This is a genomic window from Klebsiella sp. Shm-1, assembly GCF_040804525.1.
Classification (GTDB): domain Bacteria; phylum Pseudomonadota; class Gammaproteobacteria; order Enterobacterales; family Enterobacteriaceae; genus Klebsiella; species Klebsiella pneumoniae.
This window is the reverse complement of sequence record NZ_CP161823.1, coordinates 4775396-4832497: the sequence shown is the minus strand read 5'-3', so window position 1 is coordinate 4832497 and position 57102 is coordinate 4775396. Positions and strand designations below refer to the sequence as shown.

Annotated in this window: 56 protein-coding genes and 1 tRNA gene (2 of these 57 only partly in view); 18 read left to right on the top strand and 39 right to left on the bottom strand. The window is 56.0% G+C overall.

Translation table 11 applies throughout. The features are described from left to right. Positions 1–120: the 5' portion of a sugar ABC transporter ATP-binding protein gene (locus tag AB1E37_RS23610; protein ID WP_002885173.1), read on the bottom strand. It extends 1401 nt beyond the left edge of the window; the window shows 120 of its 1521 coding nt (coding positions 1–120); its start codon is at positions 118–120; its stop codon lies beyond the left edge, outside the window. 179 nt (positions 121–299) lie between these two features. Here AB1E37_RS23610 and AB1E37_RS23605 point away from each other — a divergent pair, with 179 nt between their 5' ends. Both AB1E37_RS23605 and yjdP read left to right on the top strand, forming a co-directional pair. Further along, positions 300–2585: an ATP-binding protein gene (locus AB1E37_RS23605; RefSeq protein WP_032448207.1), complete on the top strand. Its 2286-nt coding sequence runs from the start codon at positions 300–302 to the stop codon at positions 2583–2585. A gap of 70 nt (positions 2586–2655) precedes the next feature. Beyond that, the gene (gene yjdP, locus AB1E37_RS23600; protein ID WP_004151729.1) at positions 2656–3009 is read left to right on the top strand and encodes a DDRRRQL repeat protein YjdP; all 354 of its coding nucleotides are present in this window, start codon (positions 2656–2658) and stop codon (positions 3007–3009) included. A gap of 21 nt (positions 3010–3030) precedes the next feature. On the opposite strand, the gene phnP is transcribed toward yjdP, so the two are convergent. The 13 genes from phnP to AB1E37_RS23535 all read right to left on the bottom strand — a co-directional run bounded on the left by phnP (position 3031) and on the right by AB1E37_RS23535 (position 12220). Then, a complete protein-coding gene (phnP, locus tag AB1E37_RS23595; RefSeq protein WP_004221954.1) occupies positions 3031–3789 on the bottom strand; it encodes a phosphonate metabolism protein PhnP in 759 nt (252 codons plus the stop codon). A 15-nt stretch (positions 3790–3804) separates the two neighbouring features. Further along, positions 3805–4368, bottom strand: a complete 564-nt coding sequence (gene phnN / locus AB1E37_RS23590; RefSeq protein ID WP_004151727.1) for a ribose 1,5-bisphosphokinase — start codon at positions 4366–4368, stop codon at positions 3805–3807. Then, the gene (gene phnM / locus AB1E37_RS23585) at positions 4368–5504 is read right to left on the bottom strand and encodes an alpha-D-ribose 1-methylphosphonate 5-triphosphate diphosphatase (RefSeq protein WP_004221958.1); all 1137 of its coding nucleotides are present in this window, start codon (positions 5502–5504) and stop codon (positions 4368–4370) included. The genes phnN and phnM overlap by 1 nt, the downstream gene beginning before the upstream one ends. Beyond that, the gene (phnL, locus tag AB1E37_RS23580; RefSeq protein WP_004221959.1) at positions 5501–6181 is read right to left on the bottom strand and encodes a phosphonate C-P lyase system protein PhnL; all 681 of its coding nucleotides are present in this window, start codon (positions 6179–6181) and stop codon (positions 5501–5503) included. Before phnL ends, phnM begins: the two co-directional genes overlap by 4 nt. A gap of 107 nt (positions 6182–6288) precedes the next feature. Next, entirely contained in the window at positions 6289–7047 is a 759-nt protein-coding gene (gene phnK, locus AB1E37_RS23575) for a phosphonate C-P lyase system protein PhnK (protein ID WP_004221961.1), read from the bottom strand. Then, complete coding sequence (locus AB1E37_RS23570; RefSeq protein ID WP_004221964.1) at positions 7044–7892, bottom strand: alpha-D-ribose 1-methylphosphonate 5-phosphate C-P-lyase PhnJ; 849 nt, start codon at positions 7890–7892, stop codon at positions 7044–7046. Before AB1E37_RS23570 ends, phnK begins: the two co-directional genes overlap by 4 nt. Further along, positions 7885–8949 (bottom strand): carbon-phosphorus lyase complex subunit PhnI, encoded by a 1065-nt coding sequence (locus AB1E37_RS23565; protein ID WP_004221968.1) that lies wholly within the window; start codon positions 8947–8949, stop codon positions 7885–7887. Before AB1E37_RS23565 ends, AB1E37_RS23570 begins: the two co-directional genes overlap by 8 nt. Further along, positions 8950–9534, bottom strand: coding sequence for a phosphonate C-P lyase system protein PhnH (gene phnH / locus AB1E37_RS23560; protein WP_004221970.1), 585 nt, complete (start codon positions 9532–9534; stop codon positions 8950–8952). It lies immediately after the preceding gene. Further along, complete coding sequence (gene phnG, locus AB1E37_RS23555) at positions 9531–9983, bottom strand: phosphonate C-P lyase system protein PhnG (protein ID WP_004210036.1); 453 nt, start codon at positions 9981–9983, stop codon at positions 9531–9533. Before phnG ends, phnH begins: the two co-directional genes overlap by 4 nt. After that, positions 9984–10709 (bottom strand): phosphonate metabolism transcriptional regulator PhnF, encoded by a 726-nt coding sequence (gene phnF, locus AB1E37_RS23550; protein WP_004177785.1) that lies wholly within the window; start codon positions 10707–10709, stop codon positions 9984–9986. A gap of 155 nt (positions 10710–10864) precedes the next feature. Next, on the bottom strand, positions 10865–11299 hold the full coding sequence (gene yjdN, locus AB1E37_RS23545) for a VOC family metalloprotein YjdN (protein ID WP_002885221.1): 435 nt from the start codon (positions 11297–11299) through the stop codon (positions 10865–10867). A 228-nt stretch (positions 11300–11527) separates the two neighbouring features. Further along, a complete protein-coding gene (locus tag AB1E37_RS23540) occupies positions 11528–11863 on the bottom strand; it encodes a zinc ribbon domain-containing protein YjdM (protein WP_004177783.1) in 336 nt (111 codons plus the stop codon). Between the two features lie 87 nt (positions 11864–11950). Continuing rightward, positions 11951–12220, bottom strand: coding sequence for a hypothetical protein (locus AB1E37_RS23535; protein ID WP_032448209.1), 270 nt, complete (start codon positions 12218–12220; stop codon positions 11951–11953). A gap of 187 nt (positions 12221–12407) precedes the next feature. Between AB1E37_RS23535 and proP the strand changes: the two genes are divergently transcribed. Beyond that, the gene (gene proP / locus AB1E37_RS23530; RefSeq protein ID WP_004177782.1) at positions 12408–13910 is read left to right on the top strand and encodes a glycine betaine/L-proline transporter ProP; all 1503 of its coding nucleotides are present in this window, start codon (positions 12408–12410) and stop codon (positions 13908–13910) included. A 49-nt stretch (positions 13911–13959) separates the two neighbouring features. Here proP and melR read toward each other — a convergent pair whose 3' ends face one another. Beyond that, positions 13960–14898, bottom strand: a complete 939-nt coding sequence (melR, locus tag AB1E37_RS23525) for a transcriptional regulator MelR (RefSeq protein WP_004177781.1) — start codon at positions 14896–14898, stop codon at positions 13960–13962. 239 nt (positions 14899–15137) lie between these two features. On the opposite strand from melR, the gene AB1E37_RS23520 reads away from it, so the two are divergent. From AB1E37_RS23520 to AB1E37_RS23500, 5 genes are all read left to right on the top strand, one after another. Continuing rightward, on the top strand, positions 15138–16490 hold the full coding sequence (locus AB1E37_RS23520) for an alpha-glucosidase/alpha-galactosidase (RefSeq protein ID WP_023316344.1): 1353 nt from the start codon (positions 15138–15140) through the stop codon (positions 16488–16490). A 92-nt stretch (positions 16491–16582) separates the two neighbouring features. Then, a complete protein-coding gene (melB, locus tag AB1E37_RS23515) occupies positions 16583–17998 on the top strand; it encodes a melibiose:sodium transporter MelB (protein WP_004218080.1) in 1416 nt (471 codons plus the stop codon). Between the two features lie 5 nt (positions 17999–18003). Next, positions 18004–18126: a hypothetical protein gene (locus AB1E37_RS23510; RefSeq protein WP_004146677.1), complete on the top strand. Its 123-nt coding sequence runs from the start codon at positions 18004–18006 to the stop codon at positions 18124–18126. Between the two features lie 147 nt (positions 18127–18273). Then, a complete protein-coding gene (gene parM / locus AB1E37_RS23505; protein ID WP_004146678.1) occupies positions 18274–19230 on the top strand; it encodes a plasmid segregation protein ParM domain-containing protein in 957 nt (318 codons plus the stop codon). Between the two features lie 9 nt (positions 19231–19239). Beyond that, entirely contained in the window at positions 19240–19635 is a 396-nt protein-coding gene (locus AB1E37_RS23500; protein WP_004221983.1) for a plasmid partitioning/stability family protein, read from the top strand. A gap of 237 nt (positions 19636–19872) precedes the next feature. Here the strand turns inward: AB1E37_RS23500 and cbpM are convergent, their stop codons facing one another. Both cbpM and cbpA read right to left on the bottom strand, forming a co-directional pair. Next, positions 19873–20178 carry a chaperone modulator CbpM gene (cbpM, locus tag AB1E37_RS23495; RefSeq protein ID WP_002885324.1) on the bottom strand — a complete coding sequence of 102 codons (306 nt, stop codon included), beginning with the start codon at positions 20176–20178 and terminating at the stop codon, positions 19873–19875. Next, positions 20178–21095: a curved DNA-binding protein gene (gene cbpA, locus AB1E37_RS23490; RefSeq protein ID WP_002885338.1), complete on the bottom strand. Its 918-nt coding sequence runs from the start codon at positions 21093–21095 to the stop codon at positions 20178–20180. The genes cbpM and cbpA overlap by 1 nt, the downstream gene beginning before the upstream one ends. A 75-nt stretch (positions 21096–21170) precedes the next feature. Here cbpA and AB1E37_RS23485 point away from each other — a divergent pair, with 75 nt between their 5' ends. Then, positions 21171–21284, top strand: a complete 114-nt coding sequence (locus AB1E37_RS23485) for a hypothetical protein (RefSeq protein ID WP_020316611.1) — start codon at positions 21171–21173, stop codon at positions 21282–21284. Here AB1E37_RS23485 and AB1E37_RS23480 read toward each other — a convergent pair. After that, a complete protein-coding gene (locus tag AB1E37_RS23480; RefSeq protein ID WP_032448210.1) occupies positions 21241–21924 on the bottom strand; it encodes a TerC family protein in 684 nt (227 codons plus the stop codon). The two genes, AB1E37_RS23485 and AB1E37_RS23480, sit on opposite strands and share 44 nt — an antisense overlap. A gap of 225 nt (positions 21925–22149) precedes the next feature. Between AB1E37_RS23480 and AB1E37_RS23475 the strand changes: the two genes are divergently transcribed. Then, entirely contained in the window at positions 22150–22935 is a 786-nt protein-coding gene (locus AB1E37_RS23475) for a DsbA family protein (RefSeq protein WP_002885391.1), read from the top strand. A gap of 45 nt (positions 22936–22980) precedes the next feature. Here the strand turns inward: AB1E37_RS23475 and pgaD are convergent, their stop codons facing one another. From pgaD to pgaA, 4 genes are read right to left on the bottom strand one after another with little or no spacing between them, the layout of a single operon-like run. Further along, entirely contained in the window at positions 22981–23430 is a 450-nt protein-coding gene (pgaD, locus tag AB1E37_RS23470; protein WP_004177775.1) for a poly-beta-1,6-N-acetyl-D-glucosamine biosynthesis protein PgaD, read from the bottom strand. Next, positions 23430–24758, bottom strand: coding sequence for a poly-beta-1,6-N-acetyl-D-glucosamine synthase (pgaC, locus tag AB1E37_RS23465; RefSeq protein ID WP_002885393.1), 1329 nt, complete (start codon positions 24756–24758; stop codon positions 23430–23432). The genes pgaD and pgaC overlap by 1 nt, the downstream gene beginning before the upstream one ends. After that, positions 24751–26766, bottom strand: a complete 2016-nt coding sequence (pgaB, locus tag AB1E37_RS23460; protein ID WP_004221994.1) for a poly-beta-1,6-N-acetyl-D-glucosamine N-deacetylase PgaB — start codon at positions 26764–26766, stop codon at positions 24751–24753. Before pgaB ends, pgaC begins: the two co-directional genes overlap by 8 nt. 8 nt (positions 26767–26774) lie before the next feature. After that, on the bottom strand, positions 26775–29222 hold the full coding sequence (pgaA, locus tag AB1E37_RS23455; RefSeq protein WP_074193683.1) for a poly-beta-1,6 N-acetyl-D-glucosamine export porin PgaA: 2448 nt from the start codon (positions 29220–29222) through the stop codon (positions 26775–26777). A gap of 633 nt (positions 29223–29855) precedes the next feature. Here pgaA and AB1E37_RS23450 point away from each other — a divergent pair. Continuing rightward, on the top strand, positions 29856–30422 hold the full coding sequence (locus tag AB1E37_RS23450; protein WP_002885396.1) for a LuxR C-terminal-related transcriptional regulator: 567 nt from the start codon (positions 29856–29858) through the stop codon (positions 30420–30422). Here AB1E37_RS23450 and AB1E37_RS23445 read toward each other — a convergent pair. Beyond that, positions 30417–30539 (bottom strand): hypothetical protein, encoded by a 123-nt coding sequence (locus AB1E37_RS23445; protein ID WP_004146686.1) that lies wholly within the window; start codon positions 30537–30539, stop codon positions 30417–30419. The genes AB1E37_RS23450 and AB1E37_RS23445 overlap by 6 nt on opposite strands. 128 nt (positions 30540–30667) lie before the next feature. On the opposite strand from AB1E37_RS23445, the gene AB1E37_RS23440 reads away from it, so the two are divergent. Both AB1E37_RS23440 and AB1E37_RS23435 read left to right on the top strand, forming a co-directional pair. Continuing rightward, positions 30668–31024 (top strand): PerC family transcriptional regulator, encoded by a 357-nt coding sequence (locus tag AB1E37_RS23440; RefSeq protein ID WP_305953346.1) that lies wholly within the window; start codon positions 30668–30670, stop codon positions 31022–31024. Positions 31025–31165: 141 nt separating this feature from the next. After that, positions 31166–32550, top strand: a protein-coding gene (locus AB1E37_RS23435) for an IS3-like element ISKpn1 family transposase (RefSeq protein WP_367776871.1) whose coding sequence is annotated in 2 segments (ribosomal slippage) — positions 31166–31634 and positions 31634–32550 — 1386 coding nt in all. Because the reading frame shifts where the segments join, the coding sequence is not laid out codon by codon here. 455 nt (positions 32551–33005) lie between these two features. Here the strand turns inward: AB1E37_RS23435 and AB1E37_RS23430 are convergent. From AB1E37_RS23430 to aspA, 7 genes are all read right to left on the bottom strand, one after another. Then, a tRNA-Phe gene (locus tag AB1E37_RS23430) sits at positions 33006–33081 on the bottom strand. 115 nt (positions 33082–33196) lie between these two features. Then, the gene (locus AB1E37_RS23425) at positions 33197–35284 is read right to left on the bottom strand and encodes a DUF1176 domain-containing protein (protein WP_032448211.1); all 2088 of its coding nucleotides are present in this window, start codon (positions 35282–35284) and stop codon (positions 33197–33199) included. Between the two features lie 67 nt (positions 35285–35351). Next, complete coding sequence (locus tag AB1E37_RS23420) at positions 35352–35942, bottom strand: transcriptional regulator (RefSeq protein WP_002885410.1); 591 nt, start codon at positions 35940–35942, stop codon at positions 35352–35354. A 20-nt stretch (positions 35943–35962) separates the two neighbouring features. Then, positions 35963–37759 carry a protein-disulfide reductase DsbD gene (locus AB1E37_RS23415; protein ID WP_004192532.1) on the bottom strand — a complete coding sequence of 599 codons (1797 nt, stop codon included), beginning with the start codon at positions 37757–37759 and terminating at the stop codon, positions 35963–35965. Continuing rightward, entirely contained in the window at positions 37735–38058 is a 324-nt protein-coding gene (gene cutA, locus AB1E37_RS23410; RefSeq protein ID WP_002885422.1) for a divalent cation tolerance protein CutA, read from the bottom strand. The genes AB1E37_RS23415 and cutA overlap by 25 nt, the downstream gene beginning before the upstream one ends. Before the next feature lie 124 nt (positions 38059–38182). Beyond that, positions 38183–39484, bottom strand: coding sequence for an anaerobic C4-dicarboxylate transporter (locus AB1E37_RS23405; RefSeq protein WP_002885423.1), 1302 nt, complete (start codon positions 39482–39484; stop codon positions 38183–38185). Between the two features lie 115 nt (positions 39485–39599). Further along, the gene (aspA, locus tag AB1E37_RS23400; protein WP_002885424.1) at positions 39600–41036 is read right to left on the bottom strand and encodes an aspartate ammonia-lyase; all 1437 of its coding nucleotides are present in this window, start codon (positions 41034–41036) and stop codon (positions 39600–39602) included. 337 nt (positions 41037–41373) lie between these two features. On the opposite strand from aspA, the gene AB1E37_RS23395 reads away from it, so the two are divergent. Beyond that, positions 41374–41850 (top strand): FxsA family protein, encoded by a 477-nt coding sequence (locus tag AB1E37_RS23395; protein ID WP_002885425.1) that lies wholly within the window; start codon positions 41374–41376, stop codon positions 41848–41850. A 51-nt stretch (positions 41851–41901) separates the two neighbouring features. Here the strand turns inward: AB1E37_RS23395 and yjeH are convergent, their stop codons facing one another. Next, positions 41902–43152: an L-methionine/branched-chain amino acid transporter gene (yjeH, locus tag AB1E37_RS23390; RefSeq protein WP_009485424.1), complete on the bottom strand. Its 1251-nt coding sequence runs from the start codon at positions 43150–43152 to the stop codon at positions 41902–41904. 232 nt (positions 43153–43384) lie between these two features. On the opposite strand from yjeH, the gene AB1E37_RS23385 reads away from it, so the two are divergent. From AB1E37_RS23385 to AB1E37_RS23375, 3 genes are all read left to right on the top strand, one after another. Next, complete coding sequence (locus AB1E37_RS23385; protein WP_004152420.1) at positions 43385–43678, top strand: co-chaperone GroES; 294 nt, start codon at positions 43385–43387, stop codon at positions 43676–43678. A gap of 37 nt (positions 43679–43715) precedes the next feature. Then, the gene (groL, locus tag AB1E37_RS23380) at positions 43716–45362 is read left to right on the top strand and encodes a chaperonin GroEL (RefSeq protein WP_002885441.1); all 1647 of its coding nucleotides are present in this window, start codon (positions 43716–43718) and stop codon (positions 45360–45362) included. A 260-nt stretch (positions 45363–45622) separates the two neighbouring features. Continuing rightward, a complete protein-coding gene (locus AB1E37_RS23375; RefSeq protein WP_004152419.1) occupies positions 45623–45976 on the top strand; it encodes a DUF4156 domain-containing protein in 354 nt (117 codons plus the stop codon). 54 nt (positions 45977–46030) lie between these two features. Here AB1E37_RS23375 and yjeJ read toward each other — a convergent pair whose 3' ends face one another. The 8 genes from yjeJ to AB1E37_RS23335 form a co-directional block, all read right to left on the bottom strand. After that, positions 46031–46894 (bottom strand): YjeJ family protein, encoded by an 864-nt coding sequence (yjeJ, locus tag AB1E37_RS23370; RefSeq protein WP_023283143.1) that lies wholly within the window; start codon positions 46892–46894, stop codon positions 46031–46033. Between the two features lie 14 nt (positions 46895–46908). Next, positions 46909–49032 carry a peptidase domain-containing ABC transporter gene (locus AB1E37_RS23365; RefSeq protein WP_016831378.1) on the bottom strand — a complete coding sequence of 708 codons (2124 nt, stop codon included), beginning with the start codon at positions 49030–49032 and terminating at the stop codon, positions 46909–46911. Then, entirely contained in the window at positions 49025–50311 is a 1287-nt protein-coding gene (locus AB1E37_RS23360; RefSeq protein WP_085855951.1) for an HlyD family secretion protein, read from the bottom strand. The genes AB1E37_RS23365 and AB1E37_RS23360 overlap by 8 nt, the downstream gene beginning before the upstream one ends. A gap of 103 nt (positions 50312–50414) precedes the next feature. Next, on the bottom strand, positions 50415–50765 hold the full coding sequence (locus AB1E37_RS23355) for a hypothetical protein (protein WP_004177746.1): 351 nt from the start codon (positions 50763–50765) through the stop codon (positions 50415–50417). 334 nt (positions 50766–51099) lie between these two features. Next, positions 51100–52116 (bottom strand): fimbrial protein, encoded by a 1017-nt coding sequence (locus AB1E37_RS23350; RefSeq protein ID WP_004177744.1) that lies wholly within the window; start codon positions 52114–52116, stop codon positions 51100–51102. A 23-nt stretch (positions 52117–52139) separates the two neighbouring features. Further along, positions 52140–54683: a fimbria/pilus outer membrane usher protein gene (locus tag AB1E37_RS23345; RefSeq protein ID WP_023283144.1), complete on the bottom strand. Its 2544-nt coding sequence runs from the start codon at positions 54681–54683 to the stop codon at positions 52140–52142. Positions 54684–54718: 35 nt separating this feature from the next. After that, entirely contained in the window at positions 54719–55405 is a 687-nt protein-coding gene (locus tag AB1E37_RS23340; protein ID WP_004177740.1) for a molecular chaperone, read from the bottom strand. A 58-nt stretch (positions 55406–55463) separates the two neighbouring features. Next, on the bottom strand, positions 55464–56027 hold the full coding sequence (locus AB1E37_RS23335) for a fimbrial protein (RefSeq protein WP_004192507.1): 564 nt from the start codon (positions 56025–56027) through the stop codon (positions 55464–55466). Between the two features lie 481 nt (positions 56028–56508). On the opposite strand from AB1E37_RS23335, the gene AB1E37_RS23330 reads away from it, so the two are divergent. Beyond that, positions 56509–57102 carry the 5' portion of a winged helix-turn-helix domain-containing protein gene (locus AB1E37_RS23330; RefSeq protein ID WP_016831379.1) on the top strand. 51 nt of this gene lie beyond the right edge of the window, so the window shows 594 of its 645 coding nt (coding positions 1–594); its start codon is at positions 56509–56511; its stop codon lies off the right edge, out of view.

Sequence of the window (57102 nt, the reverse complement as noted above, 5' to 3'; positions counted from 1 at the left end):
CTCCCCCATCAGGGCATGGATCTCGCCGGGCCAGACCGTCAGGTCGACGCCCTTCAGCGCGTAGAATTTGCCAAAAGCTTTGGCGATATGGCGCATTTCCAGTACCGGGGTGGCGGTCATCGCGGCGCTCCTGTCTGTAAGAACAATAGCTGCAGTCCACCACCGGAAAATAAATGCAGAATGTCAGAATCCATTCATATTTGTCATAGTGATAAATAGTTAACCGCGATCACAGTTACGCGGCGTCATTTTCTGCACCGTCACGCTTATCTGCCGACCGATCCTTCACCGGAGTTGTTATGACCGCTCGCCGACACCCGTTTTTCACCAGCGCCCGTGGCCGCCTGCTCTCCTTTAATCTGCTGATGGGCGTGGTCACCCTGTTGGTCAGCGGCGTGGCGGTGTTCGGCTTTCACCACGCCAGCCAGCTGCAGGAGCAGGTGCAGCGCCAGACTCTCAACGACATGCGCGGCAGTATGGATCTGGCGCGGGACACGGCGAATGTCGCCACGGCGGCGGTGCGCCTGTCGCAGGTGGTGGGGGCGCTGGAGTACAAAAGCGAAGCGGAACGGCTGCTGGCGACGCAGCAGGCGCTGAAGCACTCGCTGGCCCAGCTGGCGGCGGCCCCGCTGGCGCAGCAGGAGCAGGCGCGGGTGGCCAATATTATTCGCCGCAGCAACGCGCTGCAGCAGAGCGTGGCGGAGATGCTGGAGCGCGGCCAGCGCCGCCATCTGCAGCGCAATGCGCTGCTGAGTTCGCTTTACCAGAATCAGAGTAACCTGCGCCATCTCGCCGATCTTAACGATCGCGGCGGGGATAAGGCGATCGATCCGCGCCGGCTGGCCGAGATGGACCGGCTGATCGTGGCTGCGATCCATACCGTCACGCCGCGGTCGATCGTCCTGCAACTCGACCAGCTGCGCGGCGCCCTGCCGACACGCAGCGCCGATCCCGCGCTGGCGTTTGTCCTCCCTGATGTGACCCGCGAGCTGGCGACGCTGGCCCCGCTGTCGGCCCAGCTGGAGGAGAGCGACCTGACGATCAGCTGGTACATGTATCACATCAAAGCGCTGGTCGCGTTGCTTAACGAAGATATCAATCAGTACGTGACCCGGGTGGCGGAAGCCTCAGAGCAGCGGGCGGCGCAGAGCCATCGGGAGCTGCGCTCCATCAGTATGTTTATTCTGCTTTCCGCGCTGCTGGCGCTGGCGATCACCGGCTGCGCCGGGTGGTACATCTACCGTAATCTCGGCTCGAACCTGACCGCCATCTCGCGGGCGATGTCGCGGCTGGCTCAGGGAGAGCCGAACGTCTCGGTGCCGGCCCTGCAGCGGCGCGACGAGCTGGGGGAGCTGGCGCGGGCCTTTAACGTTTTCGCCCGCAATATGGCGTCGCTGGAGCACACCACCCGGCTGCTGAAAGAGAAGACCAACCAGATGGAGATCGATCGGATTAAGCGCCAGGAGCTGGAGGAGGCGCTGCTGCATAGTCAGAAGATGAAGGCCGTCGGCCAGCTGACCGGAGGTCTGGCGCATGACTTTAACAACCTGCTGGCGGTGATTATCGGCAGCCTTGAGCTGGTGGAGCCGGATGCGCGCGATGCGCCGCGCCTCTCCAGGGCGCTGAAGGCGGCGGAGCGTGGGGCGCTTCTGACCCAGCGGCTGCTGGCCTTTTCACGCAAGCAGGCGCTGCATCCCCAGGCGGTGGCGATGGCGCCGCTACTGGAGAACCTCAGCGAGCTGATGCGTCACTCCCTGCCGGCGACCTTAAGCCTGGAGATTGAGGCGCAGTCGCCGGCGTGGCCGGCATGGATAGACGTTGGCCAGCTGGAAAACGCCCTGATCAATCTGGTGATGAACGCCCGCGACGCCATGGCGGGGCGCGACGGGGTCATCAAAATACGCACCTGGAATCAGCGGGTCACCCGCAGCAGCGGCCAGCGGCAGGATATGGTGGCCCTGGAGGTGATCGATCATGGCAGCGGGATGTCGCAGGCGGTGAAAGCCCGGGTGTTTGAACCTTTCTTCACCACCAAAGCCACCGGCAGCGGCAGCGGCCTGGGGCTGTCGATGGTGTATGGCTTTGTGCGCCAGTCTGGCGGCCGGGTGGCGCTGGAGAGCGCGCCGGGGCAGGGGACGACGGTGCGGCTGCAGCTGCCGCGAGCGTTGACCGAGGTTGAGAAGGAGGTGGTGCCAGCGGTGGACGAGCCGTCCCCGGCGGGCGAGCGGCTGGCGCTGGTGCTGGAAGATGAAGAGGATGTCCGCCAGACGCTATGTGAACAGCTGCATCAGCTGGGCTGGCTGACGCTGGAAACCGCCAGCGGTGAAGAGGCGCTGCAGCTGCTGGAGGCCTCGCCGGATATTGCCCTGTTGATTAGCGATCTGATGCTGCCCGGCGCCCTGAGCGGCGCCGATGTGATCCATACCGCCCGACGCCGCTTTCCGGCGCTGCCGGTGCTACTGATCAGCGGCCAGGATTTGCGTCCAGCGCAGAACCCGGCCCTGCCGGAGGTTGAGTGGCTGCGTAAGCCGTTTACCCGCGCCCAGCTGGCGCAGGCGCTGAGCGCGGCGTACGCGAGGATTTGAGATTCCTCCGCTACCCGGGTTTCATGCGGATGATTAAGGTAGCGGCAGGACTCTGATGAGATTGGCCCCGATGAAACGTTACGCAACCGCACTGCTCTTTTGCACTCTGTCGCTGACCAGCCTGGCCGCTCGCGCCGATATTATCGATGACGCGATCGGCAATATTCAGCAAGCCATTAACGACGCCTATAACCCGGGCAGCAGTCGCTCCGATGACGACGACAGATACGATGACGATGGCCGGTATGATGACGGGCGCTATCAGGGGAGCCGTCAGCAGAGCCGTGACAGTCAGCGCCAGTATGACGAGCGGCAACGCCAGCTGGACGAGCGCCGCCGCCAGCTGGATGAACGCCAGCGTCAGCTCGACCGCGATCGTCGTCAGTTAGAAAGCGACCAGCGTCGGCTGGATGATAGCTACTGATCGCCCCCCGCAGGCCAGCGCTTAATCCAGCGCTATTTCCATCCCGTCATAGCCCGCTTCGAAACCTGTCGGCAGCGGGTTATCCATCATCCAGATGTCAAACTGGTGGCTGATATGGGTGAGGATCACCCGCGGACAGCCAATGATCTGGTTAAGGCTGCGGACGGTGTTTAGATCGTTATGGTTACGCGGGGTCTGCGCGCGCGGCTCATGACTGCAGTCGATGATCATCGCCTGCGGGCGGTTATTGAGCAAAAACTTCAGCGTCTTGTCCGGCAGCCCGGCGGTATCCGAGAGCCAGGCCAGCCGGCTGTGGGCCGACTCCAGCAGATAACCAAAGGTCAGCTTCGAGTGATTAAGGGGTAGGGGCGTCACCCGCAGCCCCTGCAGGTTAAACATCACAAACGGCGTGACGGTATGGCTAAAGTCAAGCAGACCGGGGTGTTTGAGCAGATCGTCGCAGCCGGCGTCATCCGGCGGGCCATAGACCGGAATCGACGCGCCGACTCCCCAGCGCAGCGGAAACAGCCCCTGCACATGATCCAGATGGTAGTGGGTCAGCAGCACCTGTTGAAAGCTGCCGGCGGGATGATGCTCCATCAGATCCGGTCGTCCGGCATCGAGCAGCGTCACGGCGTTGTTGAACGTGACCACTCCGCTACAGGGGCGGCGTCGGTGGCTCTCCTCGCGGCGGGCGCGGCGGCAGGCCGCGCAGTCGCAGCCGAAGACCGGCACCAGCTGAGCGCAGCCGGTGCCGGTTAAGCGGAGGGTCAGGCTCATCGTGTCACCTTTTGTTTATACCAGTTGATCCGCTTCGCGCGCCGCGTGGCTGCGCAGCAGGCGGAAAAATTCATCGACCGATTGTCGGAGACTGCCGTCATTATTCAATGTCAGGCAGTTGTCCGGCTTATAGCGCGCGGCGCGTTCCAGACGCTGGGCGATTTCCAGCGCGTTTTCCCGGCCGCGCTGCTCCAGCCGCTGGCGCAGCACCGGCGGCGAGACGGCGAGACAGATCGGCACCAGCACCTCGCCGTAACGTTCCCGGGCCAGCGCCAGGTGGGCGCGGGAGCCGTTGGCCACCACGTCAAAGCCGGCGTGCAGCCAGAGGTCGATCTCCACGCCAATGCCATAGTAAGTATTGTTGGCGTGCCAGCTGAGAGCAAAAAGATGCTGCTCGGCGCGGGTAAAAAACTCATGTTCGCTGAGGGCGATATGATTCTCGCTGCCCGCGTTAAACGGGCGGGTTATGTAACGATGGGCCACCAGCAGCTGCGGGTGCTCGCGCTGGCGCAGCGCCGCCAGCAGGCTATCTTTACCGGAGCCGGAGGGGCCCACCAGCCAAATCAGTTTTCCTGGCATTAAAAGACCCTCTTTCCCTGGCGCCAGACATGGTCGATCTGGATATGTTCGCCGCGACGGTGCGCCAGCACCAGGTCGGCGCGTTTCCCCTCGGCGATGACGCCGCGATCGTCAAGGCCCAGCGCCTGCGCCGGATGCTGACTGACCAGACGGATCGCCTGTGGCAGGGTGAAGGCATTGTCCTCGGCGTCGGCGATGCGGAAAGCGGCATCCAGCAGGCTGGCGGGGTAATAGTCAGATGAGAGGATGTCCAGCAAACCGTGGCTCGCCAGCTGGTGGGCGGCGACGTTGCCGGAGTGGGAACCGCCGCGCACGATATTCGGCGCCCCCATCAGGACGTGCATCCCGTGCTGACGTGAAGCCTGCGCCGCGGCCAGCGTGGTGGGAAACTCGGCGATCACGCTCCCTAGCTGGTGGGATTCGGCCACATGCGCCTCGGTGGCGTCGTCGTGGCTGGCGAGGGCGATACGGCGGGCGCGGCACATGGCGGCGATGGTCTGGCGATTGGGCTGCGACCAGGTGGCGGCCAGAGCCATCTGCTCGGCTTCAAAACGGTCCATTTCGTCATGCGTCAGATGATATTTGCCCTGATAATAATCGCGGTACTTGCTGTGATCGGCGTACTGACGCTGGCCCGGCGAGTGGTCCATCAGAGAGACCATGCTCACCGACTCGCGATCGATCAGCTTTTCAAACAGCGGCAGCGTGGTGTGATGCGGCAGCTCGCAGCGCAGGTGCAGGCGGTGTTCGGCGCGGTTGAGACCGCGCTTTTGCGTCTCCTCCACGGCATTGACCATCTTCTCCAGATTCTCAAGACGATCGCCGCCATCGCGCACGTCGCCAATCGCCACGGCGTCCAGCACGGTGGTGATGCCGCTGGCGACCATCATGGCGTCATGGCTGCTCATCGCCGAGTGGGCCGGCCAGTCTACCTTCGGCCGCGGGGTAAAGAACTTGTCGAGGTTATCGGTATGCAGCTCGATAAGGCCCGGCAGCAGCCAGCCGCCTTCCCCATCCAGCGCCTGCGGCAGCCGGCTCTGGCTTTCGGCGAAGGCGAGGATGCGACCGTCCTGGACTTCCAGCGAACCGTGGACCACCTCGTCGTCGAGAACCAGTTTTACGTTATTGATAATCATGCTGTCATTCCCATAGAGTGCAGTCGGTCGGCGACCTGACGGCGTACCCCTTCGTCATGGAAAATCCCCACGATGGCCGCGCCTCGCGCTTTGGCATCGTGGATCAGGTTGACCACGGCAGCACTGTTTTTGTCATCCAGTGAGGCGGTGGGTTCATCAAGGAGCAGGATCGGATAGTCGACCGCAAAACCGCGGGCGATGTTGACCCGCTGCTGCTCGCCGCCGGAAAAGGTGGACGGCGCAAGGTGCCACAGGCGTTCCGGAACGTTGAGGCGGGTCAGGAGCTGGGCGGCTTTCGCGGCGCTCGCTTCGCGCGGCGTCCCAAGATCGAGCAGCGGCTGCATCACCACCTCCAGCGCTGAAATGCGCGGGATCACCCGTAGAAACTGGCTGACCCAGCCGATGGTGGTTTTGCGCACTTCCAGCACCTTGCGTGGGGTGGCGGTGACCAGGTCCACCCATTCGTCGCCGTGGCGGATATGGATATGGCCGCTGTCCGGCAGATAATTGGCGTACAGCGAACGCAGCAGGGTCGATTTGCCGCTGCCGGAGTGACCGTGGAGCACCACGCACTCCCCGGCGTTAACGGTCAGCGAGGCGTCGGCCAGCACCGGCAGACGCACGCCGTGCTGCTGGTGCAGAACAAAGGTTTTATGGACGTTTTCAACGCGGATCATGTTAGCTCTCACGGGGTTGAGTTGCCGGGTGGCGCGTCGCTTACCCGGCCTACGAATAACGCACCTGTGGGCCGGGTAAGGCGCAGCCGCCACCCGGCAAAACAGCATTAATTCTGCAACACCGACGACACCAGCAGCTGGGTGTAAGGATGGTGCGGATCGTCGAGCACCCGGTCGGTTAAGCCACTCTCCACCACCTGGCCCTGCTTCATCACCAGCAGACGGTTCGCCAGCAGGCGAGCGACGCCGAGATCGTGGGTAACAATCACCACCGCCAGATTCAGCTCCACCGCCAGGCCGCGCAGCAGGTCTAGCAGCCGCGCCTGCACGGACACATCCAGCCCGCCGGTGGGTTCATCCATAAACACCAGCTTCGGCTGGGTGACCAGATTGCGGGCGATCTGCAGACGCTGCTGCATGCCGCCGGAGAAGGTGGTGGGTAGGTCGTCGATGCGCGAGGGGGGGATCTCCACCTCCTGCAGCCACTTTTCGGCGGTGGCGCGAATGTTGCCGTAGTGGCGGGCGCCGGTGGCCATTAGCCGTTCGCCGATGTTGCCCCCGGCGGAGACCTGGCGACGCAGACCGTCCATCGGGTGCTGATGCACTACGCCCCATTCGGCGCGCAACAGGCGTCGGCGTTCGGCTTCGCTCATGGCGTACAGCGAGCGCTGCTGGTACAGCACCTCGCCCTGCTGCGGCGTCAGGCGGGCGGAGATTGCCTTCAGCAGGGTGGTTTTACCGGAGCCGGACTCGCCGACGATGCCGAGCACTTCTCCCGGCCACAGCTCGAAGGAGACATCGCGAAAACCTTTATCCGGGGCGTAGAGATGGGTCAGGGTATTCACAGCAAGTAATGGCTGGTTCATTTTTTCTGCCCCTCGCTCTGCTGGCGGCAATAGTCGGTATCGGAGCAGACAAACATCCGCTGGCCGCTGTCATCCAGCACCACTTCGTCGAGGTAGCTGTGGCGCGAGCCGCAGATGGCGCAGGGCTCATCCCACTCCTGCACGGTAAAGGGATGGTCGTCGAAATCGAGACTCTCCACCGGGGTATAGGGCGGCACGGCGTAGATCCGCTTTTCGCGCCCGGCGCCGAACAGCTGCAGCGCCGGCATCATGTGCATTTTCGGGTTATCGAATTTCGGGATCGGCGAAGGGTCCATCACGTAGCGGCCATTGACCTTCACCGGATAGGCGTAGGTGGTGGCGATATGGCCGAAGCGGGCGATATCTTCATACAGTTTCACCTGCATGACGCCGTACTCTTCCAGGGCGTGCATGGTGCGGGTTTCGGTTTCACGCGGCTCGATAAAGCGCAGTGGCTCCGGGATCGGCACCTGGTAGATCAGGATCTGATCCTCCACCAGCGGCGTCTCCGGGATCCGGTGGCGGGTCTGGATCAGGGTGGCGTCTTCGGTACGCTCGGTGGTGGCGACGCCGGTGACGCGCTTAAAGAACTGACGAATCGACACCGCGTTGGTGGTGTCATCCGCGCCCTGGTCAATCACCTTCAGCACGTCGTTCTCACCGATGATGCTGGCGGTCAGCTGGATGCCGCCGGTGCCCCAGCCGTAGGGCATTGGCATTTCGCGCCCGCCGAACGGCACCTGGTAGCCGGGAATCGCTACCGCTTTGAGAATAGCCCGGCGGATCATGCGCTTGGTTTGCTCGTCGAGGTAAGCAAAGTTATAGCCAGTCAGTGGGTTAGCCACGTTCGTTCTCCCGTTGCAGGCGTTTCAGCAGCGCCAGTTCGGCCTGGAAATCGACATAGTGCGGTAGCTTCAGATGCGAGACGAAGCCGGCCGCTTCGACGTTATCGGCGTGGGCCAGCACAAACTCTTCATCCTGCGCCGGGCTGGCAATCTCTTCGTCATAGTCCGGCGCCTGCAGCGCACGGTCGACCAGCGCCATGGCCATCGCTTTGCGCTCGCTCATGCCGAAGGTCAGGCCGTAGCCGCGGGTGAAGTGCGGCGGCTCCTCCTGCGGGGCGACGAAGCCATTAACCATCTCGCACTCGGTCAGCAGCAGCTCGCCAATATTGACGCTAAAGCCCAGCTCTTCCGGGACGATTTCCACCTGCACGTAGCCGCTGCGGATCTCGCCGGCAAACGGATGGTTGCGGCCATAGCCGCGCTGGGTCGAATAGGCCAGTGCCAGCAGGTAGCCTTCATCGCCGCGCATCAGCTGCTGCAGGCGCGAGGAACGCGAGCAGGGGTAGACCGGCGGGGTGCGGGTGATATCGTCGGGCGGCGTGCCGCGATCTTCCTCGGTCTTCGCCAGCCCCTGCTGCGTGAGCAGGCTAAAGACGTGCGGCGTCGGCTCTGCTTCGCCATCGGCTTGCTGCACAGACGGCGCTTCGCCATTGGCCAGCAGGGTAAAATCGAGCAGGCGGTGGGTGTAGTCGTAAGTGGGGCCCAGCAGCTGGCCGCCGGGGATATCTTTATACACTGCGGAGATGCGGCGTTCGAGGCGCATCTCCGCGGTATTAATCGGTTCGCTGACCGCCAGCCGCGGCAGGGTGGTGCGGTAGGCGCGCAGCAGGAAGATCGCTTCGATGTTATCGCCGCTGGCCTGCTTCAGCGCCAGCGCCGCCAGTTCGCGGTCGGCGATGCCGCCCTCGGTCATCACCCGGTCCACCGCCAGGCTGAGCTGGTCGCCTATCTGTTCGACGCTCAGTTCGGGAAGCCGTCCATCGCCCCGTCGTTTCTGTTCCTGTAAGGCGTGAGCGGCGCGGATCGCCTTCTCGCCGCCCTTGACGGCAACGTACATTTAGCACACCTCCACGTGGGTGGTGCGCGGGATCGCCAGCAGGCGCTCGCCGCAGGTGAGGATCAGGTCGATGCCCAGCGGGAACGGATGCGGGCGTTCGGTTAATTCGTCGATGATGCAGTCCGGCAGCTGCGGCGCGATCATTCGCTCTTCGGCAATGCCTGCCCCGGTCAGGCGCAGCATGCGTCCGCCGCTGAGGCTGGCAAGCTGAACGATCAGTGTGACGCCGGTTTCCGGCGCGGTGACGGTGCCAGCGGAAAGGACGTTGAGCTGCTCGGCGCTGATGCCGTCATTGGCGATGGCAAAAACCGCCTGCTGCGGCTGGTCCACCAGCGGCGCGCCGGTATGAAAGCGCAGATTCTGTCCCACCAGATCGTTACGCAGAGCGCTGGCGAGCCAGACCGGTGTTTCATGATCGGCAAGGGTCAACAGCAGGCTGGTGGAGGCCACGTTCAATGGCTGCCAGCCGTGCTGAAGCTGCTGCAGGGAGACAATCACCCCCGGCTCGCTCATCGCTTTCAGCAGGCGACGAAAACTGTGTTGGGCATCCTGCACAGCCAGGGTAAAAGCGGGTTGTAAGGTCATGCGTTATCTCCGCGAACCAGGGTAAAGAAGTCGACCCGGCTGGCGTTGACTTCGGCGCGTCGGGCTTCAATGCGCGCGCTGCGTAGCGCTTCCAGCGGGGTTATCAGGGTTTCCATTAAGGTGTGAAAATGGCGGGGCGACTGCAGCAGGGCGTCGATCGCCGCGCAGCGTTCAGCGTGCGGGCGGTCGCGGCCTAAGATCCAGCTGTAACCGAGGGTACCGTCAGCCAGGCGTACCGCTGCGCGGGTAAGGGTGGCGTCGCCGGCAAAGAAGCGGTCGCCGATACCGCCCATGCGGGCCTGGAGCTGTACCAGCCCGGTTTCCGGGGTGCGAATCAATTCATATTCCGGCGCCAGCTGCAGGGACTGCATGCGCGCCAGAAGGTCCTGCGGTTCACTGTGGGCCAGCACGGACATCCAGCGCTGGCGGGTGGCGGTATCGAAGTGCATTCAGTGCTCCATGGTAAATTCAATCATGTCGGCGCGGGTCAGGCTGACGGAGTACTCCGCCGTGAGCGACTCGCCCTCGCGGCTATTGAGCGTGCGGACGCAGAGCAGCGGCGCCATATTGGGGATTTCCAGCAGCTTGCTCTCTTTTGCCTGCGCGCGGCGGGCGCTAATTTTGGTGCGTACGCGGGTCAGTTCGACGTCGAGCCGATCGCGTAGCAGATCGTGCAGCGAGCCGTGGCTGAAGGTCTGTAGCACCGGCCAGAAGCGCAGGTCGGCGAAGTAGTGGTCAATCAGGCACAGGGCGACGCCATTGACCCGGCGCAGGGTACGCAGGTGGATCACGTTCTCGCCCTCATTGATGCCAAAGGCTTCGGCGACATGGGCGCTGGCAGGGCGCAGCACCGACAGCAGCTTTTCGCTGGTGGGATCGCTGCCTTGTTCCAGCAGGTTTTGGCTGAAGCGCGCCTGGGCGTTAAGCGGGTAGTCGATGGGGCGCATCAGCACCAGCACACCCACGCCCTGACGGCGCTGAACCCAGCCGCGCTCAACCAGCTGGTCGATAGCCCGGCGCAGGGTGTGGCGGTTAACGTCGAAGCGCGTCGCCAGCTGCTGCTCGGCGGGCAGATAGTCGCCGCAGCGATAGTGATGGCGCAGCTCCTGCTCAAGTCGGGCGGCGATTTCCTGATAGCGCGTGGGGTAACTGGTCGGATGTCTGGACAGGTGCATAGTCATCAAGCCTCACACAGCATAGGCGAGGAGCTTCCTCGCGTTGTGGGCCGATCCTGACTGGTTTATGTTGCATTTCGGTTAAGTGACGATGACTAAAGGATGAAGAGTTGATGCCAGGCGGATGACAGGGCGGCCGGGCCGCCCTGGGGGCGTCAGCCTTGTTTGACCACGTTGATCATCCAGGGGACGCCAAAGCGGTCGACGACTTTGCCGAAGCCGTGGGCCCAGAAGGTTTCCTGCCAGGCCATCTCAATGCGCCCGCCGACAGCCAGCGCGTCGAACCAGCGCTGGCCTTCAGCGACATCGCTGGGATCGAGGACGAGGGTGAAGCCGGCGTAATGCACATCGGGCCCGAAGGCGCTGTCGCTCAGCATCAGCTCGCCATTATTGATGCGCAGGCTGGCGTGGGCGATAGCATCATCCGCCATCTTCTGGCCAGACGGGCAGCCATCTGACGCTTCCTGCGCCGGGGGCGGCATTTCGCCAAAGGTCATTTTAAACATCAGCTCTGCGCCCAGCGTCTGCTGGTAGAAGGCGATCGCCTCGGCGCAGTTGCCCGCAAAGGCAAGGTAGGGACTTAAGGACATGGTGAATACCTCAGTGACCGTAACCCGTAAAGCGTAGTCGCCCGGCAGGCGATTGAGCCAGACGGCAGGGCGAAAAGGGGCGCTGAAATATGACGGCAGGCGACAGCGTAAATAGCGGTTGCCGGCGAGGGAAATAACAGGATGCGCCGGGGGACAAACGGCCACCAGGATATCGGGAGCGGCGACGGTTATGTGAAAAAATAATCGCGCCGCCTACCCGAAATTAAATCAGTTCTTTTTCACAAATTCCGATTTGAGCTTCATCGGACCAAAACCGTCAATTTTGCAGTCAATATTGTGATCGCCTTCGACCAGACGGATATTTTTCACTTTGGTGCCGATTTTCAGCATCGAAGAGCTGCCTTTAACCTTCAAATCTTTCACGACGGTAACGCTGTCGCCATCGGCCAGTAAATTGCCATTGGCATCTTTAACGATCAGAATGTCGCTCTCTTCCGTCGCCTCGGCAGGGTTCCACTCATGGGCACATTCCGGGCAGATGTACATGCCGCTATCTTCATAAGTGTAAGTCGAATCGCATTTTGGGCAGTGTGGCAGTTGCATGACGCTCCTCATGATGTCGTCGAAAAACAGGACGTTGGTCCTTTAAACAGCGGCTGAGAGCCGAAAGTGGGTATGATTATAGCGCAATCACCCACTTTTGTCGGGTGTTTTTTTGCTAAAAAATAGCCGTGGTGTTATTCCGGAAAGAAGCGAATAAACGCTGAAATTAACCGCCCGAAGTGGAGCAAAATCGACGAAATAATTTCCGCGCGATCGGCAGGAAATGAACTTATTTATTTTCCGACACTCTGTAATGAGGCGGTAAATTTCTGTGAAGTTGATCGCAGATATAAACACTGTTAGGGTAAAAAAGGGGAGCAGGTCAATTTCATCAAGCATCATGATGAGCCGCTCCATTTATTCACCAGTAGCCAGAGCAGGCGTCAACAGGTTCGGTTGTACATTCTGTCAGCAGACAGTGCAGGCAAACCTGCTACGCTTGAAATGAGGAGCACAGCAATTCACCGCTCCTGACGCACGATGCGAATGGCCTTGCCATTCGGCGAAGAGGCGTGCACTCAAGGCGGAGTAGCAGAGGAAAAATATGCTTAAAAGGAAAAAAATAAAGCCCATCACCCTTAAGGATGTGACCATCATCGATGATGGTAAACTGAAAAAGGCGATCACCGCGGCCTCCCTGGGCAACGCGATGGAGTGGTTCGATTTCGGCGTCTACGGCTTTGTGGCCTACGCCTTAGGTAAAGTCTTCTTCCCCGATGCCAACCCAAGCGTGCAGATGATTGCCGCGCTGGGTACCTTCTCCGTACCATTTTTAATTCGTCCGTTAGGAGGCCTGTTCTTCGGGATGCTGGGCGATAAATATGGTCGGCAAAAAATTCTCGCGATAACTATCGTGATCATGTCGATAAGTACTTTCTGTATCGGCCTTATTCCGTCGTATGCCACGATAGGTATCTGGGCACCGATCCTGCTGCTGCTGTGTAAAATGGCGCAAGGCTTCTCGGTTGGCGGTGAATATACCGGGGCGTCGATCTTCGTCGCGGAATACTCTCCTGACCGCAAGCGCGGCTTTATGGGCAGCTGGCTGGACTTTGGCTCCATCGCCGGGTTTGTGATGGGGGCCGGCGTGGTGGTTCTCATCTCCAGCGTGGTGGGTGAACAGAACTTTCTCGACTGGGGTTGGCGTATCCCGTTCTTCCTGGCGCTACCGTTAGGTATCATTGGTCTCTACCTGCGCCATGCGCTGGAAGAGACGCCAGCGTTCCAGCAGCATGTTGACACCATGGAGCAGGGCGACCGTGAAGGACTGCAGGACGGGCCGAAGGTCTCTTTTAAAGAGATTGCCACCAAGCACTGGCGTAGCCTGCTGACCTGTATCGGTCTGGTGATTTCCACCAACGTGACTTACTACATGCTGCTGACCTACATGCCGAGCTATCTGTCGCATAACCTGCACTACTCGGAAGATCATGGGGTGCTGATCATCATCGCTATCATGGTCGGGATGCTGTTTGTACAGCCGGTTATCGGTATGCTCAGCGACCGTTTCGGCCGTCGCCCGTTTATCCTGATTGGTAGCGTGGCGCTGTTTGCCCTGTCGATCCCGGCCTTCATTATGATCAACAGCAACGTGACTGGCCTGATCTTCGCCGGCCTGCTGCTGCTGGCGGTGGTGCTGAACTGCTTTATCGGGGTGATGGCCTCCTCGCTGCCGGCGATGTTCCCGACGCACATCCGCTTCAGCGCCCTGGCCAGCGCCTTTAACATCTCGGTGCTGATTGCCGGTCTGACGCCAACCCTGGCGGCGTGGCTGGTGGAGACCACCCAAAACCTGATGATGCCGGCGTACTACCTGATGGTTATCGCGGTGGTGGGTATGGCGACGGGCCTGTCGATGAAAGAGACGGCTAACCGTCCGCTGAAAGGGGCGACCCCGGCGGCGTCGGATATCCAGGAAGCGAAAGAAATCCTTGGCGAGCACTACGATAACATCGAGCAAAAAATCGAAGATATCGATCAGGAGATCGCCGATCTGCAGGCAAAACGGTCGCGCCTGGTGCAGCAGCATCCGCGTATCAACGACTAACCGTTTTCACTGTTAATCATGCCGCCTGGGGAAACCCCGGCGGCATTTTTTATGCCTTCGGCAAGGCCAGGCCGTGACGCCGCTGCTGGCTGAGTTTACGGTACTGCTGCGGCGGCATGCCCACGTAGCGGGTAAAAGTGCTGTAGAAGCGACTGCTGGAGCGAAAACCGGCGGTAAGGGCAATATCGAGGATGGTCTTGTCGGTATCGCTCAGCAGCGCCCGCACATGATTGATACGCATGGCGGTAATGTACTGCTTCATGGTCTGCTGCATCACCCGCTGAAAGACCCCCATCGCATAGTTCGGGTTGAGCTTCACGTGCTCGGCAACGGCATTGACGGTCAGCGCCTGGTCGTAGTGGGCAGCGATAAACTCCAGCATCTGGCTGACATAAAACTGCGCGTGGCGCGAGACGCTGTTCTTGTGGGTGCGTGATGTTTTATTGACCAGAATCGGCTGCCAGCCGGCGAGGCTCAGCCGCTTCAGCATCAAGGCGATTTCATCGATCGCCAGCTGGCGTATCTGTTCATTCTCGTGGCTCAGTTCCTGCTGCCAGCGGCGCACTTCGAAGGCGCTCAACTGCTGCGCAGCGAGGGATTTAATCACCATCCCATGGGTGACGTGGTTGATAAGCTCCCGGTCCAGCGGCCATGAGAGAAACAGATGCATCGGTAGGTTGAATATCGCCATCTGCTGGCAATCGCCGGGGCGGGTCAGCTGATGCGGCGTACAGGCCCAGAACAGAGTGATATAGCCTTTCTCAATGCGCACCACTTCGTTATTAATCAAATACTCCACGTCGCCATCGAACGGCACGTTGACCTCCACCTGGCCGTGCCAGTGGCTGGTGGGCATGGCGTGCGGCGGGCGCAGTTCGATATCCATACGCTGATACTCGGAGTAGAGCGCCAGCGGGCTGCGGCTCTGCTTTTCGTCGCTGCTGCACATAAAGGGATCGGGGGGCAGAGAGGTGAAGCGGTGTTCCATCGTTAGCGTATTCCTGAATTGTCAGAGTGGCTGCATTTTTCGCCAGAACTGACGACAGCTTAGCGGAAGAATCGGCCCATTTTCTCTCCTTTTTGCTCAATCTGTTCCCGAAATCTCAGATTTTGTGGCGCTTAATGGCCGATCTGAGCTTTCGGGAATGCTCCGGCGGGAACAGGGCAGCGCAGCGGGGAGCGGCGTGCCACTCTGCAAGTGTTCAATGACCTGATGGAGAGTGCGTGATGTCTGCCCCAAAAATTACTTTTATCGGCGCCGGTTCGACGGTGTTCGTCAAAAATATTCTCGGTGATGTTTTCCAGCGCCCGGCGCTGAAATCGGCGCATATCGCGCTGATGGATATCGATGAAACCCGGCTGGAAGAGTCGCATATCGTGGTGCGCAAGCTGATGGATTCCGTGGGCGCGAACGGCGAAATCAGCTGCCACCGCGACCGGAAAACCGCGCTGCAGGGCGCCGATTTTGTCGTCGTTGCCTTCCAGATTGGCGGCTATGAGCCCTGTACCGTCACCGATTTTGCAGTCTGCAAGCGCCACGGCCTGGAGCAGACCATTGCCGATACGCTGGGGCCGGGAGGCATTATGCGCGCGCTGCGCACCATCCCGCACCTGTGGGCTATCTGCGACGACATGACCGAGGTCTGCCCGGACGCCACCATGCTTAACTACGTCAACCCGATGGCGATGAACACCTGGGCGATGTACGCCCGCTACCCGCATATCAAGCAGGTGGGTCTGTGCCACTCGGTGCAAGGCACAGCGGAAGAGCTGGCGCGCGACCTCGATCTCGATCCGGCGGATTTACGCTACCGCTGCGCGGGGATTAACCATATGGCGTTCTATCTGTCGCTGGAGAAAAAGCTCGCGGACGGCAGCTACGTCAGTATCTACCCCGACCTGCTACAGGCCTACGCCGACGGGCGGGCGCCGAAACCGAACCTGCACGGCAACCCGCGCTGCGAAAACATCGTCCGCTATGAAATGCTCAAAAAGCTGGGCTACTTCGTCACCGAGTCCTCGGAGCATTTCGCGGAATACACGCCATGGTTTATCAAGCCGGGCCGCGATGACCTTCTCGCTCGCTATAAAGTGCCGCTGGATGAATACCCTAAACGCTGCGTCGAGCAACTGGCCAACTGGCATCAGGAGCTGGAGAGCTATAAGCGCGGGGAGCGCATTGAGGTGAAACCCTCCCGCGAATATGCCAGCACCATCATGAACGCCATCTGGACCGGCGAGCCAAGCGTGGTGTACGGCAACGTGCGCAACGATAATCTCATCGACAACCTGCCTCAGGGCTGCTGTGTGGAAGTGGCCTGCCTGGTGGACGCCAACGGCATCCAGCCGACCAAAGTGGGCGCGCTGCCGGCGCATCTGGCGGCGCTGATGCAGACCAATATCAACGTGCAGACGCTGCTGACGGAGGCGATCCTCACTGAAAATCGCGATTACGTCTATTACGCCACGATGATGGATCCGCACACCGCCGCGGTGTTGGGGATCGAAGAGATCTACGCGCTGGTGGACGATCTGATCGCCAGCCACGGCGACTGGCTGCCGGCCTGGCTGCACCGTTAATCCTCTTATGCCGCCGGGGCAACGAACCCGGCGGTGCCTGTCACGCTCTATCAAACGCTAAAGGAGGCGCTGGCGACAGCGACCTGGACCCTATGAGTATTTCAATGACAACAAAGCTCAGCTACGGATTTGGTGCCTTTGGTAAAGATTTCGCTATCGGTATCGTCTACATGTACCTGATGTATTACTACACCGATATTGTTGGCTTATCGGTCGGGGTGGTTGGCACCTTGTTCCTGGTGGCAAGGATCCTCGATGCGATAGCCGATCCGATTATGGGATGGATCGTTAACTGTACGCGGTCGCGATGGGGAAAGTTCAAACCGTGGATCCTGATCGGCACGATAACCAACTCGGTGGTGCTGTATATGCTGTTCAGCGCACACCATTTCAGCGGCGGGGCGCTGCTGGCGTGGGTGTGGCTAACCTACCTGCTGTGGGGCTTCACTTACACCATCATGGATGTGCCGTTCTGGTCGTTGGTGCCGACCATTACCCTCGATAAACGCGAACGCGAGCAGCTGGTGCCTTACCCGCGCTTTTTCGCCAGTCTGGCGGGATTTGTCACGGCCGGCGTCACGCTGCCGTTCGTCAACGCCGTCGGCGGCGCCGATCGCGGTTTCGGTTTTCAGATGTTCACTCTGGTGCTGATCGCCTTCTTCGTCGTTTCCACCCTCGTCACCCTGCGCAACGTGCATGAGGTTTACTCCTCCGACAGTGGTGTGAGCGAAGACTCCAGCCACCTCTCACTGCGCCAGATGGTGGCGCTGATCTATAAAAACGATCAGCTGGCCTGCCTGTTAGGCATGGCGCTGGCCTATAACACGGCGGCGAACATTATCGCTGGCTTTGCGATTTACTACTTTACCTACGTGATTGGCAGCGCGGAGATGTTCCCGTATTACATGTCCTACGCCGGGGCGGCGAATTTGCTGACGCTGATCCTGTTCCCACGACTGGTGAAAGGGCTATCGCGGCGCATTCTGTGGGCGGGTGCTTCGATCATGCCCGTGTTGGGCTGCGGCGTGCTGTTGCTGATGGCGCTGGGCGGCGTTTACAACATCGCGCTGATTTCGCTGGCCGGGGTGCTGTTGAATATCGGCACCGCGCTGTTCTGGGTGCTGCAGGTTATTATGGTGGCCGATACCGTCGACTATGGCGAATATACGATGAATATCCGCTGCGAAAGCATCGCCTATTCCGTTCAAACGCTGGTAGTCAAAGCCGGTTCGGCGTTTGCGGCCTGGTTTATCGCTATCGTGCTCGGTATCATCGGTTACGTGCCGAATGTTGTGCAGTCGCCCCACACGCTGCTGGGGATGCAGGCGATTATGATTGCGCTGCCGACGCTCTTTTTTGCTCTGACGCTGTTTCTCTATTTCCGTTATTACAAACTGAATGGCGATATGCTGCGACGGATTCAGATTCACCTGCTGGATAAATATCGCCGGGTACCGGAAAATGACGTCGAGCCGGAACGGCCGATTGTGGTACCCAATCAGGTGTAAAAAGCGTGCGAAAACCGCTGACGAAAGAGGGGAGGGATGCTCTCTTTTTGAGCAAAAAACAGTGTCTTAAAAAGACAGAAAGAGAAAACTGTAGTTCTCTATTTTATCTCAATTATTTCTCTTTTTGAGCGTTCTGGACTGTTTGTTTCTCCGATTGTTCTCAAATAAAACTCAGAATTGTCTCTTTTTCGTGCTCTTGCGCTGCTTTTTAACTCTTGCTACTCTTTTTGGGTCTTACATTTTTCTCTTATTTGTCTCAGTGATGGAGCAATGCAATGCGCATTTTTATCGATGATGGTTCAACCAATATCAAAATGCTGTGGGAGCAAGATGGCGAAACTTTCACCCATATCAGCCCCAACAGTTTTAAACGCGGCTGGTCTGCCACCTTCGGTTCGGGGAAGCCTTTTAACTACACGGTGGATGATGAAAAGTACTCATTCGACCTGATCACTCCCGATGCGCTCCCAACCAATAACATTGACTGGCAATACAGCCCGTTGAACTCCATCGCTGTCCATCACGCGCTGCTGACCAGCGGTCTTGAGCCACAGGATGTTGAAATTGTGGTCACCCTGCCGCTGACCGAATTTTATGATGAAGATGCGCAATATCGCCTCGACAATATTGAGCGCAAGAAAAAGAGCCTGCTGCGCGACGTTAAACTGAATAAAGGCGTGGTGTTCAATATCACTAAAGTTACCGTGCGCCCGGAATCGATTCCGGCGGGTATCAGCCTGTGTGATGAGCTGAAACCGTCGCATTCGGTGCTGATTATCGACCTTGGCGGCACCACGCTGGATATTTCAATGGTCGCCGGGCAGATGACCTCGGTTTCGCGCATTTACGGCGACCCGAAGCTGGGCGTATCGCTGGTGACCGACGCCGTTAAGCTGGCGCTGGCCCGGGCGAATACCGACACCTCCAGCTATAACGTCGACCAGATAATCATCAACCGCCACGACGAAGAATACCTGACCGACAACATCAACGATCCGGATGCGGTTTCTGAGGTGAAGAAGGTGATCAATAACAGTATCGAACGTCTGACCACGCGTGTCCTGACGGCCATCGATAGCTTTAAAGGCTATTCGCACGCGATCGTCATTGGCGGCGGCGCGCCGCTGGTTGCCGACGCCATTCGTGAACGGATGGGTCTGCGCGAGGATCGTTTCGTGGTGGCTGAAGAGCCGCAGTTTGCCCTGGTGCGTGGTCTGAAAATTATTGGTTAAGGAGCGTCTATGACTCTGGATCGCAGAAAAGTGCTGATTTACCTGCGCCCGGATATCAGCGCCAGCGAGCGCTTCGCGGACGCAAAAATTGAGGCCCATCACCGTGGCGACCGCGGCGATATGTCGCGTACCGCGCTGCTGGCGGGGCTGGCGTTAGGGGAAGTCGATAGCCGCTTGCCGTCGATGCTGGCGGCGCTGCTGGCGGAAGATACTAAACCGGAAACGCTGCGTAAGATGCTGGCCTCGTTCCTTGAGATCCAGCCGGCCTCTCCCGCCCTGGCAGCCGCGCCAGCGGCCGCTCCGGCTAAGGCGCCAGCGGCCGCTCCGGCTAAGGCGCCGGAGCCGCCCGCGCCGGTGAGCGAGAGCGTCTCCGCGCGTAATCTCGCCGGTTCGTTACCGGATTAAGCGCTATTCCCGGTTTGCGCGACCCGGGAAACTCCCCGGCTTGCGCTGCGCTTAGTTTGTAGGCCGGGTATGGCGTAGCCGCCATTCGGCAAACAGGCGGCTCCATGCCCGGCGGCGCTACGCTTGCGCGGGCCTACGGATCCAGTGTAATGGTGGGTCCAGTGCCATTTGTAGGCCGGGTAAGGCGTAGCCGCCACCCGGCGCGAAGAAGGAACGCCACGACCCGGGATGGCACCCCTATCCGTGGGCGAGGAAGCGCGCCAGGCGCTGCTGCAGCAGGCGATTTTCGCGGGTCAGCCGCGCGTTCTCATCCAGCAGGGTCAGCGCCACCGCAATTCCCGGCCAGTCCAGCTCCAGCTCGTTACGCAGGCGTACCGCGCGATGCACGATCGTCACCGCGCTGTCGTCGAACAGCCAGGTGTCCGCCTGCGGCTGGTGTGGCTCAATCATCCCTAAGCCGACGATCTCCGTCAGCTCCTCTTCCGACACCCCGGTACGCAGGCACAATTCGGTAATGGTAAACGTCACTGTTACTGTAGCCATCAGGCTTTCCCCCATGTCTTACGCGGATCGAAGCTGGCTTCGGCGGCGGCCAATTGTTGCCAGAGCTCACGCGCTTTTTCATCTGGTTTTGGCGGCATCACTATTTTAATAACGGCGAACAAATCGCCGGTGTGGGTTTTGCTCACGAGTCCTTTCCCTTTGATACGCAGTCGCTGCCCTGCCTGACTGCCCGGCGGCACCGTCAGCAGAATGCTCTCTTTCAGGGTGGGCACCGTCACTTTCGCGCCCAGCGCGGCCTCCCATGGCGCCAGCGGCAGGACGATCTCCAGGTTATGACCGACAATATCGAATAGCGGATGCGGGGCGATGTGGATAACCAGCCACAGATCGCCGTTCGGGCCGCCATTCTCCCCCGGCGTCCCCTGGCCTTTCAGGCGGATACGCTGACCATCGACTACCCCGGCGGGGATCTTCACATTCAGCGTTTTCGGTGTTTCGCTTTCGATCATGCCAAACACGTTGTACACCGGCAGGTTATAGCTGATGGTGCGCGTCTGCTCGGCCAGCGTCTCTTCAAGGAACACCGCCACTTCGATCTCCAGATCGTGGCCGCGCGCCGCGTGTTGACGACGACGCTGATGCGCCTGCTGGCCAAACATGGAGGAGAAGATGTCGTCGAAATCTTGCTGACTGTAGCTCTGCTCGTGGGTCTGTCGCTGGCGACCGAAGCCGGGATCGTTGCGATGCTGCCAGAGCTGATCGTATTCGGCGCGCCGTTGCTCATCTTTCAGGACTTCCCAGGCTTCGGCGAGATCCTTAAATTTGGCTTCGGCATCGTTTTCTTTACTGACGTCGGGGTGATATTTGCGCGCCAGGCGGCGGTAGGCGGTCTTGATGGTTTTCAGATCGTCGGTTGGCTGCACCCCGAGAATGGCATAATAATCCTTCAATTCCATGATTTTATCTCATCTATGCTCAGTGCGGTGGTTACATATTCCCTGGAACAGGCGTCAGTATAAAGCGTAGGGCAAATGCGCCCTGACGGGGAAGAAAAGTGGCGGAAACTTGACGCCGTCGGGGTAGACGGCGCCGTGGATAAGATTAGTCTTTCGCCTGCGGCCGTGGGCGGCGGCGCCATCCGGTGAATAGCACCAGCAGCGCGCCGACGGCGCCAGCCAGGCGCGCGGTGCCCTCGCCGGCGCTGGGAAACAGCTGGCGAATGGTAGGGTCGCTGACCAGCATTGACCCGGCAATCCAGCCGATGAGCATCCCGCCCAGCAGCACCACCGCGGGAAAGCGGGTGAGCAGGACCAGCACCAGCTTGCTGCCGGCGACAATAACCGGAATGCTGATCGCCACGCCGAGGGCGACCAGCGCAATGTGCCCTTTCCCCGCAGCAGCTACCGCCAGTACGTTATCCAGCGACATAATCACATCGGCAACGGTGATGGTGATCGCGGTGCGCCACAGGCTGCCAGAGCTGCTAACCTCGCTCTCTTCTTCCTCATTCCTGACCAGCTTGATGCCAATCCGCAGCAGGAGCAGCGCGCCGACTATTTTCAGCCACGGCAGCGACAGGAGATACAAAGCGATCGCCAGCAGCAGAACGCGCGCCAGGATGGCGCCCACGGTACCGATGATGATCGCTTTGGTGCGTTTCTGCGGCGGCAGTTTGCGGCAGGCCATGGCGATCACCACGGCATTGTCGCCACCCAGCAGTAAGTCGATGGCGACAATCTGCAGCATAATCACTGCCATGTCCCATTGTTGAAGAAATGCATACATATCGAGAGAAACCACCTGAAAAAAGAGCAAGAAAAACCGCTGCGCAGGGTACTCCGCCTGGGCCGCGTTGACCACTGGCGCAGACCTGCGCTATCGCGCGGGAAAGAGAGAGCCTGAAAAATAAAGTTACGAATCAAGGCGCCGTTGGGCAAGGCTTCGGCGAAAAAGGGTGATATTTTGTCGCCCAGACTCACCTGCCGTTCACTTATCGCAAGGATCCCCACTATGTCTGGCCACAAGAAATACCTCTCTGTCGCCCTGCTGAGCGCTGTCTTACTGCCGGCGATGGCCTCTGCCGCTGACGCGCCGGCGACTTTCACCCCGGAACAGGAGGCGAAAATCGGCAAAATCGCCGCCGACTATCTGGTCGCCCACCCGGAAGTCCTGCTGCAGGCGAGCCAGAAACTGCAGCAAATTCAGGCTGAGCAGCAGGCCAGCGCGGCCACTCAGGCGGTGCTGAAGAACGCCGCCGTGTTGACCCAGGATAAAAATACCCCGACCTACGGCCCGGCCAACGGCAAAGTCACGGTGATCGAATTCTTCGACTACCAGTGCGTCTACTGCAGCCGTCTGGCGCCGGTGATGGAGCAGGTGATTAAAGCGCACCCGCAGACCCGCTTCGCCTTCAAAGAGTGGCCGATTTTCGGCGGCCGCTGGGAAAGCTCGCTGGAGGCGGCAAAAACCGGCCTGCAGATCTATCAGCAGAAAGGGGCGGATGCCTATCTGGCCTACCATAACGGGATTTACGCTACCGGCCATAACGAAGGCAAGCTGACGACGGCGGATATCCAGCAGCAGGCGAAGAAAGCCGGCTTCGATGCGAAGAAGGCCGCCGACGTCGAACCGGTGCTGCAGAGCATAAACGATCTGGCGCAGGAGATTGGTCTGAGCGGCACGCCGGGCGTGATCGTGATGCCGACCACCGGCGCCACGGAAGCCAGCATCACCGTCTTCCCGGGGCTGGCAGACAAAGCCTCGCTGGAAGCCGCCATCAAAAAAGCCGGCGGCTAATCCCCGGCGTATTACCTGTCCAGGCCGCCGACGGCGGCCTTGCTCTCATGCGTCATCGCTCTCTTCCTGCGGCGGCGGTAACGCGTGGCTTTTTAAATCAATAATCTGCCCGATTTGATCGTGGTAAACGGTGAGCAAATTATAGCGGCTCATCTCCGAGATAATCTGCGGCGCGACGTTAAAGCTGCTCGCCAGCTCATCGTCGCGCAGAGCGAGCACCGCGGTATGACGCCGGGTACGGGCGCGGCGCCGGTTGTAGTGATACCAGAGGATCAACAGCCAGCCGTTCAGCGCGGCAATCAGCAGATACACCAGCGCCGTATTCAGGGAGTCCATCAGCGATTCCCAGCGCGGAGAGGGCGGCGCGATGAACTGCATCAGCAAATTGGCGTACAGAAAGAACAGAAAACCGAGCCAGGCCAGCAGCGTTAAGCCGGCGTCGACCAGCCGGGGCAGCACCCGATGTTCGGTTAAGATGAGCGTATTTTCATTCATCACAGGCTTCCTTTTCCCCGGTCCGGACTCACCCAGCGCGCGCGGGAACGTTGACGTTTCACCATCACTTTCGGAAAAGCGACCAGCGTGGTCAGCAGGCCGATCATCCAGTAGACCATCGGGAACCAGATCACCCAGAACAGCGATTTGGCGACCTTTTTCTCATAGCGCCGCTCGATATACAGACTGGCGACGAACTGCAGCAGGCACATCAGGCCGAGCAGCATGCCGGTGAATTCCGGTGGAAACAGGCTATGCACCGCCAGATTGTCAGGCAGCGGCATCAGGCGGCTGAGGATAAACAGCAGAATGGTGATCGCGTAGGCAAAGGCCCACAGCGTGGAGCAGGCATACTCCAGAAACAGCGGCCACATCCGGTGATGCTGCCAGTGAAACAGGCGGCGCAGATTGACCAGAAAGACTTCGGCGCCGCCCTGGGCCCAGCGCAGACGCTGCTTCCATAACCCTTTGAGGGTCTCCGGCATCAGGATCCAGCACAGCGCTCGCGGCTCGAAAAAGATGTCCCAGTGGCGGAGCTGAAGCTTCCAGCTGATATCAATATCTTCAGTGATCATATCCGGGCTCCAGTAGCCGACGTCCGCCAGCGCCTGGCGCCGGAAGGCGGCGATTACGCCGGAGACGGTAAAGACCCGGCCATAGATCCGCTGCGTCCGTTTGATAAGCCCAATGATCGACGAGAACTCCCCAACCTGAATGCGGCCGATCAGCGTGGATCGGGTGCGGATCCGCGGATTGCCGGTGACCGCCCCGACGTGCGGATAATGGATCAACGGCGCGACCAGCCAGGCCGCGGTATCCCGGTCCAGCAGGGCGTCGCCATCGATGCAGACCAGCAGATCGCCGCGGGCGGCGGCGGCGCCCGCTTTGAGCGCCACCGCTTTTCCCTGATTGGCGGCCAGATGGATCACCCGCAGCCTCGGCTCCTCCTGCGCCAGCTGCTGGAGCACCTGGGCGGTGTTGTCCGAAGAGCCGTCGTTAATCGCGATCACTTCAAGATTGGCGTAACGCTGGGCCAGCGCTGCGCTGATGGTTTCCCGGGCGTTTTTCTCCTCGTTAAAGCAGGGGATCAGGATCGAGATCAGTGGATTGCCCGGCAGCGTCGGCGGCGGGGTATCCTCCCCCCACGGCCAGTGACGTTCCAGCTGAAACCAGAAGTAGAGACCCCCGGTGATCCACAACACTGACATAAACAGCGGCCAGAAAAAGACAAAGTCGAGGATAAGCTCGCCGGTAAATACCGCTGCGACACCTAACGGCAGCCCGAATACGAGGCATAAAATGCACAATGCGATAATGCGATCAGTCATGGTCAGGGTACCACCAGGAAGAAAATTGCGGCCTGATACGAGAGATATCAGGCTGGTTGTTAATAAAATCGTCAGGGTAGTAGCCGTAGTTTTTGACGCCGTTCAGCCGCAGCAAACGCATCCAGTCCGCCAGCTGCTGGTCGGGAATGGCGTTTTGCTGGCGTCGATTCCAGTCTCTGGCCTGCAGTTCAAAGATGGTTTTCTTCAGCGCACCCGGGTGGCGGGCGACGGCCTGCACCAGCCGCGTCAGCCAGGCCTGGCTGGCGTCGATCGGCACGGACTCCATCAGCGGCATCGCCATGGGGACCGTCCAGTCATAGGCGGCAAGGAAGTCATCCAGATTCTGCGCAAACCAGGCTTCGCTTTGCGGCTCCAGGATCGGCAGGGCGAAGAGATTACGCGCCGTTTTCACCTGCGGGCCGCGGATGGCCTGCACTGCCTGGCGTAGATCCAGAGTGAAGCGGGTCAAGGTTTGGCTTTTGAAACGCATCCATGCCTGGCGCTCTTGCGGACGTTGGGGCACCGGGGCGGCATCGTGCGCCATACCCGTCTGCCGCCAGGCGGCGACCGCCTCCGGGCTCACGTCTTCAAAATCGGTCAGCACGGCGTCGTCGTGAAACAGGATCCCGCTGAAGCTGGCGTGTCGGGCCAGATCTTCGTAGATGTCGGTGATCTGCTGGCGAACCTGGGGATCCCAGGGCGACAGACGGACGTACGGCTGGCGGGCAAGTAACGCCTTCCCGGTTTGCGGATCCCAGCGCTGAACGCGCGGCAGATCTGAGGCAAGATCGAAGGCCAGCACCGGCATCCAGGCATAAACCTTCACATTGCCGCGGGTCTGCAACTGCCAGGAGACGAAGTTAAACAGGTCGGCGCGCATCGGCAGCCAGCGGTTGGGGAAATAGAGTGACTTGACCGTGCCGTCGCCCTGCGGGTCGGAGAAGGCCTGCAGAAAGACGTGGCTGATTTTCATGTCATAGACGCGCTGCACTAGCTTATCGATATTCTTTGCCTGCTGGACGGGATTGGGGTCATAGACATAGTCCAGATCCACATGCATCACCCGAACAGGATCGGCTTCCTGAATCTGGGTCACGGCGCTGGCAAAGGCCTTGAGCGACGGGTTACCGGCGATCAGCAGGCGTGGAATATTGTCCAGATCCTTCACGTTGCCCAGGCCGTCGTTCAGCGTAAACGCCAGCTGATACCCTTGCTGTTTGGCGATGGCCAGGGTGCTGCCGCTGGCGGCGCCGTAGGGCCACACCCAGGCGCGCGGCGTTTTCCCGGCAACCTCATGGATTTTCGCCGTTACTTTCTGCACATCATCGGTCATTCGCCGGGTAAACTGCGCGTCGCTTTCATAGCGGCCGGTGGTTTTATCCCAGCCGCGGTTGGCGGCGGCAGGCTCGCGGCTGCCCTGCGGATTGGCCGGCAGACCGTAGTGCGAGGCCCAGGTGTGAGCGCCGATCTCCACCAGCGGCGAGCGGCTGAGCTCGCGCACCATCTCCCAGGTAGCGAAGCGCTCGCGGGGCGTCATCAGGCCGCCAAAATTAACGGGCTGACCAGCGGGAGTGTCCACCCAGCTGCCCACCGGCGCCCATAGCGCCGGGACGTTCCAGGCTTTAAGCAGCGGCCATACGCGGGTGTAAAAGCTGCTGTAACCATCGTCAAAACTGAGGAGAAAAGCCTTGGGCGGCAGCGACTTTAAGCCATAATGTGCATCGAGAATGTCCTGAACGCTAATCGCATGGTAGCCGTTATGCAGCAGCCAGGCGATCTGCTCATTGAGTGCGCTGGTGCGCACCGAAAGATAACGCTGGTCGGCGGCATCGTCTTCGACGTCATGGTAGGCCAGCACCAGAAAGCGATCCGCCGGCCAGGGTTGATTGGCCTCCAGTTGGGGGCGCTGCTGCGGGGCGAGGAAGGGGACTTCCTCAGCACGCACGCTGAAGATAAGGCACAGCCAGATGAGAAGCATCAGGCCGTTGCGCAGGGTCGTGTTCAGCATGGTCATCCTTAAAACCGTATATTTGCATCAAGAGTGATGGCGAGGTTGTTTTCACGTTTGCCGTCGTAGGGGCGCTTATCCCAGTTCAGCATCAGCCCGGTGTCGACGACGTTGTTCCAGCGCAGGCGCTGCCCGTAACCCAGCACCGTGATCGCCCCGGCGGCGTGATTTTTTTGCCAGTAGCTGCCGCCGCCGGCCAGTAACTGCTGGCTCCAGACGGTGTCATAGCGCTGGTAAAGCGTGTGATCGACGGCCAGCGCCGCGGTGGCGGCGAGGTCCCGTGCCGGACTGTAGTAGGCGGTGTCGGTGCGGCTATTGGCGCTGGCCGACAGACCGGGCTGCAAATCCAGCGTTAACCATGGGGTTTGCCAGAGGCGTTCTTTACCGGAGAGGGTGTACTCCTGGCGGCGGTTGCGATCGGTAAACCGGCTGGCGGCCGCGCTGAAGCGGTACTCCCGGCGTTCGTTTGGAGACCAGCGCAGCCAGCCTTCGCCGCGGTTGGCGCTGACGCCGTTGCGTAACGCGCGCAGCGGCGTCTGCTGCGAAATCCGCTCCAGTTCGCCGCCCAGCTGCCAGCGATCGCTAACGTCATGGGCGGCGGAAAGGCGGACGCCGGGCTTGTTCTCGCCGTGAAAATTGACGCTGGAGAGCTCAAGCTCGCCCCAGTAGTCGCGCGGACGCCATTCAATACCGGCAAACAGCTGGCGACGGCTGCCTTTCCCCTCTTCAAAATTGCCTTCAGCGAAGCGGTGCCCGCCGAACAACCGCCAGCTGTCGGCTAGCGGCGGGCTGTAGATCGCCGTCTCAAAACTGAGGTCGTGCGTGCCGCTCACCGGGTTGTCGGAATGCAGCCCTTTGCCAACGCTCAGGCGCAGCTCGGAGAGATGATGGATCTCGCGCGCTCTGGCCAGGCGCTGGGTGTTCAGATCCCGTGGCGAGCGGGCGACGACGTCGTCAGCCAGCAGATCCATTTGCCGCCACTCCTGCAGATCGAGGGCGACCCAGGCCTGCTGGCGCTCCAGCTGCAGGCTGGCGGGTTCCAGAGATTCCGCCGCTTTTAGCTGGCGTTCGGCTGCCCGTGGCAATCCTCTCTCCTGCAGAAGGGCGGCATAGTCTATCTGCAGGCCCTGGTTTCCAGGGGCCGTCGCCGCCAGGCGCTGCATTCGGGCTTCGGCCTGCGGCAGGTCGTTGGTAGCCGCTAAATAGTGCACGTTAAGCGACTGTGCGGTGAGCCAGTCGTCGTTCGGCTGCGGCGTTGGCGAGCCGTAGAGACGACGGATGTAGGGCGCATTCCTGGTGAGGCGGGCGACATACCGTTGCGCCTCCGGGTACTGACCGGTGTCCAGCAGAGCGTAGAAAAGCTCGTGTTCCTCATTCTGTTGGCTTGTCAGCCACGAAGGATGCTGGTGGATAAGCGTCAGCGCAGGCTCAATTTGCTTAAGGGCGATAAAAGAGGAGATGACCCAGCCGATGGCCCAGTCGGGAACGGTCTGCTGCTGCGCGATCAGGCTTTGGTATTCGCGGATGACCTGCGCGTACTCGGCGCTGGCGTACAGCGCGCCCAGACGATCAATACGCGCCCGGATGATGTCGGGCGCAGCCTGTGGGTCGGGGTGCCAGGCGGCGATCATCGCGTCATACTGCGTGAGCGCCGTGCGGGCCAGCGCGTAACGCGCCTTTTCTTCGCGGGAAGGGGTATCGGCAAGGCGCACCAGTTCGGCGGCGGCGTTCAACTGCAAGTTACGCTTTTCCGCAGGCGTCAGTTCGACGCTATTCGCCAGGCCGAGAGCAGGGGAATCAATCCGGTTGCGGGTCAGGGTCGCCATCAGGCTGGCCAGCGCGGTTTTGTTTTGCGGATCACGATCGAGGATCTGCGTGTCCACCAATAGCTGGTCCCAGCTTTTGCCCAGCCGCAGGTAGACATAGGAGAGCGTCTGCAGGTGCGCAACGCTCGCCTGCTCCGCCACCAGGCGACGCGCTTCGCTGAGCGCCTCGCCGTCCTTGCGGGCATCGGCGAGCGTTTTGATATAGCCGATACGATAGTCGTCGCTGCCAGGGGCCTGGCTGAGCGCCTGCTGCCAGAGGGTGAGCGAGGTTTGCCACTGCTTCTGGTTGCGCAGGGCCTGCGCCGCGGCGGCGGTGCCCCGTGCGGGAAGCGGCATATAGACCTGGTAGCGTCGCCAGACTTTCACCACTTCATCGTCCTGACCGGCCCAGAGGGCCACCTGCAGCCAGTCCGCCACCTGAGAAGGGGTTAAGGCATGCCGCAGCTGGTACTGCTGAAGGTAACTGAGAAAGGGGGCGTACTGGCCTTGGCGCGCTTGCAAGATTTGCTGGTCATAGAGCGAATCCGCTCCCTGAACCAGCGCCGGGAAGAGCAAAAGCAAGCCGATTGATAGCGAGAGTTTCGTGTTGCGATTAAACAATAACGTATTTGAATAAGGTGATCTTTCCATTTCTATTTGCCATATGTTCATCAAGAATCCATTGCACAACACGACCGTCCTTTGACGGTGAGTTAAAGGATGAGGATGGTCCCATTTAGCTGACTGGCACTGCAGGTGAATGACCTATTGCAAACTAATAAACATATCTCCTGTTGATAAATGAATGGGTAATTTATACCCGATACGGCAACCGATAAATATGGATAAATTATGGTCTGCGTTTTAAGATAATTCTGTAAAATCGACTTCATTCGAACGGAAGTGTTCAAGTTGATTTCTTTAACCTACTGATATAAATAAAAAAGAAAGTCAGGTGGAATTTTGTTTCAAAATGGCGGTGTGACTTATATTTAGTTGGGGTTAGAGTTTTTTAGGCAATATTTAAGATGATTTCTGACAAAAATTCTCAATAGCAAAAAAAGCATCTTTTCTGTGGATTTTTTTTATTTATAATCAATCTGTTTATTTCCTGTCAGAACGCAAGGAGGGTTTTCACAGCCAGATTCAGATGCCGCGCTAATGATAAATCACAGGTCTCGTTATTTTCACCGCCATGCGAAGCGTTCCATAGGGGGAGGTAAAACGTCTGGTTGACGAGAATTTGTTGATTAAATGTTAAAGGGACGATTTGTGGCAACTTTAATGATATTGGTTACCCAAGATTACTATCTTTTTCAAGGTGTTAAGAATTTTTTTCCTGATATCATTCAGTTAGATTCTAGCGGAAAAGCGATTTTAGATAATGAGGTTGATGAAGTCTCTCTGCTGGTTGATAGCCGCTCGCCGCTTTGCCATTACGATTATCTCGTGCTGGCAGCGGCGAAATCCAGAAAGCGAATATGTTGTATCGTCCTCGATATGCGCCATCGGGAAGAGCATTTACTGAGCCTGAAATCGTTTTTAAACATGTCATTATCACCCGCGGATATGGCGACATTATTTGGCCTTTTTCTGGAGATGAATAGCAAGCGTCTGACCAAAGAGTGGTTTGACGATCTGCGCTTAAGTTTGTCTGAACAGTTAATGTTACGTTTACTCATGGCGGGGATGACCATGGAGGAGGTGGCCGTCAATCTCAATACGTCACTAAAAAGCCTTTACCGCAAGCGTACTGCGCTTTATGAGCGGTTGGGGTTAGATAATTTTAATGAAGCTTGCTTATTTATCTTTCGAAATAAGCTGCTGGAGCAGACCGAACGTTCGTTATGAAGCTTCGCTGTACAGAGAATGGATGTTATCGCAAGGTATTTGTTGACGAAAATCTAATAAATTAAATAGATATTGATAGGTACAACCGTCGATACCTGGCGGTATCGATGATGGCATTCGGCATATAATTCCGGAGCTCTTTGGAAGTATTTACCGCCAATGCGGTTTGCTATGCACAGCGATTATTATAATGAATATATTCCTTGCGCCGCACAGGAATAGTTTTGTCATAAATTAACACTACCATGGTATTCCGACTCACGCGTCGGAATACCATGAGATATCGTGAAAGCATCAGAGGAGCGAGGTGGATGAGAATAAGGGACAGTATTGCTGAGCGGTTAGAGGCATGCGGGCTCTACCGTCGGGCGGCATCCAGATGGATTGAGGTGATGCAGCGTTGTCTGGACGATGAGGACCGAGAGTGGATCCGTCACCATCGCAATCAGTGTCTGAAAAAGGCGCAACGTCCGCCGGCGCCGAAAGAGGAGTTTGCCGACCTCCACCAGGCGGCGAAAGAGACTCAATATCGTATGGGCATTGCGAAGCCCTATGGCGAAGCATTCAGGCTGCCCGGCAAAGGGAAAACGGCCGCCGAGTAATGCCTTTCTTCACGACGTTTGCCTGACGGCTTCGCCTTATCCGGCCTGCGGGTCCTCCACAGGTTCAAACAGCGTAGGCCCGCGCAAGCGCATGGACTGCACCCCAAAAGTTGGACACCCAACTGAGTAAGGTGCAATTTTATGGCTAAACCAAAGTATTCCCCTGAAACAAAACTGGCTGTGGTTAATCATTATTTGTCCGGTAAAGACGGAGAACAGAGTACAGCCGACCTTTTTGGTATTGAAAGAACATCTGTCCGTCGCTGGGTCAGGGCATGGCAGTTCCACGGTGCAGAAGGCCTGACTGCAAAAAATAATCATTATTCCGATGAATTTAAACTCGTGGTCGTCCGGGCGGTTATCAGTGACCGCCTGACGATGCGTGAAGCGGCTGCCCGGTTTAATCTCTCCGCAGAAATACTTGTCCGGCGCTGGCTCGACGTGTACAACGATGCCGGAGCGGAAGGTCTTTTAAACATGCAATGCGGACGGCCCGGACAAATGACAAAGCCAAAAAATATCCCACCACTGACAGATAAAGAGCTGGAAAAACTCTCCCCCGAAGAGCTCAGGGCCGAACTGCGTTATCTGCGGGCAGAGAATGCCTATCTAAAAAAGTTGAAAGCCTTGGTTCAGAGCGAAAAAAATGGCAAAAAGCCCTGATAATCAGTGAACTAAGGCATGAACACGCTCTGCGGGACCTTCTGCGGGCGGCCGGTATGTCCCGTAGCACGTGGTATTACAATATGAATGCACTGAAGCAAGGGGACAGGTATGCGGGTCTTAAAGAGAACATCAGGAAGATATACCACTATCACAAAGGTCGTTATGGCTACCGCAGGATCACGCTCGCACTGAGAAAACAGGGGCTGCGGATAAACCATAAAACAGTGCAGCGGCTGATGGCAGAACTGTCACTCCGGTCTGTGATAAGGGCGAAAAAATATCGTGCCTGGAAAGGGAGAACGGGCGAGGCCGCGCCCAATATCCTGAGCCGGAACTTCGGTGCGTCAAAAGCCAACGAAAAATGGGTAACAGATGTGACAGAGTTCCCGGTACATGTGACAGAGTTCCCGGTACAGGGAAAAAAGCTTTACCTGTCGTCAGTTCTCGATCTGTTTAACCGGGAGGTTATCGCCTACAGCCTGTCGGAAAGGCCGGTGATGGAGATGGTGAATACGATGCTGGACGGTGCGTTCCCGAAGCTCAGACCGGGAGATGCTCCGCTGCTGCACTCGGATCAGGGCTGGCATTACAGGATGAGGAGCTATCAGGAACGTTTAAAGGCGCATGGGATGACGCAGAGTATGTCGCGTAAAGGAAACTGCCTGGATAATGCAGTGATGGAAAACTTCTTCGGGACCCTGAAATCGGAGTGTTTTTATCTGAGGGAGTTCAGGAGTGTCAGTGCGCTAAGAAAAGCCGTAGAGGACTATATCCATTACTACAACAACGAGCGGATAAGCCTGAAATTAAAAGGCCTGAGTCCGGTAGAGTACCGAACCCAGGCTCTGAGAGCCGCTTAATATGAACCATCCAACTTTATGGGGTCAGTCCAGCAGCGCCGCCGGGCAGCGGGTGATAGAACGGAGTTCGATGAAGAGTCCGGATGCAGAAAAGCAAAAACCCGCCTTTTGGGCGGGTTCTTTAAATAGTGGTGCCCGGACTCGGACTAACGCCGCAGGCGTTGAACAGCGCGCTTGCCGCGCTGGCCCCGAAGGGGTGAGCCGCTGTGCGGCGAATAATCGAACGGAGTTCGATGAAGAGTCCGGATGCAGAAAAGCAAAAACCCGCCTTTTAGGCGGGTTCTTTAAATAGTGGTGCCCGGACTCGGACTAACGCCGCAGGCGTTGAACAGCGCGCTTGCCGCGCTGGCCCCGAAGGGGTGAGCCGCTGTGCGGCGAATAATCGAACGGAGTTCGATGAAGAGTCCGGATGCAGAAAAGCAAAAACCCGCCTTTTGGGCGGGTTCTTTAAATAGTGGTGCCCGGACTCGGAATCGAACCAAGGACACGGGGATTTTCAATCCCCTGCTCTACCGACTGAGCTATCCGGGCAACGGGGCGCATTAAACCGTAATCCGCCCACCCCGTCAACCAAATTTCTTAAATTACTTATCGATTGCTTATCTTTGCGGCAATTCTGCGTTCAAAGGCGCGTTTTGGCTTAACTTCACTGCATGCCGTTATCGCCCTCGCGGGTTTTCCAGCCGCTGGTAATGGCGATAACGTGGCGTAGTCCGGAGATGAGATAATCGCCAATGACCTCCTCGTCCTCACGCGGCGAGCTCAGGGTAATTTCCGCATCCACGCCGTGGCGATAGGCGCCATGATGGCTGAAAATGGTGCCGATATAACACTTCCCGTTCAGCCAGACCGGAATATAGGCCACCGTCTCATAGATATAGTTAACGGCGACGCCGCTGTAGTAGTTATCCGCCTCGTCAGCGGAGGTGCCCGGCGGGATGGGGCAGATCGGCGCGTCGTTGTCGCTGGCGGGTCTGTCTTTCAGCAGGCTGCCCTGCATTACCTCCAGCGAGCGCAGCAGGTCCGCTTTATCGCCGTCGCTCAGGCTGGGGGTCAGCGGCTGGTCTTTCTCCGGGGAGCGGATGCTGTTCAGCGTATAGCGATAGCGAACCGTCACCGCGGGCGTCTGGCTGGTGGTGCTGAACGGGCGTAGCAGGTAGAGGTTATCTTCGCCAAACTGGCCATTGTACCACAGGGCATACACCTGGCCGTTGATTTTGACCCAGTGGTTCCACTGGTTAGCCCCGCGGCCATTAATGGAAAAGAGAGCGCCGGGCACCCCGGCATCGAAATCATCACCATTATCACTGTCGCTGCCGTTGACGGCGGCAAAATCATCATCACCTCGCTTGAGCACCCCGGTGTAGCTGAAGAGCCCGGTGCCGCCCACGTAGCTGTCGATGATCAGGTCGCGTTTGCCGTCGCCGTCGAGGTCGATAAGGGTAAAGCTGACTTTGCCGTTTTCTGAATCCGCGCTAATCGAGGAGCGCAGAAACGCCTGCCACTCATCATCGCTGATATCCGGGGACGGTTTACTGGTCGTGATCAGCGTATCGTCGGCGTAAGTGAGCGTGAAGTCGGTAATATGGCCGGTTAACGGAAACTGCTCGGCGATCTTATTCAGCGACAATTCTGGATCGCTTTTTTGCGCTTTCAACACTGCGTTATACAACGTGCGCAGAGCCAGGTTATCCGCCTCTTTCTGCTGCCTGGGGATCACCTGGCTGACAAAGGTCGGCAGCATCCAGGTGCCACCCGGGGTGATTTCCCGACACATACCGGTGCTGTACTTCAGGCTCGGGGTAAAGGTTTTACCATCCCAAACGCGCGTCTCGCCGGTGACGCAGTCGGCCATGCCCCGTTCTTTGTGCAAAAAGACGATAGCGCCGTCGGCGTAGCTGGAGGCTTCGGTAGTGAGCAGCCGCGGTTTGCTCAACTGGGCGTTATCGACCAGCCACAGGGCGTAACCGTCGTTATAGGGCGCTCGCCAGCAGAGCGCCTGCGCCAGAGAATGGGTTTTATCCAGCGCGGTCAGCGTGATCTGGCGATCTGCCGCCGGAATGGCCTGATTCTGCCAGTCGTCGCAGCGCTGGTTCAGCAGCGGCGTCAGGATGGGCAGCAGTTTCTGGCGCTGAAGCATACTCAACGGCACTGGCTGCGCGTTATGGAGAACCGGGGCGGCGATAATTTCCGGGGCGGGAGTGGCTGGCAAAATGGCATCGTCGCCGGCATCGCCTTTATCCAGCAGCGCATCGGCGGTGCCGGTGCGTCGCTGAAACGCATCCATTTTACCCAGCACCTCGCGGCTGCCGGCGCTGGAAAGCGGCAGGTGCTGGCCGTTAAGGGTGAATTCGATTTTGCGCTGATTCGTTAACGCCTGTAGCAGGGCGGTGGTCTGATCGCTGTCGAGGCGAAAGTGGCTGTCGTCGAGAGCGTCCAGCGCGCCAAAATCCCGGTCGTCGATCAGCAGGCTGGCGGTGGAGTCGGCGGGGATATCGTGCTCGATTTGCGCAAAGGTTACCGTGGCGGTGAGGTGCTGTTCGCGGCCCGCGTTGCGGGTCAACAGCACGCTGACCTCACCCATGCGGACGCCGTAACCCGCCGCCCGGCAGGCGCCGGTATTATCGCAGGCGAGCTCCCAGTCTTTTTGTGCAAAGGAAAAACCTTGCAGGGGAGCCGCCAGCAGGGGCGTAGAGCAGAGGCCCAGCCAGGCAGCCCAGAAGAACGCGCGCATATCAATCCCTGTCAGCAATCAGTGAGGGGGAAATTATAGGCGCGACGTGGCGGTTAGGATATCAGAATTAGGTCAAGGCGCCGCCCATACGGCACTGGGCGAAGCGTAGAATATCTTCAGCCAGCCGCCGGGCGGTATCCACATCCGTCTGGCTACGTTTGACCAGCAGACGGCTCAGACAGCCCTCGACAATCAGCTCCATCTGCTTGGCGACCATTTCCGGGTCATCCACCTCCAGCTGAGTCAGCAGCTCGTGAGTGTAGGCCAGCGAAGCCTGCTTCTGCTGTTCCGCCAGCTGGTGAATGGGGTGCTGAGGATCCGGGTAGAAGGTGCAGGCGGCGATAAACAGGCAGCCCGGGTACCGCTGGTTGCTTACGCAGGTGGTGAGTGCGGCATACCGTGCCAGCAGCTTTTGCTCTGCGCTTAAGGTCTCGTCCAGCAGGAGCTGACGACGCCAGGCATCCACCTGCTGGCTCAGATAGCGAAGCGCGTCGTACAGCAGCGCTTCGCGGTCAGGCCAGAAGCGTTTCAGGTCGCTCGTCGGGCAGGACACGCGCTCAGCGACCATCTCCAGCGACGTGTTGGCGATACCTTCAATTTCAAGAATCTTAATGGCTTCTGCCAGGACGTCTTCACGTAGCACGGTGTTCTCCTCCATCTTTCCTCCTAAAGTGTCGCTCACGCTTGCCAATCGCGCAAATGGGCGCTGAATGCCGCGGCATCCATAAAGCCGGTGACTCGCCGCTCAGGCTGTTCCTGACCCTCAGCGTTGAAGAACAGGATCGTCGGCAGACCCAGCACCTGCAGGTGTTTCAGCAGCGCGACGTCTTGCGGGCTGTTCTTCGTCACATCAACCTGTAATAACACGGTGCCTTTCAGCGCCTGCTGCACGTCAGGTGAACTAAAGGTGTATTTTTCAAACTCTTTGCAGGCCACGCACCAGTCGGCGTAAAGATCGAGCATCACCGGTTGACCTTTCGCCTGCGCCAGCGCCTGGTCAAGCTCGGCCACCGAGCTGACGCGGGTGAAAGCCAGGTGCGCCTGCTGCTCGACCGCCGGGGCGCCAAACGCCCAGTCCTGCAGAGGCCGCGCGCTGACCAGCGCGGCGGCAAGCAGAATGATCTGTACCAGCCGCATCCACGGTCGGGTAGCGCCCAGCGAGGTGATAAACGCCCAGCTGAAGAAGGCGACACCGAGCATTGACCACAGCCGTAACCCCCACTGGTCGCCGAATATGCGTTCCAGCAGGAAGACGGGCAGGGCAAGGATCACAAACCCGAAGGCGGTTTTCACATGGCTCATCCACGGGCCGCTTTTCGGCAGCAGGCGATTGCCAAACACGGTCACAAGGATCAACGGTAGACCCATGCCCAGCGCGTAAAGGTACAGCGTGCCGCCGCCCAGCCACAGATTACCGCTCTGGGCGATATACAACAGAATGGCGCTTAGCGGCGCGGTGGTGCAGGGGGAGCAGATCAGCCCGGCAATAGCGCCCATCGCAAAGACCCCGCCGGGCGAGCCGCCCTGGCGCTTATTGCTGAGCAGCGTCAGCCGGGTCTGCAGCGACGACGGCAGTTGCAGCGTGAACAGGCCGAACATGGAGAGCGCCAGCAGTATAAACACCGCCGACAGGCCGACCAGGACATATGGGTGCTGCAGGGCTGCCTGGAACTGCAGCCCGGCGGCGGCTACCACCAACCCCAGCGCGGTATAGGTCAGGGCCATCCCCTGGACGTAAATAAAGGCCAGCAGCAGGGCGCGCACGGTGGAAAGCCGCTGTTTTCCGCCCAGCACGATGCCCGAAATCAGCGGGTACATCGGCAGCACGCAGGGGGTGAAGGCGATACCAATGCCAATCAGCAGCGCCCACAGGGCGGTGAAGGGCAGACGAGCGGGGACGTCTGCTGGCGGCGCCATGGCAGGCGCCTGCGGCACGGCGTTCTCCTCCATCGGGCGCGGTTCAACTGGCAGCGGCGGATTGAAGGCCGGGCGATGGTTCAGCGACGACACGGGCGCGGCGGCGGTTGGCTGAGCGTCGTTTGAGGCCGCCCGCACGGCGCTCAGCGGGATCACTTTAGTCTCCGGCGGATAACAGAATCCGGCATCGGCGCAGCCCTGCCAGGTGACGGTGAGAGTAGCCTCTTTGTCCGCCTCCTTCACCGTCACCGGCACGGTCAGGCGTTGGCGAAAGATCTCGCTTTTGCCGTAAAACTCATCTTCATGCCACTCTCCCGCCGGCAGCGCCGGTTCGTCGATCGTCGCCCCGGCGGCGCTGAAGGTAAACTGTTGACGATAAAGATAATAACCATCCTTGATTTGCCAGCTCAGGTTGACGTCATGCTGTTGCTGCTGAAAGTCAAAGGCGAAAGCTTGATCAGCAGGCACGAAGTTCGAGCGCCCCGGCGCGTCGAATAACCCGGCGGTGGCTGATGTGCTGCACAGCAGCAGGATCAGCGTAATGATGCGGTAAGCCATGAGAGGTAATCGTTGTCTCCATGCGTGACGGGTAGAACCAGCAGTTCTGGGGTTTGATACGGGTGGTGTGACTTCAGGCAGTCCAGCAGCGCCTGCTGATGGGCAAGGTCAGTTTTGAGTAGCATCTGCACTTCATACTCCTGCTCGAGTTTCCCTTCCCAGTAATACAGAGAGGTGGCTCCCGGCAGCAGCGTAGCGCAGGCTGCCACCTTTTCCGCCAGCGCTTTTGCCGCCAGATCCTGGGCGGTCGCTTCGTCCGGCGCGGTACAGAGCACAACAACAGCATCAGGCGTAGTCATCATGAACCTCGTATCAGCGAAAAGAGGCACTATAACACGCAAGATGCGGGGATATTAGCGTAACGAGCGGGGAAAGTGAGGGCAACGGAAGGCGGGCCCGTAGTGGGCCCGCCGCCAGCGGTATTTACAGCATAATCCCGCCAAAGATAAAGCCGAGGATCACGCACAGCGTGATAGCGATAACGCCGGGGATCAGGAAGGCGTGGTTAAAGACATATTTACCAATGCGGGTTGAGCCGGTGTCGTCCATCTCTACCGCCGCCAGCAGGGTTGGGTAGGTCGGTAGAACGAACAGCGCCGAGACCGCGGCAAACGAGGCGATAGCCGTCAGCGGGCTGACGCCCAGCAGCAGCGCGGCAGGCATCAACGCCTTGGTAGTGGCTGCCTGCGAGTAGAGCAGCGTGGCGGCGAAAAACAGTACCACCGCCAGCAGCCATGGGTAATTGTGCAGCAGATCGCCGGCCACGGCCTGGATGTCGCTGATATGCGCTTTAACGAAGGTATCTCCCAGCCAGGCGACGCCGAGGACGCAGACGCAGGCGCTCATCCCGGACTTAAAGGTGCTGGCGTTCAGCACTTCGCCGGTGTCGATTTTACAGGTGATGCTAATCAGGGTGGCGATGGTCAGCATAAATACCACGATCGCCTCGTTACGCGGCAGCACCGGGTTCTTAATCAGGCCGACGGTATCGCTGATGGCCGTGGCGTAGAACATCACCGCCACGATGCCGATCAAAAACAGCAGGACAGAGCGTTTGGCGTGCGGCTGCAGCTCAAATACCTGGCTGCCGCGCAGTCTGACTTCCCCCTTGGCCAGCCGCTCCTGGTAAACCGGATCGTCTTTCAGTTCGCAGCCGAGGAAGTTGCAGACGATAGCGGTGAGCATCACCGCCAGCAGCGTGACCGGAATACAGATGGCCAGCAGCGTCAAATAGCTAACGCCCAGCGGTTCAAGGATACCTGCGAAAAAGACCACTGCGGCGGAAATGGGCGAGGCGGTGATCGCTATCTGGGAGGCCACCACCGCAATCGACAGTGGACGAGACGGACGAATGCCTTGCTCTTTGGCAACTTCGGTGATCACCGGCAGCGTGGAGAAGGCGGTATGGCCGGTGCCAGCGAGCACGGTCATAAACCAGGTCACCAGCGGGGCAAGGAAGGTAATGTACTTCGGGTGGCGGCGCAGCATCCGTTCGGCGAGGCTGACCAGGTAATCCATCCCGCCGGCGACCTGCATGGCGGCGATAGCGGCAATCACCGCCATAATGATTTCAATAACGTCGAAGGGGATCGCACCCGGTTTAATTTGAAAAATAAGCGTCAGGACAAGGACGCCAAGGCCACCGGCAAAGCCGATACCGATGCCGCCAAGCCGGGCGCCGAGATAAATCGCCAGCAGGACAATAACCAGTTCTGCACCAAACATATATGCCTTCCTTGTTTTTTAACAAGTTGATATTGAATTGTTGTATTTTAGTAAAACCAAAAAGCAAAAAAGGCATGTCATCGCTGACATGCCTTTGAATGACTAACCTGAAAGATTACTGTTCGCTTTCATCGGTATAACGCTTTGCTTTATAAGCGGGATGCATCAGGTTTTGCGCAGAGAAAATATCATCCAACTCCGCCGCCGTCAGCAGTCCGCGCTCCAGCACCACTTCCCGTACGCTCTTGCCGGTTTCGGCACAGATCTTGCCGACGATATCGCCATTGTGGTGGCCGATAAACGGGTTGAGGTAGGTGACGATGCCGATGGAGTTGTAGACGTAGCCTTCACATACCGCTTTATTGGCGGTGATGCCGTTAACGCATTTCTCCAGCAGGTTGTAGCAGGCGTTGGTCAGGATATGAATCGACTCGAACATCGCCTGGCCGATCACCGGCTCCATCACGTTCAACTGCAGCTGACCGGCTTCGGAGGCCATGGTCACAGTGGTATCGTTGCCGATAACTTTGAAGCAGACCTGGTTGACCACCTCCGGCACCACCGGGTTAACCTTCGCCGGCATGATTGAAGAGCCAGCCTGCAGCTCAGGCAGGTTGATTTCGTTGAGGCCCGCGCGCGGACCGGAAGAGAGCAGGCGCAGGTCGTTACAGATCTTGGACAGTTTCACCGCCAGGCGTTTCAGCGAACTGTGAACCATAACGTACGCCCCGCAGTCCGAAGTGGCTTCAATCAGATCTTCCGCCGGGACGACCGGTAAGTTGCTTACTTCAGCCAGCTTCTGCACCGCCAGCTGTTGATAGCCGTCTGGGGTGTTGAGGCGAGTACCAATGGCGGTGGCGCCGAGGTTCACCTCCAGCAGCAGCTCCGCAGTGCGCAGAATGCTTTTGGTCTCTTCATTAAGCAGCACATTGAAGGCATGGAACTCCTGGCCGAGGGTCATCGGCACCGCGTCCTGCAGCTGGGTGCGGCCCATTTTGAGGATGTCCTGGAACTCCACGGCTTTCGCCTGGAAGCCTTCGCCCAGCTGTTTAATCGCATCGATTAACTTAAGGATGGAGGCATACACCGCAATGCGGAACCCGGTGGGGTAAGCATCGTTGGTGGACTGGCATTTGTTGACATGATCGTTTGGGTTCAGGTACTGGTATTCGCCTTTCTGGTGGCCCATCAGCTCAAGGCCAATGTTCGCCAGGACTTCGTTGGTGTTCATGTTTACGGAGGTACCGGCCCCGCCCTGGAAGACATCGACCGGGAACTGGTCCATGCATTTGCCGTTATTCAGGACTTCGTCACAGGCGGCAATAATCGCATTTGCCGCGCTTTTGGGAATGGTCTGCAGCTCCTTGTTCGCCAGCGCGGCGGCTTTCTTAACCATGACCATGCCGCGCACGAATTCTGGTATGTCGCTGATTTTGCTGTTGCTAATGTAGAAGTTTTCAATCGCTCGCAGAGTATGAACGCCGTAGTAAGCGTCCGCGGGAACTTCCCTGGTGCCCAACAGATCTTCTTCGATACGAATGTTGTTTAACATGTGAACCTTCTTTTCAAGCTGCCAATGAATTCACCAAACACACAGAATATCCAGTATTCAGTATATTTTCTGGCCGACGATTATTTCCTTAACCGGCCCGGTGCCCAAGATCATATGCTGATGATAGCGAATATCAGTAAGCTTGATCACTTATTACATTGCGGGTATGAGAAGATTTATTAATCTGTGAAATGGGTCACCGCTTTCTTATTCCTGAGAAAAATAAGCCTTTCCGCTGATTGAAAAGCCGCTCAGCATCCCCATGTTAGTGGGATGCGATCAGCAAATTGATGATTACGGGCGCTGAACGCAGCGCCCGTTGATGAAGGAGACGCCGGTGCGTTGGATTCCGTTTATTGCTTTTTTTCTTTACGTTTACATTGAGATATCGATCTTTATCCAGGTTGCGCACGTGCTGGGCGTCTTTATGACCCTGATCCTGGTGATCTTTAGCTCGGTGGTAGGGATGTCGCTGGTGCGTAACCAGGGCTTCAAAAACTTCCTGCTGATGCAGCAGAAGATGGCCGCGGGCGAGAGCCCGGCGGCGGAGATGATCAAGAGCGTATCGCTGATTATCGCTGGTCTGCTGCTGTTGCTCCCGGGGTTCTTTACCGACTTCCTCGGCCTGCTGCTATTGCTGCCGCCGGTGCAAAAGCATTTGACGATGAAGCTGATGCCGCACCTGCGCTTCAGCCGGATGCCGGGCGGCGGCTTTAGCGCCGGAACTGGCGGCGGAGAGACCTTCGAAGGGGAATTCCAGCGCAAAGATGAGCAGCGCGACCGTCTGGACCATAAGGACGATCGCCGCGATTAACATTCCCCCGGCCCGGTCAGCAGATGCGACCGGGCCGCTTTCTTTGCAGGCCTACACGCTTCCCGTCGCCAGCTTGCGCCTGGGTAAAAACAGCCACAGCCCCGCCAGCATCACCAGCGCGTACAGGCTTTTCCAGCCGACCATCGCCAGCAGCAGCAGACAGAGAATGCTGCCCACCACCGCCAATAGCCGATAGCGACCGCGAAGCAAACGACAACCCGCCAGCATGCACAGCAGATAGATCATGATGAAAATGCCATTGGCGTAAACGATCAGCGCGTCCAGATTGATATCGAGCAGATAGATGCCAAGGGTGCTAACTACGCAGGATCCCAGCACGGCGTTGAGGGCGTTGCGCGGGATCTGCCGTGGCGACAGCCTTGCGAGGTAGCTGTGTGGCTTATGCTGCGCTTGCGACCAGACCAGGCGGGCAAAGCTTTGAATATAGATGTTGAGGCTGGCGAAACAGGCGAGATAGCCGATGACGCAGGCTACCCACAGCGCTTCGACGCCGAACAGACGGACCACGATATTCGGTAATGACGCCGCCGCCGCCATCTCCTCGCCAAAGGCGTGGAAGTGCAGCACCAGCACGGTGCAGGCCCAGTAGACCGAGCCGGCAAGCAGCAGGCCTATCATCAGCGCCCTGGGGAAATCACGCTCGGGATGTTTAAACTCCGAGGCGAGATGCGCGAAGGCTTCCAGACCGACAAAGCACCAGAACATCACCGACAGCGCCGAAAAGAGCTGCCCGCGGTCAATCTCCGCCGGGGCCGGGAAGGGGATCTGCGCCGGGCTTATCCCGCCGCGCCACCAGACTACGACGATCAGCGCCACAATCAGTACGGCAACCAACGTCTGCAGGTTGGCGCTGGAGCTGGCGCCACGCGAACCGACCCACCAGACGATGGCCAGGGTGCCCAGCTCCGCCAGCAGCAGCTGCGCATCATGCCAGCCGAACAGCGCCTGGCCAAAACCGGTGGCGATGTGCAGGGCGGCGGGGAGTCCGACCGGGATAACCGATAAAAACAGCCAGCCGGTGACGCTGGCCAGACGTGGCCCAAAGGCCATATCGACAAAGTGGGCCACGCCGCCCGCGCTGGGAAAATGGCGGCCGAGCAGGGCGAAGACGATGGCAATCGGGAAAACAAGGAGAATGAGCAGCGGCCATGCCCACAGGCTGTTATCGCCAGCGACCAGCGCCGCCAGCGCCGGGACGGCGAAGACGCCGGTACCCAGCAATGAGGTGGAAAGCAACCCAACTCCCTGTCCCAGCCCTAACTCCTGTTTTAAACCACTCATGATTCAATCCTGCGCCAGTGAAAAAAAAGAGAGTATCACAATCGCTTTTCCTTATGACCGATTGCCTGACATGGCCGCTTTTTGTGCGCCAGCGCAAAGGTAAAAATTTTTTTTAATTTTGCCCTTGAAGCCGGAAATGGCCATCCCCATCTCTCTCTGCACTAGCCGGTAAACCGCGTTCGGCCCGGCGTCACCCATAACTGATAATGACTTTCTCGAAGGAGAGCTATCAATGAGTATTCGTCCGTTACATGATCGTGTGATCGTCAAACGTAAAGAAGTTGAAACCAAATCTGCGGGCGGCATCGTTCTGACCGGTTCTGCAGCAGCTAAGTCAACTCGTGGCGAAATCATCGCTGTCGGTAAAGGCCGCATCCTGGAAAACGGGACCGTGCAGCCGCTGGACGTTAAAGTTGGTGACATCGTGATTTTCAACGATGGCTACGGCGTGAAGACTGAAAAGATCGACAACGAAGAAGTACTGATCATGTCCGAAAGCGACATCCTGGCAATTGTTGAAGCTTAATTCGCACGACCCTGAACGAATTTGAGGAATAAAAGAAATGGCAGCAAAAGACGTAAAATTCGGTAACGACGCTCGTGTAAAAATGCTGCGCGGCGTAAACGTACTGGCAGATGCAGTTAAAGTGACCCTGGGCCCGAAAGGCCGTAACGTAGTTCTGGACAAATCCTTCGGCGCGCCGACCATCACCAAAGATGGTGTTTCCGTTGCACGTGAAATCGAACTGGAAGACAAGTTCGAAAACATGGGCGCGCAGATGGTGAAAGAAGTTGCCTCTAAAGCGAACGACGCGGCAGGCGACGGTACCACCACCGCAACCGTACTCGCTCAGGCTATCGTGAACGAAGGCCTGAAAGCTGTTGCAGCAGGCATGAACCCGATGGATCTGAAACGCGGTATCGACAAAGCGGTACTGGCTGCAGTAGAAGAGCTGAAAGCGCTGTCCGTTCCGTGCTCTGACTCCAAAGCTATCGCTCAGGTAGGTACCATCTCCGCTAACTCCGACGAAACCGTCGGTAAACTGATCGCGGAAGCGATGGATAAAGTTGGTAAAGAAGGCGTGATCACCGTTGAAGACGGTACCGGTCTGGAAGACGAACTGGACGTAGTTGAAGGTATGCAGTTCGACCGCGGCTACCTGTCTCCGTACTTCATCAACAAGCCGGACACCGGTGCCGTTGAGCTGGAAAGCCCGTTCATCCTGCTGGCTGACAAAAAAATCTCCAACATCCGCGAAATGCTGCCGGTTCTGGAAGCCGTAGCGAAAGCTGGCAAACCGCTGGTCATCATCGCTGAAGACGTTGAAGGCGAAGCGCTGGCGACCTTGGTGGTTAACACCATGCGCGGCATCGTTAAAGTGGCTGCGGTGAAAGCACCGGGCTTCGGCGACCGTCGTAAAGCTATGCTGCAGGACATCGCTACTCTGACTGGCGGTACCGTTATCTCTGAAGAGATCGGTATGGAGCTGGAAAAAGCGACTCTGGAAGACCTGGGCCAGGCGAAACGCGTGGTTATCAACAAAGACACCACCACCATCATCGATGGCGTTGGCGAAGAATCCGCAATCCAGGGCCGCGTAGCTCAGATCCGTAAGCAGATCGAAGAAGCGACCTCCGACTACGATCGTGAAAAACTGCAGGAACGTGTCGCTAAACTGGCTGGCGGCGTGGCAGTAATCAAAGTCGGTGCGGCTACCGAAGTTGAAATGAAAGAGAAAAAAGCACGCGTCGACGACGCCCTGCACGCAACCCGTGCTGCGGTTGAAGAAGGCGTGGTGGCTGGCGGCGGCGTAGCGCTGGTTCGCGTTGCGGCGAAACTCGCTGGCCTGACCGGTCAGAACGAAGATCAGAACGTCGGTATCAAAGTTGCGCTGCGCGCAATGGAAGCGCCGCTGCGTCAGATCGTTTCCAACGCCGGTGAAGAGCCGTCTGTTGTGGCAAACAACGTGAAAGCAGGCGACGGTAACTACGGTTACAACGCAGCAACTGAAGAATACGGCAACATGATCGACTTCGGTATCCTGGACCCAACCAAAGTCACCCGTTCTGCACTGCAGTACGCGGCTTCCGTGGCTGGCCTGATGATTACCACCGAGTGCATGGTGACCGACCTGCCGAAAGGCGACGCGCCTGACTTAGGTGCTGCTGGCGGTATGGGCGGCATGGGCGGTATGGGCGGCATGATGTAATCGTGCGCTCTACGGCATAAAAAAGCAGAAACCCCTGGCCAGCAATGGCTGGGGGTTTTTCTTTTGGCGCGCTTTTTAGTATAAGGCTTATACATAAAAATCATTTAAGCTGCATCAGAGCGGCAAGCACCTCTGTTTCGGGCGTGAACTGACAAGCGCGACCGGGGAGGAAATGAACGCGGCTCATGCCGACGCAGTTTGAAGGATGACAGATTTACATCCGGGCCAGTGCGTCCAGCTCATCGATCATGGGGAATAACATGCAGGTAAAATATTTAGCAGGGATTGTCGGCGCAGCCTTACTGTTGGCAGGTTGCAGTTCCAGCAATGAATTAACCTCTGCCGGCCAGAATGTGCGCTTCGTGCAGGAGAAGCCGGGCGCAGAGTGTCAGCTGTTAGGGACCGCGACGGGTAAACAGAGCAACTGGCTCTCCGGCCAGAATGGCGATGAGGGTGGTTCCATGCGCGGTGCGGCAAACGCCCTGCGCAACCAGGCGGCAGCGATGGGCGGCAACGTGATTTACGGCGTCAGCAGCCCGACGCAAAACCTGCTGTCGAGCTTTGTGCCTACCGACAGCGAAATGAACGGCCAGGTTTATAAGTGCCCGAACTGATGCGTGACGCCTCTCTCCGCGAGCGCAGAGAGAGGCGTGGTCGTTAGATGAGGATCAGGCGCTAAGCTCCGCTTTCTTTTCAAGGTAGAAGGCGTGTAGGGGACGCAGGCACTCTTCCAGACTGAGCATTCTTCCCGGCTGGGAAGGGATAATGGTACTGAAGATCTGGCATGGCGCCAGCTCCGCGTGCATCGCCTTGAGCTTGGGGCTTTTCTCGATAAGCCACATCACAACGTTATTTTCCAGTTCCGACAAATGCGGCGCGCTGGTTTTGACCACCGCTCCGGAGACAATTTTCTTGCCTTCGTCTGTCTCGCAGCAGTACAGCACGCCCAGATAATGGGAAAACAGGTTTAGCTTCCAGTCTTCCTGGGGGTGTTGCTGGTAATCGATATTGGGCTGAGTGGTTAAGTCGACGGTATAGCACATTAAAAAATCCATATTTGAACTTAAATACTGAACCAGTTCCTGGTCGCCGACTGTTTTTAATGCTTGTTGAATACCGATAATTAATGCTTCGATTTGCAGATCGTCAATACATAAAGTACTAATTTGTTCATCCTGAAATACAAGAATTAACGTTGACTGTGTTTCGCCAGGTTTGAGCGTAATGGACATGATTCGCCGCTCAGGGGATGGTTGCTGTATTTCAGCCGTCTCAACCTGAGGAATATTGGCAACAAGTGCCTCATTATACGTGATAAGTTCATCTTTATAGGCCTCTCCCTGGTTTTCAAGCCGCTGGAAAATCACAGCCATTCTGCTCTGCAGTATCAGGAGCAGATCAGCTAGCACCGGTGCCTGAAGATAGTAAATCTCGCAAAAGCCATTTTCCTTCTTAACTTTCAGCAGCAACGCTAAAAATCGCTCTTCAAAGGTAATTCCTGCGGTATTAAAACCTATAAACGTTCCTTGCATATTCTTCTCCTTTATTAAGCAGTAGTCACCGACTTCGATTGTGAGAGATCGATAACACGATCGGCGGATGCAATGGTCGATGGTCGATGCGCGACGATAATGCGGGTGATACTTAGCGCTGAAATAGACTGATTGATAACCGACTCATTTCTGAGGTCAAGATGGCTGGTAGCCTCATCCATGAATAAAATACTCGGTTTGCGATACAGTGCGCGGGCGATCAGGATACGCTGCTTTTGCCCACCTGAAATACCCAGCCCAAGTTCGCCGACAATGGTTTCGTATCCCATAGCCATCTTCATAATTTCATCATGAATGTTGCACCGTCTGGCACACTCCATCACAAAATCAAGATCGGCGCTATCATCGAAGCCACTTATATTATCAATAAGGGAGCCGGAAAAGAGACGGTCTTCCTGGAGTACGCAGGCGATACCAAGACGATAGTTATTCAAACCAATCTTTTTAATCTCCAGATTATCCGCCAGTATTTCGCCGGAATCCGGCGAGAGCAGTCCGCACATAACTTTTAATAGTGTGGTTTTCCCTACGCCAGATGGGCCAATTAACGCAACTGATTCTCCAGGAGCAACGGTTATGTTCAAATTTGTAAAGATGGGTTGTGAAAAAGGATCGTATTGATAACTAAGATTTCTCACTTCAAGTTTTACGCCAGTGTTTTCCGTAAAAACACGCCGCGATGGAAGTTCTTTTTCTGGTTCACTAAATGCTATTTCTGATAGACGTTCGTTGTGCAGTGAGAGCATACGAAGTTGCATCACCAAATCAATGAGATTCGATGCACGTTGAGAAAACTGACCCCGATAGGCGTTAAATGCCATAAACATACCGAGCGTCATCTCATTATCAATTACCATAATGGCACCCAACCACAGTACCACTACCTGATCGATTGAGGTGATAAAGGTATTAATGCCACCAAACATCATATCGAATCGAGTTTGCTTTATACCTGCATTGCTGGCGTCAACGTTAAGATTCAGCCAATGCTGTGAGCGACGTTCTTTTAAATTCAGTGCTTTGATCGTAGAAATGCCATAAAGTGACTCCATAAAGTGGGAGTTAGCACGTGCGCCTTTGACGACCTGTTCTTCCGTTACGCGACGATAAAAGCTATAGGTAGCAAAGCGCATAATCGCATAGCAAATGGTAAAGCCGATGACGACCCAGACTAACCAACCACCATATAAGGTCAGCATCACCAATAAACCGATTGTCATTATCGAGTCGATGATGCCGGTAACGATACTATTGGTAAATATTGAGCGAATCGTATCCAAAGACGAGAAGCGAGACTGAATATCACCTAAATGCCTTTTCTCAAAAAAGGATAATGGCAAACTTGTCAGATGATCGAATAACGTCGTTTTCCACTGAATATTTGTCAGGGTATTTAACGTTAACGACGTCCATGCACGTAGCATGCTAATAAACGTGCGGAATAGGGTAAAAAATATCAACCCGATACAGATAACAGACAGTAAGCTTTGGTCGTGAGCCATAATCACATGGTCAGTGACTAGCTGTGTACCAATCGGTAACAGGAGTCCGATAGCTTCTACCACTACAGAGTAAGCAAAGATCTTAATCAGTGCTGATTTTAAACCAACAATTTTATGCATTAAATCCAGCAATCGTAATCGGGATTTTGCTTCTTCTTGCTGGAAGTTATGATCGGGCCAAAGTTCAAGCGCTACACCGGTAAAATTGTTTGACATCTCATTGATGCCAATGATTCTTTTACCCAACGCCGGATCGTGAATAACAAATCCGTTTTTCCTTACCTTTGTAAGAACAACGTAGTGGTTCATCCCCCAGTGGATGATGCAGGGGAGTTTAAGCTGCTTTATTTCATCAAGGTCAAGAGCTAACGCCCGGCTTTTTAAGCCGGCATGCTTTGCAGTTTTGCTTAGAGACATTAGTGAGGAGCCCTGGGAGGGGCTACCAAACCGCTGACGGAAATTAAACAGATCGATATTCAACCCATAAAAACCACAGACCATTGCCAGACAGGCAATTCCACATTCTGATGATTCTGACTGAAGAATAACGGGCGTTTTGTTAACAAGAGAAAAATTTAACTTTGCAACAACAGTTTTGAAAAGTTCGTTAGTCATGGATCGGCCCAGTAATGCTTTGAGTTATCTTATACACAGGGGTAAACATCCACATATAGAGCGGACGCTCTTCCAGGAATACAACAGCTTGAGCCTTGAGGCCATTTGAAAGCGAAAGCGTTTTACCATTATATTCAAAGGTTTTGTTTTCAATTTTCACAATGGTCTTATAGAGCGCCAGTTCCTGCTGGTTTGTGCCGTTCGTAACATTGGTATACTCAGACATTTCTTGTCGAGATGTGGGAACAGAAGATATTGAAAGTATTTTTCCCGGGAATTGACCAAATTTATCTGATGGGAATGCAGCATAACGAATGTTAATTTCATCCCCAGGTTTTACATAAGGTATACTATTGTTAGGTAACCATAAAATAAGATAATACTCTATATCACCGGTAGGTTTTATCTGTGCTAGACTGCTGCCTTTATCAACCATTTGGCCTTTAGTGACGGTCAATGATTCAATACGGCCTTCAGTCGTTGCTTTAATAATAATGTTACCGTTTGCGTTTGATTCAACCAGTTGATTTTTATAATCATTAATCTGGTTTTCTTGTGACGAGATTTGATTGTCAAAATCAGCTATTTTTGTAATTTTATCACTATTGAGCTGAGTGACCTGCGATTCCAGTTGCATTTTCTGACTCACCAGAGACTGGTAAGTGCTTTGTTGTTGAAAATACAAAGAGTGTTGATAGTTATATTGGTCTTTGGTAATCAGTCCGTCACTTAAATACTTATCATAGCTGGATAGATTATCATGCATTTTCTTTAATCCAACCTGGGCGTTAGCCAACATGCGATTAGTTTCTTTTAACGAATCATTGATTGTTTTTAACTGCTTCTCTAAAGAAATGGTTGTTTCTTCTTTATTATGATTCAGTTTTGAAATGATATCTTCAGCATTTGCGATCTTTTCATTAATGACCTCTATTTGTACCGCACTAACATTACCCGTTGTGGTGTTCCGGGAAATGTCGATCTCATATAACGGCTGGCCTTTGGTCACAATATCGCCGACTTTTACATATTGGGAGATAACAAAGCCTTGCTGCGGGGCATAAACGTTGACAGAGTGAGGTAGAGTAATGACCTCTCCCTGAACGTCGATTCTCTGGGTAAAGGAGCAAAATACTGTGGTGGCTATCAGGATCGCAAGAAAAGCAAAAGAGAGTAATGCAACAAGCCATGCTGGAAGCCCTGCGAGCAGCAGTGCCTTTCCTTTCCAGTGATGCTTTTTATACTCAATCGCTTCCTTGCGATAGATTTTTTTTAACATAGTTATCGCTTAAATTATAAAATGAAAAGGCCCGATACGTCAGGCCTTAATTACTAATGAATGCTTGTCAACAAACTGTTGAGCTAATCATTGGCGCGTAAACTTAGTTGCTCCAGAAGTTCAGGGTGCCGTCATAAATAGCATCCATTACGCCCTGAGCATAATCCAGAGTCATATCCCAGCCAACGATACCCGCTGCAATACCAAAGCAAACGCCACCGAGAATAACCCCGGCGATCATCCCTACACCCTGGCCGATTGAGCCGATACCGAAGATACCGCCACTTACGCCACCCCAACGTCCGGCGTACGCTGTACCAAAAATAGCGCCCAGAGAGGCGCCCAGTGCGATAGCGCCAACTTCTTTTGCGGCCCAGGTGACGATATCGGTAAGAGTATCGGTCAGCGCACCGCCAGAAATTTCTTCCATTTCAAATACAGTTAATTGGTGCATGATTAGTCCTTTAACTAAAATTAAAATTATATATTCATTCCAGACCAGAATTTGGTCCGCAGAAAAGATAGTCGTTGCTGTAGTATGAATCAACTCAACTAAATATGAATTGTTGATGAAATTAGAGGTTAATAGTGAATCAAATCTAAACTATTTATAGGTTCATAAAACAGTAACTAATTCAGCAGGTGGTGGCACGCAGCTATTATCGATGTGCTGCAGATATATTGATTTATTCTTGCATTCATATATGACATTTTTTTGGTTGTTGACATAAAAATAAAAAAGGTGGATATCATTATCCACCTTTTGTAGGGGTATGGAGGTTATACTTTTACTCTTCCTGTATGACAACTTCAAGCATAGCTTTTACATGACCGGAAGAGACTTCAGCGCTATTGTCACTCATGCGATAATAGTCGGCGGTGAAGGTAAAGTTTTGTGATGCCTGTGCCTTGGCGAAGCTATAAGTTTCGGCGTCGTAAAATATTATAGGCTTGTTGTCAATTTTGAAGATAACGCCAACGTTATTTGCGGCTTCGGTTCCAGTTATCATGTTATCGATGATCCCATCCCCGGCAGAACTGGTGCCATTAACAGGGTTAAACCAGTAGTAAAGCTTGTTGCCAACTGAACCTTGTGGGCAAGTCACATCCATTTTGATAGTTTTTTGTGATGGAGTTGTACCTCCTCGAGAAATGGACATTAATGTGTTTTTTTCAATTTTATTCAGGGTGATTTGGCTAGGCCCTGATACTGAAATATCGCAAGAGGTATCTTTATATGAAATAGTCTTGAACTTCAGGGTTGCTGTTAACAAAAGGCGGTCAGCTGCCCTTGGGTTGGTGCTTAAGTTACCTGCTGAGAATTTAAATACCGGGTTTGTACTGGTGCCGGATGTATCGATGACCTGCTTTGTTTTAATTAACCATACCGTCATAAATTTATAATCTTCATTCGATTCTAAAATAGGTACGATTGTAGATTGAGCAACAGCAGGATTAATAGAACCATTTTTGCTGCTCAGAAGATCTGAAAACTGAAAGCCAATTCCATCTATGCCGGTTTCATAGACTGGTTTGCCCCTTATACCCGTGACGCCGGTAACTTCCGGTGCTGTTGATTCAACAATATACTGGTCTCCCATTATTTTGCTGCACTCAAATGTTTTATAATGTCCGGTACCGACTTTTTTAGTATAGAGGACTGTACCCACCGGAATTGTTGGGTCTGTTGCGATTTTAGGACTTATGTTAAACATTGCTTGTCCAGCGGAACCAGAATAATCGCATTTGGCAATTACCTCGCTACAACAGCATAGTAGGGATAAAAAAAGAAGTATTTTTCTCATTCTTTATTGTTCCTTGGTCAATATTAGCGACAAACCGTTTCGATTTGACTGATGCCAGACGCTTTGCCTTCCCTGGCTGGTAAAGTAAAGGAAGCATTGCACTGCTGCGCGGCGCTTTTGCCCCACTGGACGTTAAGGATCCCGGTCTGCTGCAACCCGGACATATAGACCATACCGGCGTCGCTGACGATGCTTGGCTGCGATTTGCTGTCGCCGGCGAGTAGAACCATCGCGCCATAAGGCACGTCCTGACCGCTGGCGGTTTTCAGATGCACAAAGGCCCTCTGGCCGATATTGCCGTCATAATTAGCACGCACGATGGCACCACGGGTCGGCACGACGCTTTGCGTAGTTTCTGGAAGCTCCATATCTTCACCCAGTGAAGTGCTGTCAAGGGTGATGTCGGTACGACGGTAAGGTGTAACGTACGGGACGATAGCGTAACCGCGATAGTCGGTGGAGATGGTGTTATCGTTGGTCAACTTGACGTTATCCAGGCCCGGCGCTTTAACCAGCACGGCGGCGTCAGTGATGTCCTGGCCAAGTGTAATGCCATCGGCATGAGCGACGATGCTGCCGTTGGCGCCGTAGTCAATACGTTGGCTGTTATTGTCATAGCTATAGCCGGCATTAAGGCTGCCGCGGGCACCGTTATAGGTCCCACGCATATCGCCGCTGTAATATTCCCGGTTGCTGTACCCTTGCTGCAGGCTCCATTCCAGGCTGTCGTTATCTAGCCCGACGCCACCAATGGAGACCGACTGATCGGTAGATCCCGGATTGCTGTTGGTTAATTGATAGCTGGTATAGGTACCCGGCAGCCAGTTGCTCAGCGGTAGCGTCACCGTCAGGGTGATGCGCTGATCGTCCTGGGCATCCTTACCTGAGTTATTTCCGCTCCAGGTGTAGCGGTTATAGCTGTAGCCCAGATAGTAGTTCACATTACGGAAACCGCCGTTGTAACCTACGCTAATTGACTTGTTGGTTCGCTTATCGTCCCAGTAATCTTCAATCAACCCGCTTATCGACAGGCTACCGAGGCCTTTACCCAGGCTTTGGTTAACCGTCAGGTTGGTGCGATTGCGCAGTGAGCGAGAGGTATAATTACCGTCATTAGAGTAGCTATCCAGCACCTCCGAGAGGGTATTAAAGCCGCGGGTGGAATAGCGGTAGCCCGCGATGGTGACATTGGTGCCAGTTTCGACAATGTTTTTACCATAACGGACCCGCCAGGACTGTCCTGAGGTCTTTTCATCGTCTTTCTTTTTCGACCATGCCTGGGTGACGTCTGCCGAGGCGGCGCCAAGCTCGCCCAGGTTATAGCCGAGGCCCGTCGACAGCGCCTGGTAGCGCGAGGCCGCCTGCATACCGCCATAAAGCGTCAGGCTGCTGGAGACGCCATAGGTCGCGGTGGCCTGAGTAAATGGCGTTTCATCGACTCCACCATCGTAAGGACGATATTTACCGGAAGTAATCTCATACTCCAGTTGATTTTCACGCACCATGACCGGTAGGGTGGCGAACGGCACAACAAATTCTTGCTTGGATCCGTCGGACTCTTCCACGCTGACGTAAAGGTCGCCGCTACCGCCGCTCGGGTACATATCGGTGATTTCAAATGCCCCGGGTGCCACGTAGGTCTGGTAAACCTGGTAGCCGTTCTGTTTAATGACGACGCGGGCGTTGGTTTTGGCGATACCGCGAATAATCGGCGCATAGCCGCGCATACTTTCCGGCAACATCGTGGTATCGGTGGCCAGCTGAATACCGGTAAACGGCACGCTGTCGAAGATGGTTGAGAGCGATGAACTTTCGCCCATCACCAGGTTACTGTTGATCGAGCGAATACTTCGCTGCATATAGAGATAGGCGGAGTCCCAGTCCCCGGCATCGCTATTGTTTTTATTCCATGTGCTGAGGTTGCGGATACGCCATGGGCCAACGTTGAGGCCAGACTGCAGGTTCAAGCTGTAGTATTCATCATTGGCCTGCATGTCGTTCGAGCCGCTGAACTGGTAGTTCACCAGCAGGGCGTTGATGCCATCATCAAACTGATCCGGTGGGATATATCCCTGCGCGGTGGTGGATAAGGCCGCCTGCGGAATAGAAATATTTAAGCGCTGGGCGGTAAAGTCAAAATCCGCTTTGGTGTCCGGAATGACAGAAAAGTTTGCACAGCCGTTTTGATCCTCGGCTAACTCTGGAAAGGATTTTATCCTTACGCCATATTCCGCGAGAGCTTTTAGACTCAGGCAGGGAACCAGAGCGGGTTCGCGGTTATCGCTGCTGGCGCGATTGTTGGCGACAAACTTTATCGTCCTGGTATCCAGGTAGCGGCCATTAAACATGATATCGACCCGATAATCCCCCGGCGCCTGCGCGTTCTGGGTCTGAAATACGGATAAGTCAGGAGTGGTTGATGGATCGCTACCATTCAATGAGCTAATGAATGAGGGATCGAAAAAGTCACGTGCTTGCGCTTTATTATTCAAACCAGAAAGCAATGCCGGAAGCATTGCAAAGAAGATGGTGGATAGTTTGAATAATCCATTATTCTTATTTGGCATAGACACATCCCTATAATGATAAAATAAATTTCTTATTACAGCGATGAGGAGTAGAGCGACCCAGCTCCGCCATAATCATTGACAACTTTCCAGGTAATGCTGGAGGCATTAATATTTTCTTTTAACGTCACTTCTTTAGTCGTCATCGGGGCGACCGAGTTGACTTCCGGCTTCACTTCTTTGCTGCCAATCTGGATGCTATGGAAATAGAAGAAAAAGGGCGTTGGATTTTTGATCGTCAGCTTAGTGCCAGACTTTCGCCATTCGAGCTTTTTCGCTTCCGTATTAGGGGAGAGGTCGAAAAGTGCTTTAGGACGATAGACCAGACGCATACGGTGACGGACTGCTAGTTGAATGGTGTTGTTATTCGCTTTGGCATCATCTGCCGGAGGAATCGCCATGACATTAAAATAGTACATGGATTCCCGGTCGGTCGGCGCATTAACGTTTCCGTTAGAAAACAGACGAACCGTATTCTGTTGTTTCCCTTCAAGGCGGAACAGCGGCGGCGTGGCCATAAAAGAGGGCGCTTTTCCTGCCGGCGCTTCAACCCAGGATTTAATCAGATAGGGAATATCATCTTTATTTTCTATTTGCGCGGTGATTTCACGTGCGCCTTCTTTATACAGATAGCGGGTGGATCCCACTACAATACCGGCATGGGCAATACTGCTGAGGAGTAATGCACAGGAAGCGGTGAAAGTTAATAAAGTCCTGAACATGTTTTTTCTCTGAATGCAAAAAAGGGCCCGCCGTGAAGCGGGGCCCTTTGGGGAAAAATTAGATGGTGTAATCGATAGTAAAGGTCGCAACACCTTTAACCGGGCCTTCGGTTACCGGAGTAGCAGAGTTCACTTTTACATAACCAGTGGTGTACTTCAGCTGAGTACCGGTAGTAGCAGAGTAGCTTTCGGTCATGGTGTCAGAACCGTCGAAGGCTACGCGATGTGAATCGCTGAGACGCTGGATACCGATACCGATACCGGTAGCGCCGCCAGCTGCGGTGTTGTCCAGGATGGTTTTATCGCTGGAGGTGACACCGGCAACGTTTACAGTCAGGCCGGTAACCGGGTTAGCGCTGCCCTGTGCGCAGTCAGTAACTTTAAAACCGAAGTCCTGAGTTTTGAACAGAGTACCTGCAGCTTCAGCATTTGCTTCCGCAGTGGTCACAGTGATCAGCTGAACGATACCGTTGTTCAGGGTACCAGTCGGAGTCACGACGCAAGAGTTAGCTGCATCAGCGACTTCACCCAGTACAGTTACCTGAGCGGTGTTGGTTGCCATTGCCTGAGCACTCAGCACTGCAGATGCAGCGACCATTACAGCTACGATTGTCTTTTTCATTTAATTAATCCATATATAGATACTTAGTCCTGTGTAGAGTTGATAACAGTTATCAAGGGAATGGAGTATGCATTCGCATTGATATTGAAAATAAGCGCCAGCATTCCTTTATATAGTGCTGAGACCAATCATCCTGTTGAACAACGCTACCATATCGCTTGCCATAGCGAACCATGGAGAAGCGGGAGTAATTTAAAAGTCTGGTGCAAAAAATGCTTGTGAATTGTTGATGAAGCACCTGTGAATTTAATGCTGCCCCCCCTCTCTGATGAGATGTGGATTCCAGTTGAGATTAATTTAATCTGAAAATCTGACCATTAAGCAAGTTAGCTATCGCTTGTTTTTTTATCTGCGGTATCCTGTGGGCTGAACTTCAATGTGAAATGTACCTGTTTTCATCTGAAACAAGAATGTTCACATAATCGTTTGGTTGAAATCATTTGATTTTATTATGGATAATAGGGTTACGTGGGGCAAGGATATGGATGACGCAGTATTATTTAATGGGTGTATAATTAATCAGGAGATTATATTTAATGCCAATATGAATGAGCTGCGGCCGCTTGCCGGGGACGGGGAGTGCATCAGCCTCAATGCGCCAACCGCCAGATGCTTGCTGCTGCTTTTGCAGAATTGCGGCAAAGTCATTTCACGGGATGAGTTCCTGGCGGCTGTATGGGAAACACGGGGGGTGGTCGTTTCGCAAAATACGTTCTATCAAAATATCTCTTTGCTGCGAAAATCGCTGGTAAAAGCTGGGCTATCTGAGGATATCATTATCACCGTCCGGCAAAAAGGCTTTAGCGTCGCTCCGAATACATTGGTCATTCCTCTCTCTGATGAAGAGTGCAAGAATATGAATCGGGTGACATTAACGCATTATCAGAATAATAAAGTTGTCGACTTTATTTCTGAAGAAAAGGAAAAGCCTGACACTCATTTAAATCTTCCACTAATAGAAAACTCATCAAAGCATGGCAGTGATTTGATGGCAAATAAACCGGAAGAAGGTGAAAAAGCATCTGAGCGGTTGCATGTTACTTTTAAAATACCCGTATGGTTAATCGCGCTAATT

Coding starts and splice junctions, on each gene's coding strand:
- AB1E37_RS23335 (WP_004192507.1), bottom strand. CDS start 56,027: ATGAAAAAGACAATCGTAGCTGTAATGGTCGCTGCATCTGCAGTGCTG.
- pgaC (WP_002885393.1), bottom strand. CDS start 24,758: ATGACTGATCGCATTATCGCATTGTGCATTTTATGCCTCGTATTCGGG.
- AB1E37_RS23540 (WP_004177783.1), bottom strand. CDS start 11,863: ATGCAACTGCCACACTGCCCAAAATGCGATTCGACTTACACTTATGAA.
- melR (WP_004177781.1), bottom strand. CDS start 14,898: ATGGAACACCGCTTCACCTCTCTGCCCCCCGATCCCTTTATGTGCAGC.
- AB1E37_RS23375 (WP_004152419.1), top strand. CDS start 45,623: ATGCAGGTAAAATATTTAGCAGGGATTGTCGGCGCAGCCTTACTGTTG.
- pgaD (WP_004177775.1), bottom strand. CDS start 23,430: ATGAATGAAAATACGCTCATCTTAACCGAACATCGGGTGCTGCCCCGG.
- AB1E37_RS23355 (WP_004177746.1), bottom strand. CDS start 50,765: ATGCACCAATTAACTGTATTTGAAATGGAAGAAATTTCTGGCGGTGCG.
- AB1E37_RS23415 (WP_004192532.1), bottom strand. CDS start 37,759: ATGGCTTACCGCATCATTACGCTGATCCTGCTGCTGTGCAGCACATCA.
- AB1E37_RS23350 (WP_004177744.1), bottom strand. CDS start 52,116: ATGAGAAAAATACTTCTTTTTTTATCCCTACTATGCTGTTGTAGCGAG.
- AB1E37_RS23450 (WP_002885396.1), top strand. CDS start 29,856: ATGATATTGGTTACCCAAGATTACTATCTTTTTCAAGGTGTTAAGAAT.
- AB1E37_RS23420 (WP_002885410.1), bottom strand. CDS start 35,942: ATGGAGGAGAACACCGTGCTACGTGAAGACGTCCTGGCAGAAGCCATT.
- AB1E37_RS23340 (WP_004177740.1), bottom strand. CDS start 55,405: ATGTTCAGGACTTTATTAACTTTCACCGCTTCCTGTGCATTACTCCTC.
- cutA (WP_002885422.1), bottom strand. CDS start 38,058: ATGACTACGCCTGATGCTGTTGTTGTGCTCTGTACCGCGCCGGACGAA.
- parM (WP_004146678.1), top strand. CDS start 18,274: ATGCGCATTTTTATCGATGATGGTTCAACCAATATCAAAATGCTGTGG.
- cbpA (WP_002885338.1), bottom strand. CDS start 21,095: ATGGAATTGAAGGATTATTATGCCATTCTCGGGGTGCAGCCAACCGAC.
- AB1E37_RS23360 (WP_085855951.1), bottom strand. CDS start 50,311: ATGTTAAAAAAAATCTATCGCAAGGAAGCGATTGAGTATAAAAAGCAT.
- AB1E37_RS23535 (WP_032448209.1), bottom strand. CDS start 12,220: ATGGAGCGGCTCATCATGATGCTTGATGAAATTGACCTGCTCCCCTTT.
- AB1E37_RS23405 (WP_002885423.1), bottom strand. CDS start 39,484: ATGTTTGGTGCAGAACTGGTTATTGTCCTGCTGGCGATTTATCTCGGC.
- AB1E37_RS23425 (WP_032448211.1), bottom strand. CDS start 35,284: ATGCGCGCGTTCTTCTGGGCTGCCTGGCTGGGCCTCTGCTCTACGCCC.
- AB1E37_RS23365 (WP_016831378.1), bottom strand. CDS start 49,032: ATGACTAACGAACTTTTCAAAACTGTTGTTGCAAAGTTAAATTTTTCT.
- AB1E37_RS23565 (WP_004221968.1), bottom strand. CDS start 8,949: ATGTACGTTGCCGTCAAGGGCGGCGAGAAGGCGATCCGCGCCGCTCAC.
- phnH (WP_004221970.1), bottom strand. CDS start 9,534: ATGACCTTACAACCCGCTTTTACCCTGGCTGTGCAGGATGCCCAACAC.
- phnP (WP_004221954.1), bottom strand. CDS start 3,789: ATGAGCCTGACCCTCCGCTTAACCGGCACCGGCTGCGCTCAGCTGGTG.
- yjdP (WP_004151729.1), top strand. CDS start 2,656: ATGAAACGTTACGCAACCGCACTGCTCTTTTGCACTCTGTCGCTGACC.
- cbpM (WP_002885324.1), bottom strand. CDS start 20,178: ATGGCTACAGTAACAGTGACGTTTACCATTACCGAATTGTGCCTGCGT.
- yjeJ (WP_023283143.1), bottom strand. CDS start 46,894: ATGCAAGGAACGTTTATAGGTTTTAATACCGCAGGAATTACCTTTGAA.
- phnK (WP_004221961.1), bottom strand. CDS start 7,047: ATGAACCAGCCATTACTTGCTGTGAATACCCTGACCCATCTCTACGCC.
- proP (WP_004177782.1), top strand. CDS start 12,408: ATGCTTAAAAGGAAAAAAATAAAGCCCATCACCCTTAAGGATGTGACC.
- melB (WP_004218080.1), top strand. CDS start 16,583: ATGAGTATTTCAATGACAACAAAGCTCAGCTACGGATTTGGTGCCTTT.
- phnF (WP_004177785.1), bottom strand. CDS start 10,709: ATGCACCTGTCCAGACATCCGACCAGTTACCCCACGCGCTATCAGGAA.
- AB1E37_RS23605 (WP_032448207.1), top strand. CDS start 300: ATGACCGCTCGCCGACACCCGTTTTTCACCAGCGCCCGTGGCCGCCTG.
- AB1E37_RS23520 (WP_023316344.1), top strand. CDS start 15,138: ATGTCTGCCCCAAAAATTACTTTTATCGGCGCCGGTTCGACGGTGTTC.
- AB1E37_RS23440 (WP_305953346.1), top strand. CDS start 30,668: ATGGTATTCCGACTCACGCGTCGGAATACCATGAGATATCGTGAAAGC.
- yjdN (WP_002885221.1), bottom strand. CDS start 11,299: ATGTCCTTAAGTCCCTACCTTGCCTTTGCGGGCAACTGCGCCGAGGCG.
- phnN (WP_004151727.1), bottom strand. CDS start 4,368: ATGCCAGGAAAACTGATTTGGCTGGTGGGCCCCTCCGGCTCCGGTAAA.
- AB1E37_RS23445 (WP_004146686.1), bottom strand. CDS start 30,539: ATGCCATCATCGATACCGCCAGGTATCGACGGTTGTACCTATCAATAT.
- AB1E37_RS23485 (WP_020316611.1), top strand. CDS start 21,171: ATGCGCCCTGACGGGGAAGAAAAGTGGCGGAAACTTGACGCCGTCGGG.
- groL (WP_002885441.1), top strand. CDS start 43,716: ATGGCAGCAAAAGACGTAAAATTCGGTAACGACGCTCGTGTAAAAATG.
- phnM (WP_004221958.1), bottom strand. CDS start 5,504: ATGATTATCAATAACGTAAAACTGGTTCTCGACGACGAGGTGGTCCAC.
- pgaB (WP_004221994.1), bottom strand. CDS start 26,766: ATGCTGAACACGACCCTGCGCAACGGCCTGATGCTTCTCATCTGGCTG.
- AB1E37_RS23385 (WP_004152420.1), top strand. CDS start 43,385: ATGAGTATTCGTCCGTTACATGATCGTGTGATCGTCAAACGTAAAGAA.
- phnG (WP_004210036.1), bottom strand. CDS start 9,983: ATGCACTTCGATACCGCCACCCGCCAGCGCTGGATGTCCGTGCTGGCC.
- AB1E37_RS23475 (WP_002885391.1), top strand. CDS start 22,150: ATGTCTGGCCACAAGAAATACCTCTCTGTCGCCCTGCTGAGCGCTGTC.
- phnL (WP_004221959.1), bottom strand. CDS start 6,181: ATGATCCGCGTTGAAAACGTCCATAAAACCTTTGTTCTGCACCAGCAG.
- yjeH (WP_009485424.1), bottom strand. CDS start 43,152: ATGAGTGGTTTAAAACAGGAGTTAGGGCTGGGACAGGGAGTTGGGTTG.
- pgaA (WP_074193683.1), bottom strand. CDS start 29,222: ATGGAAAGATCACCTTATTCAAATACGTTATTGTTTAATCGCAACACG.
- aspA (WP_002885424.1), bottom strand. CDS start 41,036: ATGTTAAACAACATTCGTATCGAAGAAGATCTGTTGGGCACCAGGGAA.
- AB1E37_RS23345 (WP_023283144.1), bottom strand. CDS start 54,683: ATGCCAAATAAGAATAATGGATTATTCAAACTATCCACCATCTTCTTT.
- AB1E37_RS23500 (WP_004221983.1), top strand. CDS start 19,240: ATGACTCTGGATCGCAGAAAAGTGCTGATTTACCTGCGCCCGGATATC.
- AB1E37_RS23480 (WP_032448210.1), bottom strand. CDS start 21,924: ATGTATGCATTTCTTCAACAATGGGACATGGCAGTGATTATGCTGCAG.